Source organism: Anabaena sp. CA = ATCC 33047 (assembly GCF_963870205.1).
GTDB lineage: Bacteria > Cyanobacteriota > Cyanobacteriia > Cyanobacteriales > Nostocaceae > Trichormus.
Genome location: NZ_CAWMSA010000082.1, coordinates 5,608 through 55,630 on the forward strand (window position 1 = coordinate 5,608; position 50,023 = coordinate 55,630).

The 50,023-nt window shown below is 41.2% G+C and carries 44 protein-coding genes and 2 pseudogenes; 32 read left to right on the forward strand and 14 right to left on the reverse strand.

The annotated features are described in order from the left end of the window. From AACS98_RS22090 to AACS98_RS22120, 7 genes and pseudogenes are all read left to right on the forward strand, one after another. Positions 1 to 223, forward strand: a pseudogene (locus AACS98_RS22090) (photosystem II D2 protein (photosystem q(a) protein)); the annotation flags it as partial. Positions 224 to 818: 595 nt separating this feature from the next. Next, positions 819 to 1,100: a 4a-hydroxytetrahydrobiopterin dehydratase gene (locus AACS98_RS22095; protein ID WP_066384142.1), complete on the forward strand. Its 282-nt coding sequence runs from the start codon at positions 819 to 821 to the stop codon at positions 1,098 to 1,100. 373 nt (positions 1,101 to 1,473) lie between these two features. Continuing rightward, on the forward strand, positions 1,474 to 3,183 hold the full coding sequence (locus tag AACS98_RS22100; RefSeq protein WP_066384143.1) for an iron uptake porin: 1,710 nt from the start codon (positions 1,474 to 1,476) through the stop codon (positions 3,181 to 3,183). A gap of 175 nt (positions 3,184 to 3,358) precedes the next feature. After that, positions 3,359 to 3,796, forward strand: coding sequence for an RrF2 family transcriptional regulator (locus tag AACS98_RS22105; RefSeq protein WP_066384145.1), 438 nt, complete (start codon positions 3,359 to 3,361; stop codon positions 3,794 to 3,796). A 100-nt stretch (positions 3,797 to 3,896) separates the two neighbouring features. Further along, on the forward strand, positions 3,897 to 4,859 hold the full coding sequence (cysK, locus tag AACS98_RS22110; RefSeq protein ID WP_066384148.1) for a cysteine synthase A: 963 nt from the start codon (positions 3,897 to 3,899) through the stop codon (positions 4,857 to 4,859). A gap of 15 nt (positions 4,860 to 4,874) precedes the next feature. Then, positions 4,875 to 5,576 (forward strand): J domain-containing protein, encoded by a 702-nt coding sequence (locus AACS98_RS22115; RefSeq protein ID WP_066384150.1) that lies wholly within the window; start codon positions 4,875 to 4,877, stop codon positions 5,574 to 5,576. 147 nt (positions 5,577 to 5,723) lie between these two features. After that, the gene (locus AACS98_RS22120) at positions 5,724 to 6,596 is read left to right on the forward strand and encodes a 6-carboxytetrahydropterin synthase (protein ID WP_066384153.1); all 873 of its coding nucleotides are present in this window, start codon (positions 5,724 to 5,726) and stop codon (positions 6,594 to 6,596) included. Between the two features lie 53 nt (positions 6,597 to 6,649). Here AACS98_RS22120 and AACS98_RS22125 read toward each other — a convergent pair whose 3' ends face one another. Together AACS98_RS22125 and AACS98_RS22130 are read right to left on the reverse strand one after the other, a co-directional pair. After that, on the reverse strand, positions 6,650 to 8,068 hold the full coding sequence (locus AACS98_RS22125) for an LCP family protein (RefSeq protein ID WP_066384154.1): 1,419 nt from the start codon (positions 8,066 to 8,068) through the stop codon (positions 6,650 to 6,652). A gap of 310 nt (positions 8,069 to 8,378) precedes the next feature. Continuing rightward, positions 8,379 to 8,792, reverse strand: coding sequence for a hypothetical protein (locus tag AACS98_RS22130; protein ID WP_066384156.1), 414 nt, complete (start codon positions 8,790 to 8,792; stop codon positions 8,379 to 8,381). A 144-nt stretch (positions 8,793 to 8,936) separates the two neighbouring features. Between AACS98_RS22130 and AACS98_RS22135 the strand changes: the two genes are divergently transcribed. The 8 genes from AACS98_RS22135 to AACS98_RS22170 all read left to right on the forward strand — a co-directional run bounded on the left by AACS98_RS22135 (position 8,937) and on the right by AACS98_RS22170 (position 13,809). Further along, entirely contained in the window at positions 8,937 to 10,112 is a 1,176-nt protein-coding gene (locus AACS98_RS22135) for an RNA-guided endonuclease InsQ/TnpB family protein (protein WP_066384159.1), read from the forward strand. 95 nt (positions 10,113 to 10,207) lie between these two features. Then, positions 10,208 to 11,389, forward strand: coding sequence for an AI-2E family transporter (locus AACS98_RS22140; protein ID WP_066384162.1), 1,182 nt, complete (start codon positions 10,208 to 10,210; stop codon positions 11,387 to 11,389). Positions 11,390 to 11,869: 480 nt separating this feature from the next. Continuing rightward, positions 11,870 to 12,070, forward strand: coding sequence for a hypothetical protein (locus AACS98_RS22145; protein ID WP_066384163.1), 201 nt, complete (start codon positions 11,870 to 11,872; stop codon positions 12,068 to 12,070). 164 nt (positions 12,071 to 12,234) lie between these two features. Further along, the gene (locus tag AACS98_RS22150; protein ID WP_066384164.1) at positions 12,235 to 12,432 is read left to right on the forward strand and encodes a hypothetical protein; all 198 of its coding nucleotides are present in this window, start codon (positions 12,235 to 12,237) and stop codon (positions 12,430 to 12,432) included. A gap of 110 nt (positions 12,433 to 12,542) precedes the next feature. Further along, a complete protein-coding gene (locus tag AACS98_RS22155) occupies positions 12,543 to 12,731 on the forward strand; it encodes a hypothetical protein (RefSeq protein WP_066384165.1) in 189 nt (62 codons plus the stop codon). Between the two features lie 236 nt (positions 12,732 to 12,967). Next, positions 12,968 to 13,162 (forward strand): hypothetical protein, encoded by a 195-nt coding sequence (locus AACS98_RS22160; protein WP_066384167.1) that lies wholly within the window; start codon positions 12,968 to 12,970, stop codon positions 13,160 to 13,162. Between the two features lie 165 nt (positions 13,163 to 13,327). Beyond that, positions 13,328 to 13,531, forward strand: coding sequence for a hypothetical protein (locus AACS98_RS22165; protein ID WP_066384169.1), 204 nt, complete (start codon positions 13,328 to 13,330; stop codon positions 13,529 to 13,531). 98 nt (positions 13,532 to 13,629) lie between these two features. Next, entirely contained in the window at positions 13,630 to 13,809 is a 180-nt protein-coding gene (locus AACS98_RS22170) for a hypothetical protein (protein ID WP_156481666.1), read from the forward strand. A gap of 65 nt (positions 13,810 to 13,874) precedes the next feature. Here AACS98_RS22170 and AACS98_RS22175 read toward each other — a convergent pair whose 3' ends face one another. The 4 genes from AACS98_RS22175 to AACS98_RS22190 all read right to left on the reverse strand — a co-directional run bounded on the left by AACS98_RS22175 (position 13,875) and on the right by AACS98_RS22190 (position 19,677). Continuing rightward, the gene (locus tag AACS98_RS22175) at positions 13,875 to 14,615 is read right to left on the reverse strand and encodes a peptidylprolyl isomerase (protein ID WP_066384172.1); all 741 of its coding nucleotides are present in this window, start codon (positions 14,613 to 14,615) and stop codon (positions 13,875 to 13,877) included. Positions 14,616 to 14,742: 127 nt separating this feature from the next. Next, positions 14,743 to 16,272, reverse strand: a complete 1,530-nt coding sequence (locus AACS98_RS22180; RefSeq protein WP_066384174.1) for an HlyD family efflux transporter periplasmic adaptor subunit — start codon at positions 16,270 to 16,272, stop codon at positions 14,743 to 14,745. Between the two features lie 80 nt (positions 16,273 to 16,352). Next, complete coding sequence (locus tag AACS98_RS22185) at positions 16,353 to 19,088, reverse strand: peptidase domain-containing ABC transporter (RefSeq protein WP_066384176.1); 2,736 nt, start codon at positions 19,086 to 19,088, stop codon at positions 16,353 to 16,355. Between the two features lie 7 nt (positions 19,089 to 19,095). Further along, positions 19,096 to 19,677 carry a helix-turn-helix domain-containing protein gene (locus tag AACS98_RS22190; protein ID WP_066384179.1) on the reverse strand — a complete coding sequence of 194 codons (582 nt, stop codon included), beginning with the start codon at positions 19,675 to 19,677 and terminating at the stop codon, positions 19,096 to 19,098. Between the two features lie 525 nt (positions 19,678 to 20,202). Between AACS98_RS22190 and AACS98_RS22195 the strand changes: the two genes are divergently transcribed. From AACS98_RS22195 to AACS98_RS22215, 5 genes are all read left to right on the forward strand, one after another. Next, positions 20,203 to 21,231 carry a CobW family GTP-binding protein gene (locus tag AACS98_RS22195; protein ID WP_066384181.1) on the forward strand — a complete coding sequence of 343 codons (1,029 nt, stop codon included), beginning with the start codon at positions 20,203 to 20,205 and terminating at the stop codon, positions 21,229 to 21,231. Between the two features lie 191 nt (positions 21,232 to 21,422). Next, positions 21,423 to 22,073, forward strand: coding sequence for a GTP cyclohydrolase I FolE (gene folE / locus AACS98_RS22200; protein WP_066384183.1), 651 nt, complete (start codon positions 21,423 to 21,425; stop codon positions 22,071 to 22,073). Positions 22,074 to 22,406: 333 nt separating this feature from the next. Continuing rightward, entirely contained in the window at positions 22,407 to 23,189 is a 783-nt protein-coding gene (locus AACS98_RS22205) for a CobW C-terminal domain-containing protein (RefSeq protein WP_066384184.1), read from the forward strand. Further along, on the forward strand, positions 23,186 to 23,995 hold the full coding sequence (locus AACS98_RS22210; protein WP_066384191.1) for a metallophosphoesterase family protein: 810 nt from the start codon (positions 23,186 to 23,188) through the stop codon (positions 23,993 to 23,995). Before AACS98_RS22205 ends, AACS98_RS22210 begins: the two co-directional genes overlap by 4 nt. Before the next feature lie 49 nt (positions 23,996 to 24,044). Further along, on the forward strand, positions 24,045 to 24,758 hold the full coding sequence (locus tag AACS98_RS22215; RefSeq protein WP_066384195.1) for a metallophosphatase: 714 nt from the start codon (positions 24,045 to 24,047) through the stop codon (positions 24,756 to 24,758). A 66-nt stretch (positions 24,759 to 24,824) separates the two neighbouring features. Here the strand turns inward: AACS98_RS22215 and AACS98_RS22220 are convergent, their stop codons facing one another. Continuing rightward, positions 24,825 to 25,040, reverse strand: a complete 216-nt coding sequence (locus AACS98_RS22220) for a hypothetical protein (RefSeq protein WP_066384198.1) — start codon at positions 25,038 to 25,040, stop codon at positions 24,825 to 24,827. Positions 25,041 to 25,436: 396 nt separating this feature from the next. Then, on the reverse strand, positions 25,437 to 27,032 hold the full coding sequence (locus tag AACS98_RS22225; protein WP_066384200.1) for a S8 family serine peptidase: 1,596 nt from the start codon (positions 27,030 to 27,032) through the stop codon (positions 25,437 to 25,439). Positions 27,033 to 27,253: 221 nt separating this feature from the next. Between AACS98_RS22225 and rpe the strand changes: the two genes are divergently transcribed. The 3 genes from rpe (at position 27,254) to AACS98_RS22240 (ending at position 29,276) form a co-directional block, all read left to right on the forward strand. Then, on the forward strand, positions 27,254 to 27,961 hold the full coding sequence (gene rpe, locus AACS98_RS22230; RefSeq protein ID WP_066384202.1) for a ribulose-phosphate 3-epimerase: 708 nt from the start codon (positions 27,254 to 27,256) through the stop codon (positions 27,959 to 27,961). A gap of 284 nt (positions 27,962 to 28,245) precedes the next feature. Then, positions 28,246 to 28,449 (forward strand): ChaB family protein, encoded by a 204-nt coding sequence (locus tag AACS98_RS22235; protein ID WP_066384228.1) that lies wholly within the window; start codon positions 28,246 to 28,248, stop codon positions 28,447 to 28,449. 320 nt (positions 28,450 to 28,769) lie between these two features. Beyond that, positions 28,770 to 29,276, forward strand: coding sequence for a hypothetical protein (locus tag AACS98_RS22240; protein WP_066384229.1), 507 nt, complete (start codon positions 28,770 to 28,772; stop codon positions 29,274 to 29,276). Positions 29,277 to 29,359: 83 nt separating this feature from the next. Here AACS98_RS22240 and AACS98_RS22245 read toward each other — a convergent pair whose 3' ends face one another. The 4 genes from AACS98_RS22245 to AACS98_RS22260 all read right to left on the reverse strand — a co-directional run bounded on the left by AACS98_RS22245 (position 29,360) and on the right by AACS98_RS22260 (position 31,392). Beyond that, positions 29,360 to 29,572 carry a hypothetical protein gene (locus AACS98_RS22245; protein WP_066384203.1) on the reverse strand — a complete coding sequence of 71 codons (213 nt, stop codon included), beginning with the start codon at positions 29,570 to 29,572 and terminating at the stop codon, positions 29,360 to 29,362. A 3-nt stretch (positions 29,573 to 29,575) separates the two neighbouring features. Next, positions 29,576 to 30,205: an HPF/RaiA family ribosome-associated protein gene (locus AACS98_RS22250; protein WP_066384207.1), complete on the reverse strand. Its 630-nt coding sequence runs from the start codon at positions 30,203 to 30,205 to the stop codon at positions 29,576 to 29,578. 80 nt (positions 30,206 to 30,285) lie between these two features. Beyond that, positions 30,286 to 30,951 carry a phosphoribosyltransferase gene (locus AACS98_RS22255; protein WP_066384231.1) on the reverse strand — a complete coding sequence of 222 codons (666 nt, stop codon included), beginning with the start codon at positions 30,949 to 30,951 and terminating at the stop codon, positions 30,286 to 30,288. A 33-nt stretch (positions 30,952 to 30,984) separates the two neighbouring features. After that, complete coding sequence (locus AACS98_RS22260) at positions 30,985 to 31,392, reverse strand: DUF2267 domain-containing protein (protein WP_066384210.1); 408 nt, start codon at positions 31,390 to 31,392, stop codon at positions 30,985 to 30,987. Positions 31,393 to 31,677: 285 nt separating this feature from the next. Between AACS98_RS22260 and AACS98_RS22265 the strand changes: the two genes are divergently transcribed. Together AACS98_RS22265 and AACS98_RS22270 are read left to right on the forward strand one after the other, a co-directional pair. Beyond that, positions 31,678 to 32,643: an RnfABCDGE type electron transport complex subunit D gene (locus AACS98_RS22265; RefSeq protein WP_066384212.1), complete on the forward strand. Its 966-nt coding sequence runs from the start codon at positions 31,678 to 31,680 to the stop codon at positions 32,641 to 32,643. 23 nt (positions 32,644 to 32,666) lie between these two features. Beyond that, complete coding sequence (locus tag AACS98_RS22270) at positions 32,667 to 34,040, forward strand: DUF2330 domain-containing protein (RefSeq protein WP_066384215.1); 1,374 nt, start codon at positions 32,667 to 32,669, stop codon at positions 34,038 to 34,040. Positions 34,041 to 34,363: 323 nt separating this feature from the next. Here the strand turns inward: AACS98_RS22270 and ltrA are convergent, their stop codons facing one another. Together ltrA and AACS98_RS22280 are read right to left on the reverse strand one after the other, a co-directional pair. Continuing rightward, on the reverse strand, positions 34,364 to 36,082 hold the full coding sequence (ltrA, locus tag AACS98_RS22275) for a group II intron reverse transcriptase/maturase (RefSeq protein WP_066384243.1): 1,719 nt from the start codon (positions 36,080 to 36,082) through the stop codon (positions 34,364 to 34,366). A 580-nt stretch (positions 36,083 to 36,662) separates the two neighbouring features. Continuing rightward, positions 36,663 to 37,857, reverse strand: a pseudogene (locus AACS98_RS22280) (RNA-guided endonuclease InsQ/TnpB family protein). Positions 37,858 to 38,135: 278 nt separating this feature from the next. On the opposite strand from AACS98_RS22280, the gene AACS98_RS22285 reads away from it, so the two are divergent. From AACS98_RS22285 to AACS98_RS22315, 7 genes are all read left to right on the forward strand, one after another. After that, positions 38,136 to 38,786, forward strand: coding sequence for a hypothetical protein (locus tag AACS98_RS22285; RefSeq protein WP_066384218.1), 651 nt, complete (start codon positions 38,136 to 38,138; stop codon positions 38,784 to 38,786). 825 nt (positions 38,787 to 39,611) lie between these two features. After that, the gene (locus AACS98_RS22290) at positions 39,612 to 42,101 is read left to right on the forward strand and encodes a two-partner secretion domain-containing protein (RefSeq protein ID WP_066384246.1); all 2,490 of its coding nucleotides are present in this window, start codon (positions 39,612 to 39,614) and stop codon (positions 42,099 to 42,101) included. Next, positions 42,091 to 44,805 carry a CHAT domain-containing protein gene (locus AACS98_RS22295; RefSeq protein WP_066384221.1) on the forward strand — a complete coding sequence of 905 codons (2,715 nt, stop codon included), beginning with the start codon at positions 42,091 to 42,093 and terminating at the stop codon, positions 44,803 to 44,805. The genes AACS98_RS22290 and AACS98_RS22295 overlap by 11 nt, the downstream gene beginning before the upstream one ends. Before the next feature lie 180 nt (positions 44,806 to 44,985). After that, positions 44,986 to 45,954, forward strand: coding sequence for a DUF1822 family protein (locus AACS98_RS22300; RefSeq protein WP_066384224.1), 969 nt, complete (start codon positions 44,986 to 44,988; stop codon positions 45,952 to 45,954). An 84-nt stretch (positions 45,955 to 46,038) separates the two neighbouring features. Beyond that, entirely contained in the window at positions 46,039 to 48,366 is a 2,328-nt protein-coding gene (locus AACS98_RS22305; RefSeq protein ID WP_066384226.1) for a CHASE2 domain-containing protein, read from the forward strand. 151 nt (positions 48,367 to 48,517) lie between these two features. After that, positions 48,518 to 49,285 (forward strand): DUF928 domain-containing protein, encoded by a 768-nt coding sequence (locus AACS98_RS22310; protein ID WP_066384227.1) that lies wholly within the window; start codon positions 48,518 to 48,520, stop codon positions 49,283 to 49,285. A gap of 73 nt (positions 49,286 to 49,358) precedes the next feature. Beyond that, positions 49,359 to 49,979, forward strand: coding sequence for a cyclase family protein (locus AACS98_RS22315; RefSeq protein WP_084386955.1), 621 nt, complete (start codon positions 49,359 to 49,361; stop codon positions 49,977 to 49,979). Positions 49,980 to 50,023 lie beyond the last annotated feature (44 nt).

The window sequence follows — 50,023 nt, forward strand, 5'->3', positions numbered from 1 at the left end:
GTGGATGGCGGCTGTGGGTATCGTCGGTATCGCACTCAACTTACGGGCTTATGACTTCGTATCCCAAGAGTTGCGGGCGGCTGAAGACCCAGAATTTGAAACCTTCTATACCAAAAACATTTTGTTGAACGAGGGTATCCGCGCTTGGATGGCTCCTCAAGACCAACCCCACGAAAAATTTGTATTCCCCGAAGAGGTACTACCTCGCGGTAACGCGCTGTAAGCGTAATCAGTTAGCATCCCTATCCAAAACCTCCGTCGCAACGCGGAGGTTTTTTTTGTTGATAGTGAAATTTTCGGAATTGATATGCTATATTACTCAAAGGTTAACACCCAGAGATTTACTTCTCTGCCTTTTTGAGACTAAGACCGTTTAGGCAACAAGGAGGTGATGCCCATGATAGAAAGTAGTAAACGCATGGGTCATCAGGTTGCAGTTAGCCGGCTGTGCGCCGGGGCTGTTCTCTAAAAGTTAGCCTTAATCTGCTTGTCAGATTAAGTTAGCTACTTGTAGCTAGGCTAAAGCACGGAGTTCCTTCCGGCAGTCTGGTTGCAACCTGAAGACCCGCTAGACCGCTCTGAGATTAGGTCATCCGATCTAACTCAGAGCGGATAGTTTTTTATGGTTAGCTTTGAATTTTTTGATGGTTGCTGTTGGTTATTGGTGTGGCAATCACGTTAAAGTTTTGGAAAGTAAAAATATCTAGCATTATGCTTCTGCTCAATTTGTCATTGGCAGTACAGAAAAGACAAATTTTGCAGACACAGTTACAGCCTGCCAGATATAGCAAATAGGGAAATACTAGAGGGTTGTTGATATGGCACAACTACTAACTGATGCAGAGATTCAAGCTCAAGCAAGTAGCCTGTCAGGTTGGACAGTTGAAGGTTCTACGTTAAAGACGACGCGCAAATTTAAAGATTTTGTTACAGCCATCGACTTTGTGAATCAGCTAGTGGAACCTGCGGAATCAGCAGGACATCACCCAGACATAGCAATCTCTTATAACAAAGTGCAAATCACATTAACAACACATGATGCAGGTGGCTTGACAAAAAAGGATTTTGAATTGGCAAACGTCATTTCTCAAATTAGCTAAAGGTTTTTAGCTACACAGTGGCAAACGCCGACACATCAAAAATGTTATGGAGAGTAGGGAACCTGGAAAACCTTACTCTTTCTTTATATATGTGGATGAGTAATTGTGACAGTTTAGGAGGCGATCGCATCTATCTTGCCATCTGCTGGAGATGAATTATAATCATAAGGTATGTAAGTATGTTTTTTTTGCATAAGTTAATTACATCATTTTTTAACATTAAGTTAATCAGTTATTAGCTTTGCAAAAACTAAAATTGTGATAACTGGCAACTGTGCCTCATCAACAGAATTGGATATGAAGATTTCTGATTGTTTGAGAATAGGTGCAGCAAAAACAATTATCCATACAAGGTGTGAGGAGAAAAGTAAAGATGTCTAATTTCCTGTGGAAATCCCTAGTGGTTAGCCCTGCTGTTTTAGGAGCATCACTGGTAGTTTCATCAACAGCAATTGCGGCTCCCAGCACAGCCACAGAAGTACCGACAACTGAAGTAGCAACAGCAGAAACCACATTTGCTGAAGTTGCTCAAAAACCAGAAATTGTGGCTCAAGCAGCCCCAACCACTGAAAATACAAAAGTCATAGACCAAGTTAACCGCTACAGCAACGCAGGTACAAATAATAATTCTCTCTCCCAGGTAACATCAGTTTCCCAGTTTTCTGATGTACAACCAACCGATTGGGCATTCCAAGCGTTGCAGTCTTTGGTTGAGCGTTATGGCTGTATTGCAGGTTATCCGAATGGCACCTATCGGGGTAATAGAGCTTTAACCCGTTATGAATTTGCTGCTGGTTTGAACGCCTGTTTGGATCGGGTAAATGAATTGATCGCCACAGCCACAGCAGACTTAGTAACAAAAGAAGATTTAGCTACCCTACAACGCCTGCAAGAAGAATTTTCTGCGGAACTCGCCACCCTGCGCGGTCGTGTAGATTCTTTAGAAGCGCGGACTGCGGAATTAGAAGCCAACCAGTTCTCCACAACCACCAAACTCGCTGGTGAAGCGATTTTTGCCGTGAGTGATGCGTTTGGTGATACCCTGGGTGATAATAATAACACCGTTTTTCAAAACAGAGTTCGTTTAAGCTTAAACAGCAGCTTCACAGGTAGAGATCAGTTAACTACCCGTTTGTCTTCTGGTAATGCCAACAGGTTCATCGGTACAACTGCTGGGGAAGGTTTACAAACATTCCAAGTAGATAGCACTGGTGACAACAATGTAGAGGTAGACCGACTCACTTATGAAGCACCCTTCGGCCCAGCACAAGTTTATTTAGCGGCGGAAGGTGGACGACACAGCCATTATGCGGCTGTTAACAACCCCTACTTCTTTGACAAAACAGATGGTGGTAACGGTGCGTTATCTACTTTATCTTCTGAAAACCCCATCTATCGGATTGGTGGCGGTGCAGGTATAGCTTTCAATGTACCCTTGGGTAGAGGTGGCGGTATCCTCAGACCTAGTTCCGTTACTGTAGGTTATTTAGCTTCTGAAGCTAATGATCCTGGTACTGGTGCAGGTGTGTTTAATGGTAACTATGCGGCTTTAGGTCAGTTAAACTTTAGCGTCGGTGAACGCTTGGCGTTAGCTGCCACTTACGTTCATGGTTATACGGGAGCCAACAGCAATCTGTTTGCCAATGAAGATAACAACATCTTAGTCGGGACTACAATCGCTAACGAGTTACCCAACCCCTCCTCCACCAACTCCTACGGTTTATCAGCAGCCTTCAGACCTAGTGATAAATTATCAGTTAGCGGCTTCGTTTCTTATACTGATGTCACAGGCTTTGGTGTAGGTGATGATAAGGAAGTTTGGAGTTACGGAGCTGGTATAGCTTTACCTGACTTTGGTAAGAGAGGTAACGTATTGGGTATTTTCGCAGGTACTCAACCCTATTCTCGTGGTAGAGTCCCTGGTTCTAATGATGTTCCCTACCAAGTTGAAGGCTTCTACAAGTATCGCGTATCCGATAACATCTCTATCACCCCTGGTGTAATTTGGTTAACCAGTCCTGGTCAAAATGGTAATAACGATGATGCGATTATCGGTACTTTGAGAACTACCTTTACTTTCTAAAGCATTCTCCATCTTAAACGGTTTCAAGTGAATTAAGCCCCGCTTCCTAGCGGGGTTTTTGATTTTGCTGAGTGATAAGGCAGAAACCCTAGTGGTAAACCGGAGTATACTGGAAACAGTTAAGGTTGATCCCTGAACTGTTTGATCATTTCATTCACCACTTACTATTTTGCTTGTGGAACTATCGTGTAAATCAGAATACGCAATTCTTGCCTTACTAGAAATGGCTACTCATTACGAAAGCGGCGAACCAATGCAAATTCGCCAAATCGCCGCCCAGCAAAATATACCAGATCGCTATTTAGAACAGCTACTAGCGACCTTAAGGCGTGGAGGGATACTTAAAAGTCAACGCGGTTCAAAAGGTGGCTATCTTCTAGCACGCGAACCTCGCAAAATTACCTTGTTTGAAATATTGGAATGTTTGGAAGGTTTAGATGTGAGGGCAAGCGAAAGCAATACCAACTCCAAAAATATAGACAGTTCAGTGATACAAGAAATTTGGCAAGAAGCTTGTCAGGCTGCAAATTTAGTTTTGCAAAATTACACTCTTCAGGATCTCTGTGAAAAAAGAGATTCTCTACGGCAGTTGGATATTATGTACTACATTTAGTCAATAGTCCATAGTCATTAGTTAAGAAGCTTGTGGAATCTAGACTATGAATACTGAGACTATGGATTAATGATGAATAAATCATGGATAAGGAAAGAAGATGCGGATAGCTGGTAATATTACAGAACTGATTGGGCGGACACCTTTAGTACAATTGAATCGCATCCCGCAAGCAGAGGGATGTGTGGCGCAAATTGTTGTCAAACTCGAAAGCATGAATCCATCTTCTTCTGTGAAAGACAGAATTGGTACAAGCATGATTAATGCTGCTGAAGAAGAAGGGTTAATTTCTCCTGGGAAGACAGTTTTGGTAGAACCCACATCAGGAAATACTGGTATTGCTTTAGCGATGGCTGCTGCTGCTAAGGGTTATCAGTTAATTTTAACTATGCCGGAGACGATGAGTGGTGAACGGCGGGCAATGTTGCGGGCTTATGGTGCAAAATTGGAACTCACCCCAGGAATGGAAGGCATGAGTGGAGCAATTAGGCGCGCGCAGGAAATTGTGAATACTACGCCTCACGCCTATATGTTGCAGCAGTTCCGCAATCCGGCTAATGCTAAAATCCATCGAGAAACTACAGCCCAAGAAATTTGGGAAGACACGGATGGGCAGGTAGATATGATCGTCGCCGGGGTGGGTACTGGTGGTACAATCACAGGTGTAGCAGAAGTAATTAAAAACCTCAAACCTAGCTTTCAAGCGATCGCCGTCGAACCAGCCAACAGTCCAGTTTTATCAGGAGGTAAACCAGGCCCCCATAAAATTCAAGGTATTGGTGCTGGTTTTATTCCCCAGGTACTGAGGTTAGACTTAATTGATGAAGTGATTACAGTCACCGATGAGGAAGCGATCGCCTACAGTCGCCGTTTAGCCAGAGAAGAAGGGCTACTATCTGGGATTTCCAGTGGTGCAGCATTATGCGCTGCTATACGTGTTGCCCAACGCCCAGAAAACGCAGGACGCTTAATCGTGATGATTCAGCCGAGTTTTGGCGAAAGGTATTTGAGTACACCGTTGTTCCAAGACCTAGAGGCGAAGGAAGCTACTAGCGTCAGCTAAAACTACAGTAGATGAATGGCCAATTTTAAACAAGATTCCAATCACTACGAAACTCTGAAAGTGAGTTCCAATGCTAGCCAAGCGGAGATTAAACAAGCCTACCGCCGCTTGGTGAAGCTGTTTCATCCTGATAGCCAACAGTCAACAGCAGATAACGAGCAGATTATTCGCATCAACGCCGCCTACGAAGTCTTAGGTGATAGTCAAAGTCGCCACAATTACGATCAACAACTGCGACACGAGTCACAAAAATTAAACGATAATCGCCAACAGCGTACAGCATCAGCGCAAAAACGTTACCAAGCCACACGCAAATCTGGTAAAGATGCGGATGAGCAAGTTGAAGAATGGCTACGTTTAGTTTATCAGCCTGTAAACCGGATACTTGACAGCATTCTCAATTCATTAGAAGAACAAATAGAAGAACTAGCCGCCGATCCTTTTGATGATCAATTATTAGATGAATTTCAGGAATACTTACAAAATTGTAAAGCAGACCTGAAACAAGCCCAAATTACTTTTCGTTCCTTACCTAATCCGCCCAGTTTAGCTAGAGCCGCAGCCAACTTATACTACAGCCTCAGTCAAGTTGGAGATGGACTAGAAGAGTTGTCTTATTTTCCTTTGAACTATGATGACCGTTATTTGCACACCGGACAAGAACTATTCCGCATAGCCACAAGATTACATTGCGAAGCCCAAGCATCTGTAGAATAGTCAACCGCATCAAACTAAAAAACAGTGTATTTATTAGTCAAACTAATAACTAATGACTAATGACTAATGACTAATCACTCAAGAATTAGTTTATGCTGGAATATAGAGAAAGATTAAGAAATTTTAAATTCTGCTCCCAGTGTACTCATGCAATGTATCGTAAATCGCCGCGCTCAGTTTTCGGCAAGTCATCGCTATTGGCTACCGGAACTAAGCGAAGCCGAGAATCGTGAGAAATTTGGTGCTTGCGCTAAATTTCCCGGACATGGACATAACTATGTCTTATTTATCTCTATGGCTGGAGAACTGGATGAATATGGCATGGTATTGAACTTGTCTGACGTGAAACACGTAATTAAACGTGAAGTTACCAGCCAACTCGACTTTTCCTATCTCAATGATGTCTGGGCAGAATTTCAAGAAACTTTGCCTACGACGGAGAATATTGCACGGGTGATTTGGCAGCGACTAGCACCCCACTTACCTCTAGTGCGCGTACAGTTGTTTGAACATCCTGAACTTTGGGCAGATTATCTAGGAAACGGAATGGAAGCTTACCTCACTATCAGCACTCACTTTAGCGCAGCCCATCGGCTAGCACATCCCAACCTGAGTCAAGAAGACAATAATGAAATATATGGTAAGTGCGCCCGTCCCCACGGACACGGACACAATTATCATTTAGAAGTGACTGTCAAAGGAGAAATTGATCAGCGCACGGGGATGATTGTTGATTTAGATGGTTTGAATCAGGTGATAGAAGATTATGTGGTAGAACCATTCGATCACACCTTTTTAAACAAAGATATTCCTTATTTTGCTGAGGTTGTACCCACGGCTGAGAATATCGCTTTATATATTAGTAATTTACTGCGATCGCCTATCCAAAATTTAGGAGCAAAGTTACACAAAGTCAAACTGATCGAAAGCCCGAATAACTCCTGTGAGATTTACTGCACAGACTCAGAATCCAATACTGTGAGTGCAGTTCAAAATCAACCAGTTTTAGCAAGAATTTAGCATTTTGAGAGACGCGACAGCAGAGTGAAAATGCTATTTCGCGTCTCTCTAGCTCAAAAACTACTGGAATTCTCGAACCAATCTTTTTTCTGCAACCAATCTCTACCAACTTGGATACTGATATCTGAATTGAGACTCCCGGTACTTTCTACGCGGACTTCTCCGAAACCTAAAGTAGTGCGGATGGATTCGGCACTGTCGGCATCTCCTTGTTGAGCAATAATATTAGTTACTTCTAAAGGTTCAGACCAAGGTTTATAAATGTAGATATTGCGATATCCTGCGCTTTGCAAAGTTTGGATTAAGGGACGGAGTTGAGAGCGATCGCTACCTGTGCTATCTTGGATTGCTACCCTTACAGAAGCTGGATCGGTGGGTTGGTATTCAGACAAGGTGTCTAAACCAAAGTGCTGTGACATTAATTTAGTGATACTTCGTTTACTAGGTATCCAATAGCTAGCATCATACTCTCCATTTTCACTAAACCGACCGGGGAGCATAAACATTTGCATATTGGCGCGATTGGTTCGCACACCAAACCCCAATAATGCCACCAGTTCCTCAACAGTCAAGTTAGTGTCAATATTGTCTTTAACTACGTTAAGAATCTGAGGTAATTGAGCTACTGTAGCTGGGTTGAGAGTTTGGTCAATTAAAGCGCGGATGACCATTTGCTGGCGTTGAATGCGTCCGATGTCGCCCAATTCATCATGACGAAAACGCAGTAATTGTAGTGCCTGATCACCGTTGAGATGCTGCTTACCTGCCTTTAAATTAATGTATAAATGTTGCGAATCATCGCGATATTTCATATCTTTGGGAACGTAAACTGTAACTCCACCCAAAGCATCGATGAGTTTGCCAACCCCTAAAACATTAATGCGGATATAGCGATCAATTCCCGCACCGCCTACGAGGTTACTAACAGTTTTGGCGGTTAAAGCTGGCCCCCCCTCCACATTAGCAGCATTAATTTTTCTCATCCCATACCCTTCGATTTCGGTGCGGGTATCTCTGGGGATAGAAAGCATAGCAATTTTTTTGGTTTCTGGGTCAAATCTTACCAAAAGCATGACATCAGCAAGACCATCAAAGGAATTAACCTGGGGTAGATATCCCAAATTTGTGGCTTCGACAGGAGGATTACGGACATCAGGGGGAAGTACACTCATCCCCATCACCAACAGATGCACGGGACGAGTTAATTCTGAGAACCGCAAGCCACTACCAGCGATGCGATCGCCATCAAAAACAGCTTCTTCCTGGGGACTAAGCTGTGCTTGTTGTAAAGGTGTACTACTTAAAGACACCGCCAACAACGCCCCTGCTGTTGCAGATACCATGGCAATCCCGCTCATCCCTACCCAGAACCATAACCAACGCCCAGGTTTAGTATTTTGGGCATTTTTCTTTCTGGATTTAGCAGCCTTTGCTGACTGGTTTCCTTCTGCCGAAGTTCTTTGAATGGTCACAGATTTCCTCACACTTAACTGATTAAATTTGGTAACTTAGCTAACTAACAATACACGGAGAAATCAACCCATCATACCTAAGTTTTAATAAATCATGCTGACCTTTTTACATTGTGTCAACCACAACACTTATAGCAGGATTTTTCCCAGTGTGTGGCTCATCTAAAAATGTTTTCTTGAAGTATGACAACAATTCAGTCAGTTTGACTAGATGTACACAGGAAATTATCGGAAATTGTTAGTAGTTAAGTAAAAATGCTGCCTCACCTCACCTGAGAGGGATTAAACGGGACTCAGGATTACCATCAAGTTAATTACCCAACCATCTCTGAGCTAAGTTACTCAACCCTGGTAAGCGGTAAGACTTACCTTGGATGAGTCGCCACATCAGCCAAATACTTACCAAAAAGTAACCAGAGGTACAAAAGCTATTGAGGATTAATAAGCGCAGAGCTAAAAAATCGGTAGTCGCTGCTCCTGTGGCTAACAACAGATACCCCAATAACCATGTAAACGCCAGAGTAATAGACAGGCGACTGACGGCTTGTTGTTCCCGACTGCCTTGGCGACGATAAACAGTCCATAGGGATGGAAAACAACCAATAATGGGAATCAAATATAAAATCAACTGTATCTTCCCAATGGTTGAGTCTTTGCTATCTTCCGGTTTCCAGTCCCTAGTATCTATGGTAGGTAAATTTTGGCTTGATTCCCAGTTTTCCATATTATGTTTGTTGAATCCTAAACTAGAGGGTTAGTAGCTAGTTAGTGATTTGCTAACTATTGCTCACCAATACTCACATTTAATCCAGGTGACACAACTGATGTTTGTGGTGATGATGTTGAGCTTTGCCTGTAAAATAGCATCATGCTACTAGGATTTAAGACACAACTCAAAGTCAGCCAGCAACAACGACTACTACTAGCACAACATGCCGGAGTAGCCAGACACGCTTGGAATCAAGGTTTAGCATTGTGTCAGCAACTACTCCAACATAATAAACTCAACCCCCAAGACCAAATCAAATTCCCCACAGCCATAGATTTACATAAATGGTTAGTAGCATCAATTAAATCTACTCATCCTTGGTACTATCAAGTATCGAAATGCGCTCCGCAATACGCATTGAGACACCTATCAGATGCTTTTAAATCTTTTTTCCACAAAACCAAAGGCTTTCCTAAATTCAAGAAAAAAGGCAGACACGATAGTTTTACCCTAGATGGTGCAATTAAGATTGACACCCGTAAAGTCAGAGTACCTGTGATTGGATGGCTAAAAACTTACGAAGATTTACCAATAGGATATCAACCCAAATCAGTCACCATCAGTAAACAAGCTCATCAGTGGTTTATCTCTTGGAAAATAGAAGTAGAAACTTCCACAACACCTAAAACGCAAGAGTTTGTAGGCGTTGATTTAGGTATTAATCATTTAGCCACACTTTCAACAGGAGAAATATTTGATGGCGTAAAGAGTTATCAAAAGTATGAGTCCAAACTAGCCAGAATGCAATACTTGAACCGTCATAAACAACCGAGTTCAAGTAATTACAGAAAATCCCAAATCAAAATTGCTAGGCTACACCAAAAAATAGCCAACATCAGGAAAGATACATTACATAAAATCACCACCTATATCAGCAAAAACCACGCTCTGATAGGGATAGAGGATTTGAATGTCTCTTTTATGTTGGCGAATGGGAAGTTAGCCAAAGCTATAGCTGATATGGGATTTTATGAGTTTCGTAGGCAGCTAGAATATAAAACACAACTATATGGCAGTAAATTGGTAATTGTGGATAGATTTTATCCCAGTAGTAAAACTTGCTCTAGTTGTGGAGAGCAAAAATCATCTTTGTCATTGTCGCAAAGAGTGTTTAAATGTGAACATTGTGGCTGGGAGTGTGATAGAGATGTCAATGCTGCCATAAATCTCTGTCAAGAAGCGACTAGATTAGTCGTGTTAGCCTGTGGACTAGATAGTGCCGACACTTCTAGGAAGAAGCAGGAAGAAAAAGCTGGCACTTGTGAGCATTTGTGAGCTTTTTTGAATCGGATGAATGTCGGTGATGTAGTTAGAGATAATAGGCTATAGATTCAGAATTTTGTTGAGTTCTCTCCCGCAATCGGCTTAAGATGCAGACACGCAAGCTATTCGACTGGTGGCAGACATTAACACCAATAGCGAGAATTGGGGCGATCGCTCTGTTCGCCCCACTATTGGTTCTCAATGGTTGGGCATTATCGGCAATTTTTGATTATTTTCATTCTCTGATAGTTATTTTAGTCGGAGCCTCAGTTTTAGCATTTCTGCTCAACTACCCCGTTAGCTGGATGGAGCAGCACGGCGCAAGACGGGAGCAGGTGGCTATTTTAGTCTTTTTATTGGCTTTATCGGTACTTCTGGCTTTAGGAGTCACCCTGTTCCCTCTAGCTCTTACCCAGGCTCAACAACTGGTGGCTCGCCTTCCAGAGTTAATTGACTCTGGACGCTCTCAGCTAATGATGTTGAACGAAAAAGCAGAAGTGATGGGTTTACCCATTAACCTTGATGCTTTGGTAGTACAAATTAATGATCGTGTCAAGGGGCAGTTGCAAGCGATCGCTGGTCAAGTTTTAAATCTGGCTGTTGTCACATTCACCAGCTTGCTAGATTTTCTCTTGACAATGGTTTTGACTTTTTATCTTTTACAACATGGGGGTGAACTCTGGCAAAGTTTGGTAGAATGGCTCCCTACCAGATTTCGTGAGCCTTTTTCCCAAACGGTACGCCTGAGTTTTCAAAATTTCTTTATTACTCAGTTGATTTTATCCACCTGTATGGCTTCCGCCCTCATCCCTACCTTTCTGTGGCTAAAAGTGCCATTTGGTTTATTATTTGGTCTGACTATTGGCATCATGGCACTTGTGCCATTTGGTGGTTCTGTAGGTATTGCTCTCACCACCTCGCTAGTAGCGTTGCAAGATTTTGGGATGGGGGTAAGAGTTTTAATCGCTGCTGTAATTGTGCAACAAATTCTAGAAAATTTAATTGCACCCCGGATTTTAGGTAGTTTTACAGGCTTAAATCCTGTATGGATATTAATCTCTGTGTTAACTGGAGCAAGAATTGGCGGACTTTTAGGGGTAATCGTAGCCGTCCCCACGGCTGTCATTATTAAAACCGCTTTAACTGCATTGCGTCCTCCGATTTTAACCAGTGAACCAGACGACACCACTAGCAAAACAGAAATGGCTGCTTCAGTTCCACCAGAAGATCATCCCAAAACCGAGACAAAAAACCCTCTGAATGTTTCTGAACAGCCGACTTTACCGTAAGAATGTCGGGGTTTAGGGGAGGCAAGGGAAAAACACGCCCTAGCAGGGAGAAAAGGAATTAGTCCTTGCTCCCTGCTAGGGTGTGTTTTCTTTTTTCTGATGATTTCCTTGAAAGGTGTACAACACCCAACTGCAAAACCGTGTCATTTTTGCTAGCTTCTGACAAAAATTTTATCAAAAAGAGTCAAAAGATTTTTATTTTTGGCATAAAATCCAGGCGATCGCCTCAATATTTCTAGGGATTTATACTAATTGATTTATTATTTGTTAACCGTAAAACCGCTTGATAGTAATACTTGTCTACAAAAAATAATGATGACTCCGGGTGAATCGAGAATACTATAAAGTGTATTTTTTTTGTCCATTTTCTCTCACCAAAACTGCGTAATCATCATTTGCGGCGCAGATTATGTAAATGTGGGACAAACAAATTAACATCTAAAAAATCTTCCCATTCATTTACATAAAATCAGATTGAACATGGCTAAAGTCACAATTTCTAACTTATTTCCAACAGAGAAAAAACTGTTACCGGGTGAAGATAGCTTACTTCACGAACTCAGCGAACAAGAAATTAATCATGTTCTAGGTGGTGCTATTAATTGTAACCCAATCAATTCTCAAACTTTGATAGATTCCGCCACTCGCATTTTTAGAACAATTCGCAGCTTATTCGGTTAATCACCTTACACAGTTTTGCTCAAGTCTTCAGCACTAATACTAAACAGTTTACCCATTGCATCCAAATGCTGGGAGTGGTGCTGAGAAGATTTTTCCATCGGTTGTCTGTGCAGTTTATTGACACCAAATCGTTATTTTGAGTCTTGAAAAAAGGAAAAAATCAAATGTCTAGTATCGTAATCTCTGACCTCTCTGCTGCTGATATCCAATCATTTATGGATTCTGAGAGCTATCTGTATAATTTGACTGACGATGAGTTAAATCAGACTTTTGGCGGAGCAGTAATCACCACAACCGCTATTATTCTTGGCGGTGCATTTCTTGTTGGTGTTGTTGCAGGTTGGCTACTTAATAGAAAATAATTGCTTCTCACTGTAGATAATAAGAGATATTTTGAGGAATTGAATAATCTCTTTTATCCTCAATATCTCTACATTTTGTAGGTTTTACTTTTGGCTTAAGGAGATAAAAAATGACAGCTATTACTATCAATGATATTCACGAAGATAACTATAATGTCTTAGCTTATGAAGCAAGTTATCTTCAAGATTTAACTGACGATGAAGTTAATACAATTCAGGGTGGCTGGATTGTTATAAAAGTAATTAAAGCATTCTATATTGGCTATGAAATAGGAAAAGAACTTAGTAAATGGTTTTAGTGGCGGGAAAAATTCGTTCCAGTACAGAGATAAAGCCATGCCAATTCTGTAAGCTATAGGCTTAATCTCCAATTTGCGAGAGTGAGATTTTTTATATTACTCATTCTTACTAAACCCATCAGAATAATCTGAGGTTTACCTGTAGAGCAACTGAGATATTTCAGAGATTTAATCATCTGATTGTCACTAAATATCTCTAAAATTATTACGACAATTTTCACTTTAGGAGATGGAAAATGACACGTATTAGCATCAAAGATATCAATGAGCATAACTATAATAACTTACTTGATGATGCAAGTTATCTTCAAGATTTAACCGACAATGAAGTTAATGCCATTCATGGGGGTGGAGAACCTCTATTTATGGCAGTTATTGGAGCATTATGGTTAGGCTATAAAATAGGAAAAGAACTCAGTAGATGGTTTTAGTTATAGGACAACTTGGTTTAAGTAACAATATCCAGCTATGCCAAGGATGTAACCTATAGCCTGAATCTCCAATTAGCAAGAATGAGTTTGATAAAAATACTCCTTCTTGCTCACACAAAAAAACAATTCATTTTCACCGGAAAATACATTAAACAGGATAAGTGTATGGATACCATTTCTAATCTAATTAGATTACTGAGTGGGCCAGCTTTTTGGTTAGTTGTGATTTGGGTAATGTGGACTGGTTATGAAATAGGAAAAGAAGCTACGACAAATTGGTTTAACAAAAACTCACAACAAAAATCCAGCATGACCATCACTCAGATTTGGGAAAATTCTAGCGACCAAATCGACTCAAAAGTAGATTAATTCCCAAACTGTTATCGTATAACCAATGACCCCTGGCTCAACAAACTAGCCAGGGGTTTCAATATTCCATAGGATCAGTACAAATGTAGAGACGTTGTATGCAACATCTCTACATTGAAAACCGATTTCAGCCAAAAAAAGTTTTTCCTTTTTCCTGTGGTTTTAGGAGAGGGTTAGGGAGAGGTAGGAAAGAGGAAACTTGGGGGTCAATAAAAATACTTTTCAAACATATTATCAAAGCGATCGCCTACAGTAGTTACTTGGGCGATCGCCAGTAAATATGATTGCTAACTTCCCAAACTTCAGCTAAAACCCTGATTCTCTCCTTAACTTCCAAAGTTGTTTATATACTGAAGTTAGTTTGATATTCCATATCCCCAATTTGCTGCTTCAGCCATTCCGCAAACAAATCTGATAAAATTTGAACACGTAATGCGTTATTCAATTCAGGCTGAACAATATCCTCAACAAAAATCAAATGTATTCCTTTAGCTGTAAAAATAGGTTTAAGTAACTGAGGAGGTTTCGCAGCAAAGACAGCAGCAGAAACTTCTGGCTTTAAATCCTGGCGACGTAATACGCCCAAATATCCCCCTTTACGGCGCAATTCTACATCCTGAATATATTGGTGAGCCACATCATAGAAACTCATCTCACCCTCTTGAATTGCATAGAAAAGTTCCAAAGCTAAATCTTCATCATCCAAAATAACTTCATACATAACAACACCAGCATAATTAAGCTGGTTTTCAAAAAAGTAAGGCTCTATTTTATCTGCAAATAAGTATTGGCTTAACTTGCCAAGAATTAGATTGTTATAAACTATTGTCTCAAAATCCTCTATCAATAAACCATGTTTTTCTAACCATTTCCAAGTATCCTCAGCACTGGTGAGTTTATTCGTTAAGCGCAATAAATCTGCTGATTTTTGTAATTCCTCAGTTTCTACTTTTATTCCAGCTTCTTCCGCAGCCGATAAAATAATCTTCCGGTTAAGAATTTGCTCAACTAGCTCAGGTACTTTACAGGATAACTTGACTTGCTGAAAAATATCTTCCTTGGTAATAGTCATATATTGTGACATGATTTTATCCTCAATTTTGTTCAGAAGAATTAAAAATGAGTTAGTGATTTATTGTCTGGATGTTGAAACTTTACATACAGCGTTTTTCAGTTAGGTGCAGTACACCTTTCAAGGGGAGCGAAGTCTTCTACAACTTCACCCCTCCCTGTTGCAATTTCTTAAACGGATCAATCAGAAAATCAATAATGCGGCGTTGACGCACAATAACCTCAGCCGTTGCGGTATCGCCAGGACGCAAGGTAATACATTTATTGCCAGAGGGGATACAGTGATTTTGTAAGGCGATTTCTAAGTTATATGCTGCTAATTTGCCGTTAGGAGTGTCTATTTCTGATGTAGTAGGAGAAATTTCGATTAATTTACCTTCTACAATTCCATAATCTTGGAAAGGGTAAGCATCAAATTTTAACTTAACTGGTAATCCTGTCCGCAAAAATCCACTTTCATTAGTGGCCATTTGCGCTCTAATAATTAAAGGTGAACCTTGGGGTGAAATCTCTGCAACCATTGAGCCAGGTTGAACAACAGAGCCAGCTTTTTGAATTGGTAACTGAAAGACTAACCCAGCTACAGGTGCTTTTAAATTGCGCTGTTCTAACTGTATTTTTAATGATTCAATCTGCCTCTTAGTCTGGGATATTTCTGATTGTAGGGCAGTAATATCTGTATCTAAATTCTTTTGTTGTTCTTCAATTTTCAATAGGGCTAACTTACCAGAACGGGTTAAAGTTTGATAGCTTCTTTGTTGTTCAGATAAACGTAGACGAGCCTGTTCTATATCTGCATTCGCTTGGCGAATACTTCTTTCGTAACTACTCTGTTGTTCGGCTAAACGTAATTTTGCTTGTTCTACATCTGCCTTACTTTGTTCATATAATTTTTGTTTTTCTTTCGCAATATCTTGCTTTTCTACTAGGTTAATTTCGGGAACAATTCCTTCTTGATGAAGTTTATTATAGCGTTTTACCTCTCGCTGCTTACTAGCTAAACTACTCGCTGCTAAAATACTAGAAGTCTGACTATGGCTAATTGCTTGCTTTGCTTGGTTAACTTGAGATAATTTTTCTTCTTTTTGAAAATTATAGGCATTTATTAAAGCCTCAAGATTTTGCCGTGCTTGGTCAATTTGAGCTTGCTTTTCTAACTCTTGAGATTGGTTTTGTTGTTGTTGAGTAGCTAAAGCTACAACTAATTGATTTTTAGATGAATTTAGCTGTGAAAGTCGATTTAATTGTCCTTCTAATTTATCTTGAACTTGTCTAAGTTCTGCCTTTGTTAATTCTGAATCTAAAGTTAATAATGTCTGTCCTGCTTTAACTGCTTCGCCTTCTTTGACACTAATTTCGGCGACAGTTCCCACTACAGGTGTATCTAGTCTAACTGTCTTACCTTTAGGCTCTAATCTGCCTCTAGCTGTTCCAGTTTCATCAACTTTAGATAGCATTGCCCAAGGTAAAATTATAGATACGAAGATAACTAAAAAATATAGTAATCCTCTTGTCCAAACTTGCGGTAAGCTATCTAGTAATTCTTTGGTGGTATTAGACCAATCATCAGTAGGAGTATCTAAAGTTGGTGCAGGTAAATGTTCTGTTTCAATTTTAGCTTCTATCGGTAGGCTATCTACCCTTTCATTTAATAATGTGATGTTAGGCATCTTGCAGAGTGAATACTTAAATCAAAATGAGGATTATCTTTTGATCACTTACAATTACTTAACAGCGAATTCTTGCTGTTTTATTCAATTCCTTTTACTTGCTGCTGGGTGAGATAGTAATAATGTCCTCGTTTCTTCATTAGTTCTTCATGGGTACCACTCTCGATTAATACACCTCTATCAAGGACTAAAATTAAATCTGCTTGACGAATTGTCGAGAGACGGTGAGCAATAACTAATGTAGTTCTACCTCGGAGGATGGTATTTAAATTCTTTTGAATAATTCTTTCTGACTCGGTATCAAGGTGAGAAGTTGCTTCATCTAAAACTAATAATCGAGGATTACCTAATAATGCTCTAGCAATAGCGATGCGCTGTCTTTGTCCACCAGATAATAATCCGCCACCTTCACCAATTTGGGTTTCGTAGCCCATCGGTAGCTTTTTAATGAACTCATCAGCACCTGCTAATTTTGCTGCTTCAATTATTTCTGTTAAAGATGCTCCTGGATTTGCTAAACTAATATTTTCTCTAATTGTTCCGCCAAATAAGAATGTGTCTTGATCAACTACCCCAACTTGTTGACGTAAGGAATTTAAAGATAAGCTGGTAATATCTTGTCCATCAATTAATACTCTGCCATCTGTGGGAGGATATAACCCTAAAACTAATTTAGAGATGGTGGTTTTACCAGAACCACTGCGTCCTACAAGTGCAACCATTTGACCGGGTTTGATGGTAAAGCTGAGATTTTCTAAGATATTGTACTCACTTTCGGGATGATAACGAAATGTCACGTTATCAAATCTAATATGTCCTTGAAGCTGGGGTAAATTTTGCCGTGGTTGTTCCAGTAAATTTTCCTCTGGTTCTGCGTCTAAAACATCGTTAATGCGTTCTACAGCAATAATCACTTCTTGCAATTGATTCCACAAAACTGTTAGGCGTTGGAATGGGGTAACAATATTGTTCATGAGCATATTAAATGCTACCAATTGCCCGATTGTTAATTGATCATGAATTACCAAGTAAGCACCAAACCAGAGTAAGGCAGTGGTAATTAATCCTTGAATGGCGTTACTAAATATTTGCAATCGGTTATTAATAACTTGCCCGGCAAAGTTGGTTGTAACTTCTTTATTTAATAAGTCTTCCCAATGCCAACGGACTGTTTGTTCAACTGCTGTAGCTTTAACGGTTCTGATACCAGTTAAGGCTTCAATTAGATAACTACTTTCATTAGCGATCGCATTAAATATTTCTCTAGAAGTTTTTTGTAAAAATGGTGTGGCAATCAACGCTAACGCCGCAAAAGGTGGCACAATAACTAACGCCAATAATGCCATTTTCCAACTGTACCACCACATCAATCCTACATAGATAAACACAGTCATTAAATCTAAAAGGATAGATAAGGCTTCACCTGATAAAAAGCGTTGAATTTTACGATTTTCTTGAACACGGGAAAGAATGTCACCCACATAACGAGATTCAAAGAAACTTAAAGGTAGTTTCAATGTGTGACGAATAAATGCTACTATCAAGGCTAAATCTACTTTATTAGCTGTGTGATCGAGTAGATATTGCCGTAACCCCATCATCGCCACTCTAAACAAACTAAAAATTAGTAGTCCTATGCCGACGGCTGTGAGAGTTAATTCTGAACGTTGTACAACTACCCTGTCTAAAATTAATTGAGTAAATAAAGGTGTAATTAGTCCAAATATTTGTATAAATACGGAAGCAACAAATACTTCCAACATTACTAAAGAGTAAGGCTTGATTAACTCAAAAAACTGCCAAAAGGGTGTAGAAGTTTCTTTGGCATCTTTGAGCATCGCTGTTGGTTGTAGCAGCAATGCGTAACCACTCCAGTCAGCTTTAAATTCCCGGTGGGAGAGGGTGCGTTGACCAATAGCAGGGTCAGCTACAATTACGTGTTTAGAAGTAATTTCATAAACAACAATGTAATGTTTTCCTTCCCAGTGAACAATTGCAGGTAAGTTTTGTTTAGCTAATTGATCTAAACTGGCTTTAACTGGTCGAGTTGAAAAACCGATGCTTTCTGCTGCTGCTGACAAACCCCGTAAAGATGCACCATTACGGTCTACATTTGCAATGTCCCGCAAGCGATTAACACTAAACCGTTTACCCCAATAGCGAGATATCATTACTAAACAAGCTGCACCACAGTCTGAGCCGCTTTGTTGAGCAAAAAATGGATAGCGTCGCCAGGTTTTTTGCCATAAATGCCCAACACGTTGACTAGGGGTGGGAAAATAGGCTTTACTAATCTTTCGGTCTGACTTTTGTTCAATTACAGGTGTGGAAAATATTTCAGCTTGGTCATTATTTTGGGATGTAACTGTTTCTGTTGTGGGTGTGTCCTCAGAGTTTCCCATTAAGGAATGACGAATTTTGGCAATACTCCGCAAATGTTCGCTAATTTGGGGATACTTTGCCATTAAAGGTGATAAGACATCACTGGGAATAAAACATAAATTTAAGTTGACACTCGCTCTCGCTGCATAAGGCTGAAATTTCGCCTCTGGAAATAATGTAAACTCCCCAAATGATGCACCTGCTTCTAAAGATGTAATCAGTTCACCTGCATCATCCAACAAACGGACTTTACCAGCTATAACTATATAAATACCAGCTTCTACATCTGTTCCTGTCCAAAATTTTCCGACTTTGGGGTTGAGAAATTTAACTTGATGAAGACATTGGTTAAATTCGGCTTCTGATAGAGTATACCCGATAGTATTGTTAAATTTCTCTAGAGAAATTGTTGGTGTTGATAGATTGTTTGACATACTTATCTTAAGCTTCTAATGTAGTGGAAATGAAGGGAAATAAATCTGGATTTTCGGGAATATTTGCAGACTCAAGGTTGTCAATGGCAATTTTTCCGGAATTAATTTGATTATTATTTTGTGGCTGATTCTTTCTAGGAATGGTGGATAAACCCATTTGTTTGAGCAGTCTTTTAATGTGGCGATCGCTAATTTCTATCCCCAATTCTTTAGCCAAATGTTTCTCTAAAGCATTGGCTGTCCATCTCGTAAAAGAATATCCATAATCACGGGGACTACTATTAACTAATTCTCTCAACCTTTCCATATATTGGTCATTTACTGTCTTCGGACGACCAATCGGACAATCTTGCCATTGATGAGCTATTCCAGCGCGAGCAATGTGCATCCAATGTCTGACAGTCGCTGGAGAACAACCCAATTTTCGACAAATTACGGTTTGAGATTTTCCCTCATCCGCCAGTAACATAATTTCAAGACGCTGGCGGTAGGATGTTGATATATTCTCTTGTAAACTCTTTTCTAATAATTTGCGTTGAAATGGTGTTAAATATTTACCCTGGTGATTTTGCAGTTGATATTCAGACATAACACTTGCTGTAGCAGTAAAACATCAAATCGTGGGTTTGAGTTTGGCTACTTTATTCCTGTTGTCAACTTCCCCACCCAGTACATCTGGAAAATATGGAAGTAGTTGTGTAAGTTTTGTGCCAAAACTAAAACTCTTTTATTTATTCAGTCCGACTTGTCAGTTTTATGCAGTCAGGTATGATTGTTACATTCTGTAATATTGCCCAATCTGACCGAAAACACGCCTATATCGGCCTGTTTCCAGATCGAAGCAGTCGCTCACAAACCCCCGAATTCCTGTAGGGGGTGTCCCTGCAAGCGTCGCCCTATCACCTTGTCGGCTCACACGCACCCTAGTAATGTAGCAATTGTGTTAGTCCTGAAAACTTACAGGTGATTATCTATATAAGCTGTTTGCAGCATTGCTATTAGTTCTATCCAACTCACTTTTTCTGAAAAAAGTTTTTTTTGCGCTAGCATGAGAATGATTCTCATTGTATACTAAAATGGTCGGTTGCTTTGTTCAGCAACCAAAGTGATTGATATGAATCCCATAAACGCACCAACTTACGACAATTTTCCATACATCCCTAAACGGGGACTACCCGTTACCATCATCACAGGATTTTTAGGTAGTGGTAAAACTACACTGCTCAACCAAATTCTCAAGAATAAACAAGATTTAAAAGTTGCCGTACTTGTAAATGAGTTTGGTGATATTAATATAGATAGCCAACTCTTAGTTTCTCTAGACGCAGGTATGATGGAACTAAGTAATGGCTGTATATGCTGCACCATAAATGATGATTTGGTTGATGCTGTTTATCGAGTTTTAGAAAGAGAAGAACGCATTGATTATTTAGTTATTGAAACTACTGGTGTAGCTGACCCATTGCCGATTATTTTGACATTCTTGGGAACAGAACTGAGAGATTTAACTACTCTGGATTCAATTATCACGTTAGTAGATGCTGAGGCTTTTGACCAGAAACATTTTGAGAGTGAAGCCGCCTTCAAACAAATTACCTATGCAGATATTATTCTCCTGAATAAAGTAGACCTAGCTACTCCAGACAAAATTCACGAGTTAGAAGATGATATTCACAATATTAAAGAAGGTGCGAGAATTCTACATACTCAATATGGTCAAGTACCACTACCATTAATTTTAGGTGTGGGTTTAACACCAACAAACAAGTACACAGATGTCGAAAATTCCCACGAGCATGAACACCATCATCACGACCATGACCATGACCATCATCATCACCATCACTCTCATCATTTAGAAAATGATGGATTTGTGTCAATTTCATTCCAGTCTGATAGACCCTTTGATGTTCATAAATTTGAGGATTTTCTAACTGAGGAAATGCCCAAGGATGTTTTCCGCGCTAAGGGTATTTTATGGTTTAGTGATAGTGAATTACGCCATATTTTTCAACTGAGTGGGCCTCGTTATAACTTAAATGCTGATGAATGGCGCACTTCTCCTAAAAATCAATTAGTGTTTATTGGCAGAAAATTAGATGCTCAAAAAATTTATACACAACTTAACAATTGTTTGGTATGATTAAGGAGTGTTAAGTAATCAGCAACCTTAGTTAATAGTTATCAAGAAAAAGCTCAGGAGTCAGAACCCAAAATTAAACATAAATTCTGGGTTAACCGCTAATGAATAAGCGGCTTTGAAGCTCCACTAATTGATATTTAATTCTTGAGCTATTAACTAATTAATAATTTACAGCAATCAAACCAAAGAAAATGACTTTATCGATTCGTCCCGATATAAATTCTGCTGCTCAGGTGGTGCCATCTTTATCTACTCAGCAGTTACCAACTGTCACAGAAGCAGATATGATGCAGGCTGTGCGGACATTGCTGATTGGATTAGGAGAAAACCCTGACAGAGAAGGTTTAAAAGATACTCCTAAGCGAGTTGTGAAAGCTTTGCAGTTTCTCACGAAAGGCTATCATGAATCTTTAGATGAACTGCTGAATGGAGCAGTCTTTACAGAAAATGCCAATGAAATGGTGTTAATTCGGGATATCGATATTTTCAGTTCTTGTGAGCATCATATACTACCAATTATTGGTCGCGCTCATGTTGCCTATATTCCTAATGGCAAGGTGATAGGATTATCGAAAATAGCCCGCATTTGTGAAATGTATGCTCGGCGTTTACAAGTACAAGAACGTCTAACTCTACAAATTGCTGATGCACTGCAAGGTTTACTCAAACCTCAAGGTGTTGCAGTAGTGATAGAAGCAACTCACATGTGTATGGTGATGCGTGGGGTGCAGAAACCAGGTTCTTGGACTGTGACTAGCGCAATGCGTGGTATATTTGCGGATGATGCGCGGACTCGTGAAGAGTTTATGAATTTAGTGCGACACAATGCTAGTTTTCACTAAGTTTCGGCTGGAGTAGGTGCTAATTTAGTAGGTGCTATGTAGAGATAGGTAATTTCTTGTCTCTACATTTTTTATTAGTCATTAGTGATTAGTTATCATATCATGTCCGGCTAATTACTTATGATAAGTTTTCGATGCTGATCTTTTCTCTTTTCTTGTTCCCTGTTCCCTGTTCCCTACCCCAACAGATATGATAACTATTCAAACGGACATGTTATTAGTTATGATTTGAAGTGTGGAAATGATGGAAAATTTAAAGTTTAATTCCCAAGGTTTGATTGCTGCGATCGCACAAGATTACCGGGATGGTACTGTAATGTTTATCATTTAATTATGTCTATACCAATTATTACCGTCGTTGCTGGTACATCTGGGGCGGGAAAAACTACCTGGGTTTGCCAACAGCTACGAGATATTGCTGCTGTTGAGAAAGTTATTTATTTTAGTCCGGGGACGGGAACTGTTCCCATTGATCAAACCCGGATATCTACGGAATTTCCAGGGATAAAAGTCTTTGGTGAGGGTGAAGAAGGTGAATTTCTCAACCACATACCGCAAGCAGATGCGGTTTACATTGAATGGGGATTTTACCTAGAATTGGGAGCGATCGCACAATTAGCACAACTATTAGATCCTCTACCTTACCGTACTGTAGCCGTTGTCCCACCAGACCTGAAAAACTCTGAATTCCATACTTGGGCAAACAAGATTATACGTGGCGCACCAACCCACAGTGATACTGCTCAAAGTTTATGGCGGGCAGCTAGCAACGGTCAAGTTATTGATGAAGACAGTCTAGAAGAATTTTGGTACGAAATCACCCACGGTGCTTACGGTATTGTCACCCGTGCCAAGGGAATTTTTGACGTTAACGATGGTCGAGCAATATACTGTGATTTCGTCGCAGGTGTTCCTCAAACAGACTTTTTAGAATTAGACTTACCCCGTCACTTAGAAGGTAGACCTCAGCGTTTTAGTGGACTAGAAATTGTCGGAGAAAACTTAGATAAAGCCGCCTTAAAACAAACATTATCAGATTGCTGTTTATCTGATGCGGCGATTGTGCAATACCAACAACAGGTGAAAGAGATTCTACTAGAGGAGACGCAAGCGTGAAAATAGCAGTTATGTCATGTATTCACGGTAATTATGAAGCCTTGGATGCTGTGTTACTAGATATCGACCAGCAAAAAGCCGAGAAAATCTTTTGTGTCGGCGATTTGGTAGGATATGGCCCATATCCTAATCAAGTTGTTGAAAAAATTCGCGCTTTAGACATTCCTACCTGTGTAGGTTGTTGGGATGAAGATATTGTTGAAGGACTCAATGCTTGTGAGTGTAGCTATCCTTCTTTATTAGCGGAGAAAAGAGGAATACAGGCGCATGAGTGGACTAATCAAGAAATTACCCCAGAAAATCGGGATTTTTTAGCTAAATTACCTCACAGCTTCAAAGAAGATAACTTAGCTTTTGTTCACGGTAGCCCCCATAGCAACCATGAGTATTTGTTACCAGAATTAGATGCTTTCGTCGCTTTGGAAAGGGTAATTTCTACAGGTGCAGATGTGCTTTTTTGTGGTCATACTCATGTGCCTTATGTGCGAACTCTGGACGCTGGACGGTTACAAGTTCGGGTTAATGGTGGCGAAAAAAACCAGGAAATTAGCTTTAATTCGCCTCTCAAGCAAATTGTCAATGTGGGTTCGGTGGGCGAACCCCGACATGGTAGACCAAATTGCACCTATGTAATTTATGACATGGATACTCAAAAAATCCAATTGCGAGAGGTAGCTTACAACTACCATAAAACCTGTGCAGCTATTATTGAGAAGGGTTTACCTGCTATTTTTGCTTGGCGTTTAGCAAATGGGTTGGAGTTTGCAGAACGAGCGGATGATCCGACTCATGTTTGTACGAGATAATTTTTTTTAACGCAGAGGTACGCGGAGGAAACGCGGAGGGGCGCAGAGTATGAGTATGTGGGCGATTTTGAGTGGTATTGAGGGGAATTTTCTGGCTTATGAGGCTGTCATGGCGGATATTAAGCTTCAGGGTGAGAGTGTAGCAGCTTTGTATATTTTGGGTGATTTGGTGGGGCCTAGGGTAGAAACGGAGCAGTTGGTGGAACGGGTACTTAATCCACGTCGGGGAGAGTTAGAACCTTTGATTTGTAAAGGTTGGTGGGAAGAACAATGTTTGATTTTGCATGGGTTGGGGGGAAGTGGGGAGGCTCCTGATTTGATGGCAAAATATGGGGGTGATACTGTTGGGATGTTATGGGAGAGTGTTTCCCGTCAGACTGTACAATGGTTGCGATCGCTCGACTTTGGTTTTTTTGAATTGGATTGTTTATTAGTCCACGGTTCAACTGTAGGTGTGGATGATGAACTTACCCCGGAATCTTCCCCCATTCAAATGCTTGATCGACTATCAAGAATGCAAGCAAATAACTTATTTTGTGGTCGTTCTGGTTTAACTTTTCAGTATCAACTGCACACTGGTTCTATCACTACAGAGTTAATTACTCTTGACCAGCAATTACCCACTCAAACTGTTACTATTAACCCACGTCAAGTTATTGGGGTGGGAAATGTGGGACGCACTCCAGGTAAGGCTAGCTATACTCTCTACAACCCTGGTACAAATCAAGTAGAATTTAAGACTGTATGTTATGAAAATAGTTAGGGTTTACGCAAATAAACCCAATCTATGTTTCTAGTTGAACGTTAACATCGACATCGGTGATTACATTCAAAACAGGTCATTACTTTTGTTTTGCAATGGGTACTCTGTGGAAGATAATTTGGTTTCGGCAACTGCACTTGTAGTGTTATTCACTTGGGGATAGCCCATAACACTGAAAAAAACTACGCTAGCTGCTGCTAAAACATAACGTCTTCCCAAGTTCACAGCGTAACGTCTTTGAATGAAATTTGCTTTTACATCACTAGATTTCAGCCGACTCATTATATTACCTCACGTGCCGAAGTTTTTATCTATTTACTAAACTTGACGTTGATGCTGTCTTTATAACTAAATATTGCATTAGCATTTACTCAAAATTTGGGCGGTTACAGTTTTGGTAACGGTAGTTTTCAGTCAAGAAGTAAAAAGCACATTTTTAGAGTTTTTTATGATATAATAAATGATAAAATAGTATTTTTTACTACAGAAAAATTAAATTTATTTAGTTGAGTTGCGCTGTGTTTAAGAGATTATTTATTAAGTAAACCTTAAATTGTAGGGTGTGTTAGCTGAGAGTACGGCACCAATAAATACGGTGCGTTCCGGCTAATTCCTACTCTCTCAAACGCGAAAATCCTTGTCATAGCTGTAACACACCCTACTTAATATTTACTTGATTTATCTAGCAGGAACAGTCCACCAAGCTAAACCATAGGGTTGATTTGCTTCATTGACTTGTTGCCGAAATTGCACACGAATTTTATAGTTACCATTAGCGGGAACAGGACAGAAAATGTGTTCTACGCTATCGATTTCACTAACGGAAGCACAAATTACCCCAGCATCGGGTTGTTGAGCGTCAGCTTTGACAAGATAAAGGTCTAAATTATTCAAACCGCGATCGCTAAAGTTTTCACCGATATCATACATTTGGTTTTTGTTGTCATCATTGAGTTCGACCAAACGATCCCAAGTTAAAGTAACAGAAACAAAACTACCCTGCTTTAACGGTTTTGTTAAGGTATAATCAACAGCATTATTTGCCGCAACTTGTCGATAATCCCAACCAATTGACCCAACATTAGTATCTGGATGCCATTGACCAGCACTAAACTGTTGATAAGCGCGAAAAGCATTTAAGTGACCTGTTCCCATTTGAGCATTTAAAGGGATTTTGGGGTCTGTGTAAGCGTCAGAAGCCAGCCAATCTTGGTTTTGTTTATCAATGAGTGTGCGCGTCATTCCCAAGCGCAAACCGTCACCACTATCTTGAACTTTTTCGGCGGAATTAAGTAAGACAGCTTTCATCACTTGATGACGGCGACTATCAACACTCCAGTTGGGTTGTTTTGTGCGGAGTTGGCGATCGCCAAATTCTTGCAGCAAAGCCACCATAGCTGTAACATGAGGTGCAGCAAAGCTAGTACCCGTAACTTTCTTTAATTTACCATCAGGATTCAGCAAAGGAATATTACTACCAGGTGCAACTATACCTATAGCGCGTCGCCCATCCAAATTAAATTCCTTACCTGCTAGACGACGGCTAGCACCTTGATTTACACCCGCCAGATTGGAAACATCAACCTTATTAAAAATTCCTTGCCGACGGGATGAAAAAGCCACGTTGATTCCGTTAAAATTATCTGTAGGAATAGGAATACCACCTTTACCCTGATTACCTGCGATCGCATACACAACATCATGAACACGACTAGACCAGTCAACACATAGCGTTAATAGAGCATTACCATCTAAAACAGCATCAGGCCGGGGGTCACGGTTAAGAGGTTCACCAAAGCTAAAATTAATCGCACGCACATCACCGCCATTTTGCAAAGCTATATGTTGAGTTGATAAACATTCTTCCGCTTGACCCGTATTTTTTGTAGAACCTACCGCAGAAGAATATAATCTCGCTTCAGGAGCAACACCAGGTAAACCCTTATCCCTACTGACCATTACGCCAGCCACATTATAAGCATGGGGGTCAACAGCATTATTAGACTTAGCAGGTGCATTGCGTAAAAAAACCGCCGCCAAAGATACCGCACGATTTTTAGACACCGCCTTATCCCAACCAAACATCCCCGGACGACCGATTTCTACCTGACCGATAGCAATTTTACGACCGAGCAAATTATAAGGAGGTTGATGTAACTTCAAAACATCAATACCATTACTTTCCAAAGAAGTTTGTAAAGCCGAAGCCAAAACCGGCAAACTTAAACAGGAAGCACCTAAACCCCAAATTATCCAAGTTAATTTTTTAGTCATAGTTATTAGTCATTAGTCATTAGTCATTAGTCATTAGTCATTAGTTATTAGTCGTTAGTCATTAGTTTTTCTTCCTCCGCTCCCTCATCTCCCAGTCCCCAGTCCCCAGTCCCTTCCAGTCCCCAGTCCCCAGTCTCTTCCAATTTCCAAAATTCTCAATATTTTGTTACAGTGTTTTGTTACAATGCTTACAGACGAGAACGCTTAAAAACCCACTAGCCATGACCCAAAACCGATCTGAAAAACCCATTGTTATTGCTCCATCTATCCTATCAGCAGACTTTAGTCGTCTAGGTGACGAAATTCGTGCTGTAGACGCGGCTGGGGCTGATTGGATTCATGTTGATGTAATGGACGGTCGTTTTGTACCTAATATTACGATAGGTCCTCTGGTAGTGGAGGCGATTCGTCCAGTTACAACTAAGCCTCTGGATGTCCACTTGATGATTGTGGAACCAGAAAAGTATGTAGAAGACTTTGCGAAAGCTGGTGCTGATATTATTTCTGTACATTGCGAGCATAACGCTTCCCCCCACCTACACCGCACTCTCGGACAAATTAGAGAACTAGGTAAAAAAGCTGGTGTTGTACTCAACCCCGGTACACCTTTAGAACTAATTGAATATGTTCTAGAACTGTGTGACCTAGTATTAATTATGAGCGTTAACCCTGGTTTTGGTGGTCAAAGCTTTATCCCCGAAGTATTACCTAAAATTCGTAAGCTGCGTCAAATGTGTGATGAGCGCGGTTTAGATCCTTGGATTGAAGTAGACGGCGGACTGAAAGCTAACAATACTTGGCAGGTACTAGAAGCAGGTGCAAATGCGATTGTTGCTGGTTCTGCTGTATTCAACGCTAAGGATTACGCTGAAGCAATTACCAACATTCGCAACAGCAAACGCCCCGCACCTGAATTGGCAAAGGTGTAAATCAGTAATTCAAACTTAGTTAAGGCTTAATTTCACTAATTTAGCAAAAATCTCCACTCTTGAAGGGTGGGGATTTTGTTTTTTTAGTGAAAGTTTACAAAAAATGAGTTTAAATTTTTCTATCTTGGGTGAGTTTTGTTTTTTAATATGTTCAATGATTATCTAAACCAGGACTTAAGCAACTAGCACATTAGTAGGGTGCGTCAGATGTCAAAAATCTTTTGATTTTTACCAAATTATTGGCTCTGACGCACCCTATGCAAGTCGGTAAAGGAGTTGAATTAATGCCTTACAAACAAATTCAAGACTTACCAGATTCAGTCAAAGAACATTTACCACAACACGCCCAAGAGATTTTTCGAGCAGCTTTTAATAATGCTGAACAAGAATATGAGGAAGAAGAACGCGCCTTTCGTGTGGCTTGGAGTGCTGTTAAGCGTGACTACGAAAAGGGCAAAGATGGCAATTGGCACAAAAAACCAGAATAGCTGTAGGTAATTTCTTTCTTTAGTTAGAAGGAATTAGGAATTATCACAGTTATTGTGCTTAATAGCAGTAGTAGTAATTAATTTTTTGGGAATTATCGAACTCATAGATAATAGCCTGGAATCTCAGGCAAATTAACTAAAAGTTGAGAAATTCCCAATTTATTTTTTGGATATATATTATTAGCTAGATATAGATTAAATTACTTACACAAGTAGCGGATGTAGCGGGCAAGATGCCCGCACCACAATAATTTTATGATTAGTGTTTGGATTTGCTTTACCTGCAAGCTGCTGTAAATAATTACGAAGTACGAATTATTATGAATTATCTAGTTGCAGTCTTACCTGAAAGAACCACAGCAGAAGCGGCTTACTCTGCTCTAGAACAACAAGGATTATCAGAATCACAAGTTAATATTTTGGGACAGGGTTATAAAAGTGCTGATGAATTTGGTTTAATTAATCCTGAAAAACCAGCCCGCAGACAAGTAAATCGCCTGTTGTATTGGCTTATTCCTTTTGGATTTATTGCTGGCTATGCTTTTAATTGGTTGACAAGCATTGAGATTTTCCCTCAAGCTACAGCATTTGGTAATCAATTGATTGCTGGTTTGTTAGGAGCTATATCTGGTGCGTTAGGTGCGTGGGTAGTAGGTAGATTAGTTGGTTTAACTGTTGGTAGTGGTGATGCTTTGTCTTACCGTAACCGTCTGAATGCTGGTAAATATTTAATTATTGTCCAGGGAAATGAGGGGTTAATCCGAGAAGCTACTCGCGTATTGCGTCAATTTGAACCAGAAAATATTCAAGGTTATGCAAATGTTTAGAGATGTTTGATTGATAATTTGGAGACGCTGCATAGCAACGTCTCTACAGATATATTAGTTAGGAAAAATTATGTATTTTCCTATCAATTTGTGGTTGGCTGTAGTTCTTTTTCGGTTTGGGGATGGGCGTTGTCAACTTGTTGAATTAAGCTTTCCGCCATTTCTACAGCTATCAAGATTAATTGCTGTTCCATTTTGCCACAGCCCCCTTCATCGCTGACTTGGGGGTAAATATGAGGGTTAGACAGCATGGCTGCTAGTAATTGAGATGCGGTTTGTTTGAGTTGACTGTTCATGGTTTACTCCCTCCAGTCTAAGGGCGGTTCAATGACGGGGTGATCAGATTTACCTGCACGCGCACCGGGTTTATCAACTATCTTGACAGTGGTTGCTTGCGGCCCTTCATCACCTTGCTCTACTGTGAAATGTACACCTGTACCGAGTTCTAAGCGGTCAAAGTCGTGATGTAAGACACTATTTCTGTGGAAGTATATTTCTCTACCTTCTAAAGTTTTGATGAAGCCATAGCCTCTATCCCGGAATAGTTTGGTGATTAGTCCTATGTTTGCGCCAATCGCTTCTTGATCTTGGGCGCGATCGCTTTGTTGTTGGCGTTCGGTCAGTTTCAGCAATCTTTGACGGGCTGCATCAAACGCATTGCGGATGACTGCATCCAGTGGTTCATACTGCACACCCTGAGCCGGATTGCTTTCCGCTACCAGTTCATGTCCTGGTGGTACAGTCATGTCAATTCTCACACGGTAGGGCGAACCACTACGCGGGCGATCGTGTATTTTTTCGACAGCAATATGGCAGCTATTGATATAACTGCAAACATTCTCTAACTTGGCTACTTTTTCTTTAATTAAGTTATCAATTGCATCTGTTTTATCTAGATTGCGATAAGTAATTTCTAGTGGTATTTTCATATTATTGTCTAAATTCTGGAAACATCAAAACTAGAGGCTAGGAAGAAGCAGGAGAGCAGCCAGTCCCCAATCCCCAATCACTAATCCCCAACAGGAGATAATGGTTGATGATTATTAGCTTTCTTCAGCAACTCGCGGACTTGCTCATCTGTAGTTTGGGGAAATTCTTCATACCACATACCCACGCTGTAAAATGGGCTGGGTGTGGCAGCACAGACAATTTTTTCTACCTTGTTTTCTAACTGCTGACAAGTTTCAGATGCAGCCACGGGTACAGCAATCACAATTTCTTTAGGTTGCTTTTGTCTGACAGCCAGTACAGCAGCCCACATAGTTGCACCAGTGGCTAAACCATCATCGACTAAAATAACTGTGCGTCCCTGTAATTCTGGAAAAGGTTCATCGCCGCGATACATCGCTTCGCGTCTTTCTAATTCCCGTTGTTCTTGGGCGGCAACTCTGGCAATTACTTCCTCAGAAAAGTTCAATTCGTTGACAATTTGTTGATTAATGATGCGGACACCACCAGAAGCGATCGCCCCCATTGCCAATTCTTCCTGATTGGGTACGCCAAGTTTACGTACTACCAATACATCCAAAGGTGCATTTAAGGCTTGAGCAACTTCAAAGGCAACGGGAACACCACCTCTAGGAAGAGCTAATACTATCACATCTGGCTGGTTAACATACTCTCCTAAATTGCTAGCCAGAGTTTGGCCTGCGGTTGTGCGGTTTTGAAATAGCATGGTGTCACGCTCCTGTAAAATCACAATCCCCTGTTAAGTGTTAACGCGCATTTTTCCTTGACTGCCTGACTCAAATAAGGGATCAAATTCTGATGGTAATTGGGAACGAATATCTTTGATTTCCCCTGGGCTAATAGCTTCAGTCAATACTTCTATGACTGTACGCGCATGATGTACTGCATTGGGCAAGTCTACATTTTCTAACAAGCTGACTCGCTGAAAAAATTCATCTAAAGAGAAGCGCATACCAGCACCAGCATACTGGTGCTGCATATATTGAGCAATGCCTTTTGGCAATTGAGCCGCAGCATTTTGAGGTTCGTTGCCGGCTATGCGTTCGGCTAATGTCTCCAGAGTAGCACGGGTGGCAACTTCTGCATCTCCTCGTGAACTGAGATGAGCGCGATGTTGCACCTGTCCAATAAACTCATCGTGTTGCATATTACCTCCAGATAGGTCTTATTGCTTGAGTGCTACTTCACTGTTTGCTACTCCACTGTTGTTCGATTTTAAATAAGTGAAGATGAAATTTCCTCTGACTAACGAAGCGATATCTTGGCTTTGTCCGTCTGTCTATTGGATGAGTTGAGCAAGGTAAGCTAGGTTTAACTTAACGCTGAAAATTCATCACTTTTTTGTAACAAAATTTGTAACAGCAACATCGTTTCAGGTTCTACTCGTTTAAATTGAGGAAAAATCTAGGGGGAATCCCTGAAGAACGAGTTCATGTTGCTCAAAGATATACGGGATTATCAAATTCTTTTTCTCAGCTTGTTCCTGATTTTGGGAATTGGCACCAGAGATTGGACACTGCGACCAGAATTAATTGTAGTAGCGATCGCCACCTGTTTGGCTACTCAGTTGATTTTAGGAGGCAGGGGTGCAGGGGTGCAGGGGTGCAGGGGGGATGAGGGGGATGTAGCTTTAGCTTCCCGCAGGGTGGGGGATGAGGGGGATGAGGGAGAAATTATTTCCCAATACCCAGTCCCCAATCCCCAATCAAGAGTCCCCAGTCCCCTGAATGTCCGCAGTGCTTTAATTACTGCATTGGGACTCAGCCTACTATTACGGGCTGATCATTGGACGACGATGGCTTTCGCCGCCGCTAGTGCGATCGCCAGTAAATTTTTCTGGCAATTCCACAATAAACATTTCTTCAATCCGGCTAACTTTGGCATCATTTCCGCCTTAGTTTTCACCTCTGATGCTTGGGTTTCTCCGGGGCAGTGGGGTGAAGAATGGTGGTATGGGCTGTTATTTGCTGGTGCTGGAGGCATGATTTTACAACGCATCGGACGCTGGGAGACAACAGCCGCCTTTTTAGGTGCTTACGCCCTACTAGAAGCCCTGCGTAATCTCTGGCTGGGTTGGACTTGGGATGTTTATTGGCATCGATTAATGAGTGGTTCGTTGCTGCTTTTTGCCCTGTTTATGGTGACAGATCCTCGCTCAATTCCTAACGCCAGACTTGGGCGCATCCTTTGGGCAGTTAGCATCGCCATCTTCACCTTTATTCTCCGAAATTATTTCTTTATTCCCACCGCAGTTTTTTGGGCATTGTTCATATTGGCACCCTTAACCATCCTGTTCGATATTCTCTGTGCAGCCCCTCGCTTTTCATGGGCGAGAAATCAACAAGATCAACCTGTAGAAACAGTATCTTGTACGGACGCAATGAATCGCGTCTCATAACTCTCAAAATGAGGTATAAAATAATGCAGCGTTTTCGATTGATGATTCCATTATTGTTAGTATTCATATCTGTATTGTGTTTTGCACCCACAGCTTGGGCATTTTGTGGATTTTACGTTGCTAAAGCTGATACCAAACTATATAACCAAGCGTCTCAGGTAGTGATTGCACGAGATGGCGATCGCACCGTTTTAACGATGGCGAATGACTATCAAGGCGAAGTCAAAGATTTTGCGATGGTTGTCCCCGTACCTACAATCATTAAACAAGAACAAGTCCGCGTTGCTGAACCGAAAATCATAGAACGTTTGGATGCTTTTAGCGCACCGCGTTTAGTAGAATATTTTGATGAAGATCCCTGCGCCCCAGTTGCCCAAAGAAGTCCTGTATTTTTAGCAGCACCATCAGCAGCAGTTAATGAAACAGCAACAGCAAGAAGCGATCGCACTTTAGGCGTAACAGTCGAAGCGCGGTTTAATGTAGGTGAATATGATATCGTCATTTTGAGTGCCAAAGAATCCGGTGGCTTAGAAACTTGGCTCAATCGCAATGGTTACAAAATCCCCAGAGGCGCGAAACAGTTACTCAAGCCTTATATTCGTGCCTCAATGAAATTTTTTGTCGCCAAAGTCAACCTAGAGAAATTTGAAAAATCCGGTTATCAGTTGCTTCGTCCCCTGCAAATTTCCTACCAATCACCCAAATTCATCTTACCAATTCGCTTAGGGATGATTAACTCCACCTCTGAGCAAGATTTAATCGTCTACATCCTCTCACCCAAAGGACAAGCCGAAATTACCAACTATAGAACCGTCAAAGTTCCTTCTAACGTTAACATCCCTGTATTTGTCAAAGAAGAATTTGGCGACTTTTATAAATCCACATTTCAAACAGCATACACCAAAGAAGGTAAAAAAGTCGCCTTCTTAGAATATGCCTGGGATATGAGTAATTGCGATCCTTGTGCAGCTGATCCTTTAACACCAGAAGAACTCAAACAAGCCGGAGTATTTTGGCTAGATGGCGACTCCCAAAACGACGCACCCATACCCCCTAACTTTCGTCGTCCCTTTCTAGTCAGTAACGTCTTCATCACTCGCTTACACGTGCGCTACACCCGCGACAAATTCCCCGAAGACTTAATGTTTCAAGACACATCTAACCGTGAATCTTTCCAAGGCAGATATATCTTACAACATCCCTTTACAGGCGAAGTTAAATGTCAAGCGGGTAAACAATACAGACGTTCTTTACCAAGACGGTTTGAACAAGAAGCCCAAACCCTCGCCAAACTCACCAACTGGAACATCCAAGACATCCGGCGCAAAATGCAATTGACTGTAGGTAATGTCACCAATTCGTGGTGGGAGACTTTATTACATTGGCTAGGGTTGTAGTTGACAGACTTGTAGAGACGTTGCATGCAACGTCTGTACATATCCCAATCCCCTTTAAAGGAAACTTTGGAAGAGAGTGACACGTATTGACACTCCCCGCTCTAAAGAGACGGGGATTCTACATTCACAGACTCGCCATTAAACGACAGGTTTGCACCCTTACGGGTTCGGCAGTCGCTCATGGGGGAGACCCCCAAGACCGCGCTGCCTCACCTATCGCCCAAGAGGGATTAAACTCAACGAAGTTGTCACCAACCCCGTTGGTCTTCAAAACCGGACGTGAGACTTTCACCTCATCCGGCTCCTCAATAATGCAGTGTCTTTCACACATACTTCAAGGTGCTACTATCTCTAGCAGTCTTTGTATCATGGCAATGTCTGTGTAGGAGTTGAAGATTTTTGTATTCATCCTTTCCACCTTGCGATTTAGGGATGATATGGTCAACTTCCAACACATCGTTTTCTCGCAAATATAGTCCGCAATAAGCGCATTTGCCCTTTTGCCGTTTGAGTAATGTAGTTACTCTTGAAGGCATTTCAGGACTTTTCCCCAATCTTGTACTCCAGTAAACCAGGTTGTCGTCATAAGGAGACGATTCTCCTTTAACTTTTACATGACGGACTATGGAGGTGTCGGCATGGTCAAGTAACCGGAAGGGATTTTTGCCCTTTTCCTTGGTTGCGAATACCCAGTTATCACCGCCTATTGTGCGCCAATATTTGTTTTTAATCCACTCCATTGATTTATGTGGATGGCGGCGTTTTGCCCATGTAGCCAGCTTTTGATACACAAGGTTATCTAAATCTGTGTAAGCTACCTTACTTACTACAGTCGCATAATAGTTAGCCCATCCCCGAATAATAGGATTTAAATGCTTGATAAGTGCCACTTGTGACACAGCTTTATGAGCCGTAATAACTTCTGCGATTCTGTCATAGTGTATCTTGAGCTTTTTCTTACTTGGGGTGATGATAGTCTTAAAACCAAGCCTATCTCCATTTGTTGATTTTCCTGTTTGGTACTTACCAACCGAATATTGTCTAATGGTAAATCCTAGAAAATCAAACCCTGGTTTATTTTGTCCACAGTTATTAAGCGTGTGACAGAGTTTCGTCTTGCTTGGTTTTAATTCCAAACCCATGCCATTTAACCATTCAGAGATTATTTCTCTGCACTTTTGGACAACGGTTATGTCTTCGTGAATAATCACAAAATCGTCGGCATAACGAATTAAAGATATACTGTTGCGGTTGCCAGCCTTTCTACCAGGTAGAGTTTCCGCAAATTGTTTAATCCGTTCTTTCATCCCGTGAAGGGCTATATTTGCCAGTAGTGGAGATATTATTCCACCTTGGGGTGTACCCTCAAGTGTTGAGAACAACTGCTTACCATCCATTACTCCCGCTTTCAACCAGGCTTTAATTTGCTTTCTTATGGTGGGGAATGTATTTAATTTTCTTAGCAGTGTATCGTGGTTAATGCGGTCAAAACATTTAGCAATATCGGCATCTAGCACGTATTTGGCTTTGTACCTAATTGCATTGAAGATTGCTTCAATCGCATCATGGCATGAGCGTCCTGGTCTGAACCCATAACTATTAGGCTCAAATCGCGCTTCCCATTCTGGTTCTAACGCCAGTTTGACAAGTGCTTGCAAGGCGCGGTCTTTCATTGTAGGTATACCTAAAGGTCTTCTTTCATACGTACCAGGTTTGGGTATCCATACTCGTCTAGTGGGGTTGACCTTAGAACTCAGTTTGAGTTCTTTTACAAGGCGCAAACGTGCTGCTGGGGATAAGGATTTTACCCCGTCCACTCCTGCCGTTTTCTTGCCTGTGTTGTCCTGAGTTACCCTACGAACCGCAATCAACTTTGCATACCAGGACTTCATCAACGTCTTCTGGAGTCTACGAACTGCTTTTACATCACCACGACTAGAAGCTCTGTAGATGCGCTTTTGTAGCTTATAGACTACCCTTTCGATTTTCTTCCAGGGTATGTCTTTCCATTCCACCGTAGTCTTTAAACTCGTATTAGACATATTTACTACTACTTGTACCTCTACAATCTGCATTATCGTGAGTCCGTCTGCATATCCTTGACATTACTCAAGGCATTCGCTTCTGACTCAATCTTTCCAATTCGCAGCATCCGGTTAGCACCTGCTCAATCATCGACCTGACTGAGAGCATACGAATGGTTACTTCGTTCCGAGAGTTCATACTGTGTGTCTTTAGAGTTCTACTCTCCACCGGGTTTATTGGGAGTGCATATTGGTCGGGAGTCTAACCGCCAATTCCTGATATCCTTTTGCCTTTTGGCTCCAGCATATCAGCCTGATTTCGCTGGTTTTGGGTCACGATGGTTGAAACGTAGATTTACTTTCTTACTCATGGACACTTCGCTCGACGGGTACTTACATTGGCTTGAAGTAGAGCCGCCTTTCACCCCCGCTTCAGGGATTGATGGCTAGTCGCTACCCTGGGGGACATGGCTTAGAACCATGTTCTGTGTGCCGTCAACGCTGCACTTGCGCGATAGGATTTACACCTACATGAAACTCTCAGTTGTCAAGGTTCAGTTCCTTGCGGGTAATCCTCTACTCCTTTCAGAGTTAGTTTCTACCCAACGAATCGCACAGTCTCTCCCCAAGCGTAAGTTCCGGTATGCCCTACCGTACTGAGTCCTAGTCTCAAAATGTTGATTGCTGCGTTAATATCTCTGTCTTGCACATACCCACAATGCGGACAAACATGAGTTCTTGTAGACAGAGATTTCTTCACTTTCTCGCCACAGTGAGAGCAATTTTGACTGGTGTGATGGGGAGGAACAGCAACTGTCACCTTCCCATATTTATGACCAAAGTATTCCAACCATTGACGAAAAGTGTACCAACCAGCATCAGAGATTGATTTAGCTAGATGTCGATTACGTACTAAACCCTTCACATTTAAATCTTCATAGGCCACCAAATCGTGAGATTGGATGACGGAATACGCTAATCTCTTGCAATACTCTTTTCGTTGCCTACTTACTTTTAAATGCTTACGGGCATATCGATTTCTAGCTTTGTGGTAATTGTTAGACTGCCTTTGCTTGGCTTTCTTTTTTTCTTTACTGAACTTCTTAGACTTTTTGCGATTAGCGCGGTTTAACTGTTTCTCTGACTTACGGTAAAACTTGGGGCATTCTTCTACATTTCCTTTAGAATCAGCAATGAAGTAGTTTAATCCTAAATCAAGTCCTACTACTTGTTGAGTTGGCTGTGTTTCAACTCTAATATTTACATCAATGGCAAATTGAGCATAATATCCATCAGCACGACGCACAAGACGCACTCGTTTAATTTGCTTGATGTCATAGTAGTTTAAGTCATAAGTACCCTTTAATTTGAGAGTACCTATTCCTTTTTTGTCAGAGAAAGTAATTGCTTTCCTAGATTCTGATAGTTTCCACCCGCTTGTTTTATATTCAACAGAACGACAGTTTTTCTTAAACTTTGGAAAGCCCTTTTTACCTTTAACTTTCTTTTTGCAATTATCGTAAAACCGAGCTATTGCGCTCCAAGAAAGTACCCTACGGGAACGCTACGCGAACAGCCGCAGATTGTCTAGCCATTGAATTGAGTTCATCAGCAAAAGGAAATTCAGAAGCTAATACCGCACAATATTTATTAAGATCATATTTGCCCACACCTTTATTATCCATCCAGTAGCGTAAACACTTGTTTTGGATAAATTGGCTAGTACGAATAGCCTCATCTATTGCTTGGTATTGCTTGTCTTTTGCTTTAACTTTGAACTCGTAAATTATCATGGCGACGACCTAACAACTAGGATATTATGCTAAACTGTAAAGCATAATCTATCAACAAAAAGAATATATCGCTGGATGCTCAAGCCCTTGGTTGGCTTTCATGAGGCAGTGCGTTGGGCGGGTTTCCCGACTTGAAGCAACTACCGTCCCCTTGCCTAAAGGACGGCTAAGTTTTTCCGCCATGCTCCAAAACTTAACCTCAAGGGTTTTCAGCCTATTTTCTTATAATATATTCTTGCTGAAGCTTATCACCTGTTGCCTGGTTTGCCCTGATGATCATGGTAGAATTCGATGAACAGCTACGTAACTTAGCTTCTCAAGTTTGTGGACATCCCCCTGGTAGTCCCCAACGTCAGAAGCTACTCACGCAAATTATTCGCCTTAGTTCTCAAAAACTTTGGCGGGAGAATACTCCCTACTACCAAGACGCATTACAACAAACTTGGTTGTATTTTTGCCGTAACATTTGTGAAGGTTTGACAGGGCAGAAATATGATCCTACCTATGGTAGTGTTGTCACTTGGCTGAATGCCTATTTAAAACGCAGATTACAAGATTTTTATATCAATCAAACTAAAGAACAGGCGACAACAGTATCATTAAGGGTTCGCCAGTCTAAATCAGGTGATAAGAGTGATACTATTGATCCTGTAGAAAATTTAGCAGCTACCCCAGAAGCACCACCAATTTTAGACGAATTAGAAACTTGGATTAAAACAGATCCTACCGGAGAGTTACGCAACACTCATATTAAAGGCCGTCCTGATGTTAACTGTCAAGTCTTGATTCTCAAACGTCTACCGCCGGAAGTGAGTTGGAAAGAATTATCTGAGCAATTTGGGCTAGCTGTTCCCACCTTAAGCAGTTTCTATCAACGCCAATGTTTACCCCGCTTGCGTAAATTTGCTGAGTCAGAAGGATTGATTTAAAACAGAGTAATGGAAATGAGCGATCGCTCTGACGCACATCTGGTATTGTAGGGTGGGCATTGCTGGCAATTTACTCCAACCCTGAGTTTGACATTTTTGGCAATGCCCACCTATTCTGATTAAGCATGGCGTGATGACTTAGATAAAAGTATTCTAAAAACACGACAAAAATTACTAAAAAACAGTAAATTATTCCAGCTAAAAATCAGCTATTACTTATAGTTAACCTTTAATTAAATTTACCAATCATTTAGCCATCATCAACATCATAACTTTTCACTGTTAATTGCTAACCAACCCCCAAAATTTTACCCATTAACCCATTCACAAACAACTTGCAACAGTTGCTAAATGACATTTTTGTAGGGTGGGCATTGTTCGAGTTTTCCTGAAAAACTGAGTTTTATGTTTTTGGCAATGCCCACCTATTCTAATTGAGAATGGTGCAAAACATGACTTAATACACCTGACTGAATAATTCAATAATATTCAGTTAAAAAAATATAGTTATGACTTACGCAACTGGTAAATTATTCGGGTGCGTCAGATATCAAAAACCTGTTAATTATTACAGAATAATCTGCTCTGACTCACCCTACCAGCAAGTTTTATTATGACTGCAAGAATTTTGAATTTTGAATTCGGAGCGCAGCGACGTGACACTTGCGTAAGTCCTCATAGTATTAACAAGGCTGGTTTGTAATCAACACGAAGCGTTTTGAGAAAAAAGGACTAAAGTCCTTACTACGAACTTGTTATATTAGGTGAATGAATGTGTCTTTATTTATCTTTAAAAACAACTCGAAGCAACAATTGTGTATTTGGATGAGTAGTTTAATATTGTTGCTATTAAATACCAAATCAACAACAGCAGAAATAATTCCAGATACAACACTACCTATCAACTCTACTGTCACACCCGCAGACAACATCAGAATTATTGAGGGAGGTACTCAAAGAGGAGAGAATTTATTTCATAGCTTTCAAGATTTTTCCTTTTCTCGAACCACGAGAAATAGCACCGGAGATACAGCCTTATTTAATCATGATTTGACTGTACAAAATATTATTACTAGAGTCACAGGCAGTTTACCATCTCGGATTGATGGCTTGATTCAAACTCGCCCAGGTAGCACAGCTAATCTATTTTTAATCAACCCAAGAGGTATAATTTTGGGTACAAATGCCATTTTAAATATTGGCGGTTCTTTTATAGCGACTACAGCTAACAGTGTCAAGTTTGCTGATGGCAGAGAATTTAGTGCTAATAACCCTGAACCTTCAGCATTATTAACAATTAGTGTGCCTGTAGGTTTACAGTTTGGCAATAATCCCGGCGCAATTGTACAACCCATTTCTCCATCTATCCCTTTGGGGTTAGAAGTTTCTGAAGGTAAAACTTTAGCATTAATCGGCGGCGATGTATCGCTAACAAATAGTTTTTTAGCAGCCCCAGGCGGCAGAATCGAGTTAGGAAGTGTGACTAACAATAGTTTTGTCAGCTTAAATCAAATTGAGCAAGGTTATGCTTTAGAATACACAGATAATAGTAGCTTGGGAAATATTCAACTGACAGGAGGTACAGTTGTCGATGCCAGTGATTTTCCCATTCTCAATCGTGGTGGTGCTATTCAAATTCAGGGCAGAAATATTACGCTAGATGATGCTTTAGTTTTTGCTGTCACCTTCGGCTCAACAACGGGTGAGAATTTAGTCATCAATGCTAGGGAGTCACTGACTTTAAATAATAATGCTAATATCGCGACTGCGAGTCAAGGTGAAGGTAAAGCGGGAGATATTTTCATCAAATCCCAAGATACTATAGCACTAGGTTCAACATCATTTATTGGTTCACAAGTTTGTCCTTTGGGTGGAAACTGTGGCAACGTTACAGGTAACGGCGGTAATGTGACTGTTGAAACTAGACGATTATTACTACAAGATGGTGGAGGTATAGAGGTTTCCACATTTGGCAGAGGAAATACAGGCAATATTTTAGTCACAGCTACAGACAGCATCAACCTAATTGGTGAAACTCCAGATGGAGATATTCCCAGTGGTATTTTTGCTCAAGTTGATTTGAATGCTATAGCTAATGCCGGAAATTCCGGGAATATTACCTTAGAAACCAGAAATTTAACGATAGCAAATGGGGCGCAGATATCTAATGCTGCGCGATATCGAGGCAGAGGGGGAAATATTACAATCAACGCCGCAGATAGTATCTTGATTAGTGGGGCTTCACCATTTGCCACAACTGCGCCTGTAGATATTTATCGTAGTGGTATTTTTGTTTCTGCTCAACCCGGTGCGACAAATAACGTCGGTTCATGGGATATTAATACTAAATTGCTGACTGTAGAAAATGGGGGTAGAATTACCGCCGATAATTTTGGTGCAGGTGAGACAGATATCCAAAAGTTAAATGTCAGCAAGTTGATAATTCGGGATGGGGGAGAAATTAGAACTGGTGTATTTAGTGTAGGTGCTGGCGGCAGTTTGATTGTCAAAGCTACGGATGGTGTAGAAATCACAGGTAGTGGAAGAATTGCAGATAGCAGTATTGTTAGTAGTTTATCTAGTAGAAGTGAAGGCGAAGGTAAGGCGGGTAACTTAATTATTGATAGTAGAAGCCTACTCATCAACGAAGGCGCAGAAGTCACTGTTAGCAGTCAAGTTAATGGTGAGGCAGGAAATTTAGAAATTACAGCCCGTGAGGTGAAGTTAGAGCAAGGTAATATGACTGCATCTGGTGGTGGTAATATTACACTGAACCTCAGAGGTTTATTGCAACTGCGCCATAATAGTCAAATCTTTACCTCTGCGGGGGGGGATATTGCGATTAATTCACCATTTATCGTAGCTTTCCCGCAAGAAAACAACGACATCACCGCCAATGCTCAAGGTGGTAGAGTGACAATCAACAGTAAAAGCATTTTTGGGTTAGTTGTGCGTAGTCGAGACGAACTTGAGCAAATTTTGGGAACTACTGACTTAAGTCAACTTGATACGCAACTTCTAACAACTAATGATGTTACAGCTTTTTCTCAACCCCTGCCATCCGTAAATGCCGGAGTCACGATTAATACCCCAGATGTAGAGCCTAGTCAAAGATTAGTCTCACTACCCACAGATATTTTATCCCAGCCGATGACTATAGATTGTCACCCTGCCTCTGGTGTACCTCAATCCGATAAAATTATGGAAGCTCAGGGCTGGGTGGTCGATGCTCATGGGAATATTGTTTTAGTTGCTCAAAAAACAACTAATTATCTACTCCCTTGGTTGTCGTCTGCCGCTTGCCATGTTCGTTAATCAATTTGTAAAAGTCTTTCGCCACTATTTTGCAGGTAAACACCCCAAAATCAAACTCAGTTTATTGATATATTTTCAGGTTGGTTTGCTTTTGACAATCAATTTACCTGTATTGGCTGGGGATTGGCAAAAACTCAAGATAGGAAATTCTCAGCCTGTGGTTGCTTTGGGGTTGGATGCGCCGCAGTTGGCTAATTCTCAGGGTGGCTTGTTGATAGAACAGGGTAAAACTTTATATGATGCTGGTAGGTTTGCTGAGGCGGTGCAGGTATTACAACAGGCAATCCAAGCATATCAGCAGCAGGGGGATAGTCTGAAATTGGCTGCTACTCTGAGTAATTTGTGTTTAGCCTATCAACAAATGGGGGATTGGCAAGCAGCAGAGAAGGCGATTAAAACAAGTTTGGAATTACTGCAAGCCCCGAAAAATCCCAAAAATCTGCAAATATTAGCCCAAACTCTAGATATTCAAGGGCGTTTGCAATTGGCGATGGGGAAACCAGAGGCGGCTTTAGAGACTTGGCAGCAAACAGCAGAGATTTATCAGCAAATTAACAACCCAATTGGTGAAGTGCGATCGCGCATTAATCAAGCCCAAGCTTGGCGCACACAAGGATTTTATCGTCGGTCTGTGCAGATTTTGGCAGAGGTTAATCAAAAATTACAATCACAACCAGATTCTTTAGAAAAAGCGGTAGGATTGCGATCGCTTGGTGATGCTTTGATGGTAGTCGGGAATTTAACTCAGTCGCAGACTATCTTACAGCAGAGTCTCACCGTTGTCCAAGGTTTACAACTACCTACAGAGATAGCAGCTAGTTTATTTAGTTTAGGCAACAACGCCAGAGCTAGACAGCAAATACCAGAAGCCATTAACTACTATCAACAAACAGTAGCCAAATCTACCTCACCCCTTCCGAAAATTCAAGCCCAACTTAATTATCTCAGCTTGCTGATTGACAATCAAAAATTCGTCGATACTCAACCTTTAATCCCCACAATTCAAGCTCAACTTAACCAACTCCCAGTTAGTCGTGCTTCTATCTACGCTCAAATTAACTTTGTGCAGAGTTTAATGAAATTGAGCCAGCAGCAAGCAGCAGAAGGCAGAAGGCAGGATACTGAAAATGTATTTTTCCCCAATCCCCAATTCCCAATCCCCAATAATCAACAAATCGCCCAAATTTTAGCGAATACAATTAAACAAGCCCAGATTTTAGCAGATAAACGCGCCGAAGCTTACGCGCTGTTAAGTTTGGGTAATTTATATGAGCAAAATCAACAATGGCGAGATGCCCAAAACCTGACTCAACAGGGATTAGTGTTAGCGCAAGGTAGCAATGCGGCAGACATTACCTATAAATTAGAGTGGCAGTTGGGGAGAATATTATGGCAGCAAGATAACATATCAGGTGCGATCGCTGCTTATGATGCGGCAGTGGCAACCCTCAACTCTCTCCGCAGTGACTTAGTAGCTGTCAATCAAGACGTACAGTTTAACTTTCGTGATAGTGTAGAACCAGTTTATCGGCAATCCGTAGAATTGTTACTCAAGTCGGAAATCACCGAAGAAACTTTAGATAAAGCCCGTCAACGGATGGAAGCATTACAGTTAGCCGAGTTAGATAACTTCTTTCGGGAAGCTTGTCTACAAGGTCAGGCTGTGCCGATAGATACAATTGTAGACCAAGATAACCCCACCACAGCCATTCTTTACCCGATTATTTTGCCGGAAAGATTGCAGGTGATTGTCAAACTGCCTAACAAACCCCTACAGGATTACAGCACAGCCGTTAATCAGCAAGAAGTAGACAAAATTCTGGGGGAATTGCGAAAAAATCTCGTAAATCCTACGGCTACCAAAGCTCTTAAAACCCAGGCACAACAAGTTTATAATTGGTTGCTCAAACCGATTGAATCCGAACTGATTGCTAGTGGAGTCAAGACATTAGTATTTGTACCAGATGGTGGGTTGCGTAATTTACCGATGGCGGCACTGTATGACGGAAAGCAGTACCTCATAGAAAAATATGCGATCGCTCTGAGTGTCGGGTTACAACTCCTTGATCCCAAACCCATAGAGCGTCAGCAACTCAGAGCCTTAACGGCTGGACTGACAGAACCCCCGCCAGAGTTTCCCAACTTTGCACCCTTACCCGCCATCAAATCAGAAGTCAACTTAATAGCCAGTGCTGGAGTTGACATCACCAGTCTTTTAGATCAGCAGTTCACCCGCGAAGCACTAGAAAAAGAAGTAAATACTGTTTCATTTAACGTACTACATTTAGCAACTCATGGACAATTTAGCTCTCGTGCCGAAAATACCTTTATTTTGGCGGCTGACGGCCCAATTAACGTCATTCAATTCGACACCCTACTTCGCAGTCGCAACCAAAACCAACCAGGAGCAGTAGAACTATTAGTATTAAGTGCCTGTCAGACAGCAGCCGGAGACAACCGCGCCGCCCTAGGTTTAGCCGGAGTCGCAGTCAGAGCCGGCGCACGCAGCACCGTAGCCTCCCTATGGCAAATTGATGACGAATCTACAGCCTTGTTCGTCGGTGAATTTTATCGAGAACTAAAAACCCGCAAAGTTACCAAAGCCGAAGCACTCCAACAAGCTCAACTCAAACTCTTGCGACATCCCAACTACCAAGCCCCCAGCTTTTGGTCTGCCTATGTTTTAATTGGGAATTGGTTGTGAGTAGGGATTGGGGATTGGGAACTGGGTAAAAGTTTTTCTCCCTGCCTCCCCTGCACCGAAAGCACCCCTACCTCATCACTCATCCGCAAAAAAGCGTCTAATTTTTATTAAACTTGTGGCATAAATTTAGTTAATTTGGGCGATATGTACACAGCAGCATTGATCACTGGGGATTGATTTATGACTAACAACACCTTCAAACTAGAAGATTTCGCAATTTCTCTGCCAATTTCTCAAGCGGCTCGGACAACTGCCCAAAAGTTTGCCCTGCGACAACCTACTCCAGCGAAAGCCGAGCAAGTGAGGCGCAATACTTTGGCTGTCTGGGTAGTGAATGACTATTTACAAATGATGGATATTCCTACTAACCTCACACAGAGTGACAGTTGGAACCCGATTATGCAGCTTTGTGCGAATGTGGCAGATTTGGAGGTGTCTTCAGTTGGTCGTTTGGAATGCCGTCCTGTAGGGGAACAAGACGAACAATGCTTAATTCCTGCGGAAACTTGGGAAGAAAGAGCAGGTTATGTAGTCGTGCAGATTGATGATTCATACCAAGAAGCAAAACTTCTAGGTTTTATCAAAACAGCAACAACTGAAACACTGCCTTTAATTCAATTACAACCCATCGAAGCGTTAATTGATCGCTTGGGGCAATTGAGAACTTCCCCAGTCGATCCGCTAGTAAATCTGAGTCGGTGGTTTATCGGTCAAGTGGAAGCTGGTTGGCAAACAGTAGAATCCTTGTTAAATTCCCTAGAATCCAGACCTGCTTATGCCTTTAGGAGCTTTCTCAATACCACAGATGCAGTAGTTGGACAGTCAGAAGCAACCACTAAAAGAGCTAAACTGATTGATTTAGGTATCCAAATTGACAATCAACCAGTGATGTTGATTGTGGAAATTACCCCGGAAGCTAACCAAAAAACTGGCATCCGTCTGCAACTTCACGCTACAGGTAATCAAGTACATTTACCGAATGGAGTCCAATTAAAAGTATTAGATAATACAGGAGCTACATTTTTAGAAGCACAAGCCAGAAGTGCAGATAACTACATACAGTTACAGTTTCGCGGTGACATCCAAGAACAGTTTAGCGTTCAGGTATCATTGGGTGATATGAGTATTACAGAAAACTTTGTCATTTAAATTTAGTCATGAGTAATTAAATAAAATTCCAGACTGGTTGGTTGGAATTGTGCATTTTCAGGAAGTCTGAGCAAAAGAACAGTCATGGCTAAGTTAGTAGTGCTGAAATTCGGAGAAGGTAGTTTAGAGCAGGGGTTTACCGTAACTCTCCAGATAGGGGAAGAAAGCGATCGCCCCGCTACCGAAATCACAGGCAAACTCCCCCCTTGCCCAGAAATGATGCTTTACTACAGTCGTTGGCAGTCTAGCTATCTTCAGTTAGGTCATCGTTACCGCTTAGATGCAGACAAAATTCAAGTTACAAATGTTTCAATTACTCAAGACTGCCACGAATTAGCCCATATTTTACGCGCCCGGTTTAATACCTGGCTACAAACCGAAGGGTTTCGCTCCCTGCGGGAAAAATGGCTAGAGAAATTGCAGCCCACAGACCAAATTAGAGTAATTCTGCAATCAGAAAACAACCAATTAATCAGGCTACCTTGGCACGCATGGGATTTATTAGAACGCTACCCCAAAGCAGAAATTGCCCTATCATCACCAAGCTACGATCGCATTCATAAACCACGCACCCCCAACTCGACAGTTAACATTTTGGCAATAGTCGGTAATAGTCAGGGAATTAATACCCAGGCCGATCAAGCTGTTTTACAAAATTGCCCGAATGCCGACGTTTGTTTGATGGTGGAACCACAGCGTAAAGAATTGACAGATCACCTCTGGGGTAAAAACTGGGATATCTTATTTTTCGCTGGACACAGTTCTAGTCAAGGAAATAATACCACCGGCAAAATTTATCTGAATAAAACCGATAGTTTGACCATAGGTGAACTTAAATATGCCCTCAAACAAGCCATACAAAGAGGTTTACAACTAGCAATTTTCAACTCTTGCGATGGGTTAGGTTTAGCGCGAGAACTCGCTGATCTGCACATCCCCCAGATGATCATCATGCGCGAACCTGTTCCTGATCAAGTAGCGCAAGAGTTCTTGAAATATTTTCTTCAAGGGTTTGCTAATGGTGAATCTTTATACCAAGCAGTGCGACACGCCAGGGAACGATTACAAGGATTAGAAGATAAATTTCCCTGTGCAACTTGGCTACCAATCATTTGTCAAAATCCATCTCAAATTCCACCCACTTGGGATGAACTGATCCAACCCCAAGAAATAGTTTCTACCCCACCAGTGAAAAAAACACGCCAATTAAAAACAGTGGCGGTGTCTAGTTTAGTAGTGACGGCGGTAGTTTGTGGTTTGCGGTTGTTGGGGGGATTGCAAACATGGGAATTGCAAGCATTTGACCAAATGATGCGATCGCGTCCTGAAGAAAGGCCAGATCCGCGCCTGTTAATAGTCACCATCGATGATGAGGACTTAGCCACTCAACGCCGCAATGGTGAAGTATTAAAAGGAACGTCTATCTCAGAAAAATACCTGAAGAAATTACTAACAAAGCTGAATCAGTATCAACCCAAAGCCATCGGTTTAGATATTTACCGTGACTTTCCAGCCGAAAAACCAGAGTTAATTACTCAACTTCAGCAAACTGATAACTTAATTGGAGTATGTAAAGGCAGTGATACCACAGCTAAAACCAAAGGCATAGAACCACCACCGGAAATTGTCCAAGAACGTCTAGGATTTAGCGACTTCATTCATGATGCTGATGGTGTGGTGCGTCGCCATCTGATGTTTATGAATCAGGAGACAGCATCATTATGTCCGGCTCCCTATGCCTTTAGTACCCAACTAGCATTCCGCTATCTCTCGTCTTTAGGAATTCAGCCTCAATTTACCTCTGATCCATCTCCCAGTTTGCAGCTAGGTAACAAAGTTTTTCACCGCCTCTCACCTCACACTGGCGGTTATCAAGGTATAGATGCTAATGGTGGTCAAATCTTACTCAACTACCGTGCTTCTAAGAAAATTGCCGAACAGGTAACACTCACCCAATTGTTATCTAACCCAATTAACCCCAACGCCATCAAAGACCGGATTGTGCTGATTGGTGTAGCCGCAAAAGGAGATTTTCCCGACTATTGGGCTACACCCTACGGCAAATTGTTAGACGAACAAATGCCGGGGGTAATGGTACAAGCCCAGATGGTAAGTCACATCATCAGTGCTGTTTTAGATAACCGTCCATTATTGCGGGCTTGGTCGCCTTGGTTTGAGGTGATTTGGATTAGCCTTTGGTCGGGAGTCGGCGGTTTAGTCGCTTGGCAATGGCGGTTGTTACCCAAATTAGGTTTAGCTATTGGTGTAAGTTCTGGTGTTTTGTATGTCTGCTGTTTTGGTCTGTTAATTGTAGGTGTTTGGGTTCCCTTTGTACCCTCAGCCTTATCTTTACTGGCAACAGCCACTGTAGTATCAATTCAAAACTCAAAATTTTTAGTTATTAGTCATTAGTTATTAGTTATTAGTCATTAGTTATTAGTTATTAGTCATTAGTCATTAGTTATTAGTCATTAGTTATTAGTGTTTCTCCTCCGCTCCCCTGCCCCCCTGCTCCCCTGCTCCGAAAGCTTCCTACCTCCGTCCACCATATTTAATACAACTTATGAAACTCTTACTGTCATTAGCTCTTAGCTGTACAAGTTTATTAGCATCTCAAACTTGGGTACTGGCAAAACCAGCACTATCAAATTCAACTGTCACCCATACCCAGAAAGTTAGTTTTACTCCACCACCAGCACCTACTTCCGAACCACCCCCTGGGGGTCGTGTTCGTGGTGGTGCTAAACGGGGTTCTTGTCCATTAGTGAAGCCGGAACTCACCGCTTTAGTACCGTTCACCCAAGACGCGCCCACAATCACAAACGTTTGGGGATTGACAACACAGGAGCATCCGACGCTAATGTTTTATCTGCCGTACTTCGGCAATGTCAACTATCCCACAGAATTTGTCTTGCAAGACCAGGAGTCAAATTCAATTTACCAAACTGCGATCGCTCTCCCAGCAAAACCAGGAGTTATTAGTGTTTCTCTACCTACCAACATTTCCCCATTAGCAATAAATCAACGCTATCGCTGGTTTCTCACCGTCTACTGTGATCCAGAAAAACAATCACCACCAATTTACGTTGAAGGCGTAATCAAACGAGTTACCCTCAACCCAACCACTATTCAGAAGTTAAAAACCGCAACCCCTCTACAACAGGTTGCCATCTATATCCAAAATGGCGTTTGGCACGAAGCCGCAGTTACACTAGCCCAATTACGTCAACAAAATCCTCAAGACACAACCATTCAAGAACAGTGGCAGAATTTGCTGACTAGCATTGGTTTGAGTGATATTGCAAATGCACCATTGCTGTCGAATCCTTGATTGGGGACTCTTGATTGGGGATTGAGTCATAATTGAGCGTTCTTTTCTTCTCTGCTGCGTGTAATATTTAGGTGTGAATACTATTAATTTCTCACGCGTTATACATTTAAGTCATGTAATTGACACAGACATCCCGCAATGGCCTGGTGATCCTCCAGTGGAGTTTACCCCCGTTGCCGAACTGCAAGATGATGGCTATCATCTGCGGCGTTTTTCTTTGGGTGAACATAGTGCCACCCATATTAATGCACCTAACAGTTTTTATCAGGCTGGTGTAGGCATTGATCAATATTCTGCTCAGTCGTTGATTGTACCTGCCGTAGTCATAGATATCAGTACAGCCGCTACAGTTAATCCTGACTATATCCTCACTATTGCTGATGTGATGGCTTGGGAGGTACAACACGGTGAGATTGCCTCTGGTTCTGTAGTGCTATTATATACAGGCTGGCAGAATAAATGGTCTGATAAAAATGCCTTTTTCAACCAGGATGCTGACGGAATTATGCACTTTCCGGGTTTTGGTCGTGAGGTGACTGAGTTTTTACTGCAAGGAAGACGGATTGCAGGTGTAGGTATTGATACACATGGTGTAGACTCCGGACGAGAGCAAAGTTTTACTACCAACCGCTTGGTACTAGCACAACAAGGTATAGTCTTAGAAAATCTCAGTGAACTACCTACATCGCCCTAGCGGGTCGATGTAGGCTTCTGGCACATTTTTAATGTTTCCAGAAC

Bases quoted from the DNA above. Each gene is read 5' to 3' on its own strand.
- AACS98_RS22095 (WP_066384142.1), top strand. From the start codon at position 819: ATGGCACAACTACTAACTGATGCAGAGATTCAAGCTCAAGCAAGTAGC.
- AACS98_RS22100 (WP_066384143.1), top strand. From the start codon at position 1,474: ATGTCTAATTTCCTGTGGAAATCCCTAGTGGTTAGCCCTGCTGTTTTA.
- cysK (WP_066384148.1), top strand. From the start codon at position 3,897: ATGCGGATAGCTGGTAATATTACAGAACTGATTGGGCGGACACCTTTA.
- AACS98_RS22115 (WP_066384150.1), top strand. From the start codon at position 4,875: ATGGCCAATTTTAAACAAGATTCCAATCACTACGAAACTCTGAAAGTG.
- AACS98_RS22120 (WP_066384153.1), top strand. From the start codon at position 5,724: ATGCAATGTATCGTAAATCGCCGCGCTCAGTTTTCGGCAAGTCATCGC.
- AACS98_RS22130 (WP_066384156.1), bottom strand. From the start codon at position 8,792: ATGGAAAACTGGGAATCAAGCCAAAATTTACCTACCATAGATACTAGG.
- AACS98_RS22135 (WP_066384159.1), top strand. From the start codon at position 8,937: ATGCTACTAGGATTTAAGACACAACTCAAAGTCAGCCAGCAACAACGA.
- AACS98_RS22140 (WP_066384162.1), top strand. From the start codon at position 10,208: ATGCAGACACGCAAGCTATTCGACTGGTGGCAGACATTAACACCAATA.
- AACS98_RS22145 (WP_066384163.1), top strand. From the start codon at position 11,870: ATGGCTAAAGTCACAATTTCTAACTTATTTCCAACAGAGAAAAAACTG.
- AACS98_RS22150 (WP_066384164.1), top strand. From the start codon at position 12,235: ATGTCTAGTATCGTAATCTCTGACCTCTCTGCTGCTGATATCCAATCA.
- AACS98_RS22155 (WP_066384165.1), top strand. From the start codon at position 12,543: ATGACAGCTATTACTATCAATGATATTCACGAAGATAACTATAATGTC.
- AACS98_RS22160 (WP_066384167.1), top strand. From the start codon at position 12,968: ATGACACGTATTAGCATCAAAGATATCAATGAGCATAACTATAATAAC.
- AACS98_RS22165 (WP_066384169.1), top strand. From the start codon at position 13,328: ATGGATACCATTTCTAATCTAATTAGATTACTGAGTGGGCCAGCTTTT.
- AACS98_RS22170 (WP_156481666.1), top strand. From the start codon at position 13,630: ATGCAACATCTCTACATTGAAAACCGATTTCAGCCAAAAAAAGTTTTT.
- AACS98_RS22175 (WP_066384172.1), bottom strand. From the start codon at position 14,615: ATGTCACAATATATGACTATTACCAAGGAAGATATTTTTCAGCAAGTC.
- AACS98_RS22180 (WP_066384174.1), bottom strand. From the start codon at position 16,272: ATGCCTAACATCACATTATTAAATGAAAGGGTAGATAGCCTACCGATA.
- AACS98_RS22185 (WP_066384176.1), bottom strand. From the start codon at position 19,088: ATGTCAAACAATCTATCAACACCAACAATTTCTCTAGAGAAATTTAAC.
- AACS98_RS22190 (WP_066384179.1), bottom strand. From the start codon at position 19,677: ATGTCTGAATATCAACTGCAAAATCACCAGGGTAAATATTTAACACCA.
- AACS98_RS22195 (WP_066384181.1), top strand. From the start codon at position 20,203: ATGAATCCCATAAACGCACCAACTTACGACAATTTTCCATACATCCCT.
- folE (WP_066384183.1), top strand. From the start codon at position 21,423: ATGACTTTATCGATTCGTCCCGATATAAATTCTGCTGCTCAGGTGGTG.
- AACS98_RS22205 (WP_066384184.1), top strand. From the start codon at position 22,407: ATGTCTATACCAATTATTACCGTCGTTGCTGGTACATCTGGGGCGGGA.
- AACS98_RS22215 (WP_066384195.1), top strand. From the start codon at position 24,045: ATGAGTATGTGGGCGATTTTGAGTGGTATTGAGGGGAATTTTCTGGCT.
- AACS98_RS22220 (WP_066384198.1), bottom strand. From the start codon at position 25,040: ATGAGTCGGCTGAAATCTAGTGATGTAAAAGCAAATTTCATTCAAAGA.
- AACS98_RS22225 (WP_066384200.1), bottom strand. From the start codon at position 27,032: ATGACTAAAAAATTAACTTGGATAATTTGGGGTTTAGGTGCTTCCTGT.
- rpe (WP_066384202.1), top strand. From the start codon at position 27,254: ATGACCCAAAACCGATCTGAAAAACCCATTGTTATTGCTCCATCTATC.
- AACS98_RS22235 (WP_066384228.1), top strand. From the start codon at position 28,246: ATGCCTTACAAACAAATTCAAGACTTACCAGATTCAGTCAAAGAACAT.
- AACS98_RS22240 (WP_066384229.1), top strand. From the start codon at position 28,770: ATGAATTATCTAGTTGCAGTCTTACCTGAAAGAACCACAGCAGAAGCG.
- AACS98_RS22245 (WP_066384203.1), bottom strand. From the start codon at position 29,572: ATGAACAGTCAACTCAAACAAACCGCATCTCAATTACTAGCAGCCATG.
- AACS98_RS22250 (WP_066384207.1), bottom strand. From the start codon at position 30,205: ATGAAAATACCACTAGAAATTACTTATCGCAATCTAGATAAAACAGAT.
- AACS98_RS22255 (WP_066384231.1), bottom strand. From the start codon at position 30,951: ATGCTATTTCAAAACCGCACAACCGCAGGCCAAACTCTGGCTAGCAAT.
- AACS98_RS22260 (WP_066384210.1), bottom strand. From the start codon at position 31,392: ATGCAACACGATGAGTTTATTGGACAGGTGCAACATCGCGCTCATCTC.
- AACS98_RS22265 (WP_066384212.1), top strand. From the start codon at position 31,678: ATGTTGCTCAAAGATATACGGGATTATCAAATTCTTTTTCTCAGCTTG.
- AACS98_RS22270 (WP_066384215.1), top strand. From the start codon at position 32,667: ATGCAGCGTTTTCGATTGATGATTCCATTATTGTTAGTATTCATATCT.
- ltrA (WP_066384243.1), bottom strand. From the start codon at position 36,082: ATGTCTAATACGAGTTTAAAGACTACGGTGGAATGGAAAGACATACCC.
- AACS98_RS22285 (WP_066384218.1), top strand. From the start codon at position 38,136: ATGGTAGAATTCGATGAACAGCTACGTAACTTAGCTTCTCAAGTTTGT.
- AACS98_RS22290 (WP_066384246.1), top strand. From the start codon at position 39,612: ATGAGTAGTTTAATATTGTTGCTATTAAATACCAAATCAACAACAGCA.
- AACS98_RS22295 (WP_066384221.1), top strand. From the start codon at position 42,091: ATGTTCGTTAATCAATTTGTAAAAGTCTTTCGCCACTATTTTGCAGGT.
- AACS98_RS22300 (WP_066384224.1), top strand. From the start codon at position 44,986: ATGACTAACAACACCTTCAAACTAGAAGATTTCGCAATTTCTCTGCCA.
- AACS98_RS22305 (WP_066384226.1), top strand. From the start codon at position 46,039: ATGGCTAAGTTAGTAGTGCTGAAATTCGGAGAAGGTAGTTTAGAGCAG.
- AACS98_RS22310 (WP_066384227.1), top strand. From the start codon at position 48,518: ATGAAACTCTTACTGTCATTAGCTCTTAGCTGTACAAGTTTATTAGCA.